60 protein-coding genes, 5 tRNA genes, 1 other RNA gene, 1 pseudogene and 1 riboswitch are annotated in these 57,671 nt (G+C 40.3%); of the genes and pseudogenes, 34 read left to right on the forward strand and 33 right to left on the reverse strand.

Going from position 1 to position 57,671, the window contains the following annotated elements; translation table 11 throughout:
• Positions 1-110 (forward strand): annotated as a pseudogene (locus tag FTT77_RS05715) (IS5/IS1182 family transposase); the annotation flags it as partial.
• On the opposite strand, the gene FTT77_RS05720 reads toward FTT77_RS05715, so the two are convergent.
• Positions 69-1,247 carry a P-loop NTPase fold protein gene (locus FTT77_RS05720; protein ID WP_180109057.1) on the reverse strand — a complete coding sequence of 393 codons (1,179 nt, stop codon included), beginning with the start codon at positions 1,245-1,247 and terminating at the stop codon, positions 69-71. The pseudogene FTT77_RS05715 and the gene FTT77_RS05720 overlap by 42 nt on opposite strands.
• A 161-nt stretch (positions 1,248-1,408) precedes the next feature.
• Here FTT77_RS05720 and FTT77_RS05725 point away from each other — a divergent pair, with 161 nt between their 5' ends.
• Positions 1,409-1,987, forward strand: coding sequence for a hypothetical protein (locus tag FTT77_RS05725; protein ID WP_180011572.1), 579 nt, complete (start codon positions 1,409-1,411; stop codon positions 1,985-1,987).
• Between the two features lie 445 nt (positions 1,988-2,432).
• Here the strand turns inward: FTT77_RS05725 and FTT77_RS05730 are convergent.
• From FTT77_RS05730 to coaD, 4 genes are all read right to left on the reverse strand, one after another.
• Positions 2,433-2,509: transfer RNA gene (locus FTT77_RS05730), tRNA-Met, on the reverse strand.
• A 73-nt stretch (positions 2,510-2,582) separates the two neighbouring features.
• Positions 2,583-2,962: RNase P RNA component class A (gene rnpB / locus FTT77_RS05735), an RNA gene on the reverse strand.
• A 26-nt stretch (positions 2,963-2,988) separates the two neighbouring features.
• Positions 2,989-3,252, reverse strand: coding sequence for a YfhL family 4Fe-4S dicluster ferredoxin (locus FTT77_RS05740; RefSeq protein ID WP_078191349.1), 264 nt, complete (start codon positions 3,250-3,252; stop codon positions 2,989-2,991).
• A 1-nt stretch (position 3,253) separates the two neighbouring features.
• Positions 3,254-3,745 (reverse strand): pantetheine-phosphate adenylyltransferase, encoded by a 492-nt coding sequence (gene coaD / locus FTT77_RS05745; RefSeq protein ID WP_078191350.1) that lies wholly within the window; start codon positions 3,743-3,745, stop codon positions 3,254-3,256.
• Positions 3,746-3,882: 137 nt separating this feature from the next.
• Here coaD and smpB point away from each other — a divergent pair, with 137 nt between their 5' ends.
• The gene (smpB, locus tag FTT77_RS05750) at positions 3,883-4,356 is read left to right on the forward strand and encodes an SsrA-binding protein SmpB (protein WP_180109058.1); all 474 of its coding nucleotides are present in this window, start codon (positions 3,883-3,885) and stop codon (positions 4,354-4,356) included.
• Between the two features lie 40 nt (positions 4,357-4,396).
• Here the strand turns inward: smpB and FTT77_RS05755 are convergent, their stop codons facing one another.
• The 8 genes from FTT77_RS05755 to rluD form a co-directional block, all read right to left on the reverse strand.
• Positions 4,397-5,005: a hypothetical protein gene (locus FTT77_RS05755; RefSeq protein WP_180011566.1), complete on the reverse strand. Its 609-nt coding sequence runs from the start codon at positions 5,003-5,005 to the stop codon at positions 4,397-4,399.
• A gap of 3 nt (positions 5,006-5,008) precedes the next feature.
• A complete protein-coding gene (locus FTT77_RS05760; protein WP_180011564.1) occupies positions 5,009-5,683 on the reverse strand; it encodes a hypothetical protein in 675 nt (224 codons plus the stop codon).
• Positions 5,684-5,706: 23 nt separating this feature from the next.
• Positions 5,707-6,501 (reverse strand): PD-(D/E)XK nuclease family protein, encoded by a 795-nt coding sequence (locus tag FTT77_RS05765; protein WP_180109059.1) that lies wholly within the window; start codon positions 6,499-6,501, stop codon positions 5,707-5,709.
• Between the two features lie 27 nt (positions 6,502-6,528).
• Positions 6,529-7,251, reverse strand: coding sequence for a hypothetical protein (locus FTT77_RS05770; protein ID WP_180007597.1), 723 nt, complete (start codon positions 7,249-7,251; stop codon positions 6,529-6,531).
• Complete coding sequence (locus FTT77_RS05775; protein ID WP_180073597.1) at positions 7,251-8,327, reverse strand: YafY family protein; 1,077 nt, start codon at positions 8,325-8,327, stop codon at positions 7,251-7,253. The genes FTT77_RS05770 and FTT77_RS05775 overlap by 1 nt, the downstream gene beginning before the upstream one ends.
• 589 nt (positions 8,328-8,916) lie before the next feature.
• Positions 8,917-9,468, reverse strand: coding sequence for a flavodoxin family protein (locus FTT77_RS05780; RefSeq protein ID WP_180007595.1), 552 nt, complete (start codon positions 9,466-9,468; stop codon positions 8,917-8,919).
• 40 nt (positions 9,469-9,508) lie between these two features.
• Positions 9,509-10,249, reverse strand: coding sequence for a peptidoglycan editing factor PgeF (gene pgeF / locus FTT77_RS05785; protein WP_180007594.1), 741 nt, complete (start codon positions 10,247-10,249; stop codon positions 9,509-9,511).
• Positions 10,250-10,293: 44 nt separating this feature from the next.
• Complete coding sequence (gene rluD / locus FTT77_RS05790; RefSeq protein ID WP_078191355.1) at positions 10,294-11,346, reverse strand: 23S rRNA pseudouridine(1911/1915/1917) synthase RluD; 1,053 nt, start codon at positions 11,344-11,346, stop codon at positions 10,294-10,296.
• 71 nt (positions 11,347-11,417) lie between these two features.
• Between rluD and FTT77_RS05795 the strand changes: the two genes are divergently transcribed.
• Both FTT77_RS05795 and FTT77_RS05800 read left to right on the forward strand, forming a co-directional pair.
• Positions 11,418-12,410: an outer membrane protein assembly factor BamD gene (locus tag FTT77_RS05795; RefSeq protein WP_180005454.1), complete on the forward strand. Its 993-nt coding sequence runs from the start codon at positions 11,418-11,420 to the stop codon at positions 12,408-12,410.
• A 212-nt stretch (positions 12,411-12,622) separates the two neighbouring features.
• Positions 12,623-14,551 (forward strand): DNA primase, encoded by a 1,929-nt coding sequence (locus FTT77_RS05800; protein ID WP_180007593.1) that lies wholly within the window; start codon positions 12,623-12,625, stop codon positions 14,549-14,551.
• A 55-nt stretch (positions 14,552-14,606) separates the two neighbouring features.
• On the opposite strand, the gene hemA is transcribed toward FTT77_RS05800, so the two are convergent.
• Complete coding sequence (gene hemA / locus FTT77_RS05805) at positions 14,607-15,890, reverse strand: glutamyl-tRNA reductase (protein WP_180073599.1); 1,284 nt, start codon at positions 15,888-15,890, stop codon at positions 14,607-14,609.
• 78 nt (positions 15,891-15,968) lie between these two features.
• Here hemA and FTT77_RS05810 point away from each other — a divergent pair, with 78 nt between their 5' ends.
• The 11 genes from FTT77_RS05810 (at position 15,969) to panD (ending at position 22,110) form a co-directional block, all read left to right on the forward strand.
• The gene (locus FTT77_RS05810) at positions 15,969-17,681 is read left to right on the forward strand and encodes a hypothetical protein (protein WP_180005451.1); all 1,713 of its coding nucleotides are present in this window, start codon (positions 15,969-15,971) and stop codon (positions 17,679-17,681) included.
• A gap of 9 nt (positions 17,682-17,690) precedes the next feature.
• Positions 17,691-18,269 (forward strand): lipoprotein insertase outer membrane protein LolB, encoded by a 579-nt coding sequence (gene lolB, locus FTT77_RS05815; RefSeq protein ID WP_078191359.1) that lies wholly within the window; start codon positions 17,691-17,693, stop codon positions 18,267-18,269.
• A 28-nt stretch (positions 18,270-18,297) separates the two neighbouring features.
• A complete protein-coding gene (ispE, locus tag FTT77_RS05820; RefSeq protein WP_180109099.1) occupies positions 18,298-19,137 on the forward strand; it encodes a 4-(cytidine 5'-diphospho)-2-C-methyl-D-erythritol kinase in 840 nt (279 codons plus the stop codon).
• Between the two features lie 3 nt (positions 19,138-19,140).
• A tRNA-Gln gene (locus FTT77_RS05825) sits at positions 19,141-19,215 on the forward strand.
• A gap of 38 nt (positions 19,216-19,253) precedes the next feature.
• Positions 19,254-19,328, forward strand: a tRNA-Gln gene (locus FTT77_RS05830).
• 28 nt (positions 19,329-19,356) lie between these two features.
• Positions 19,357-19,431, forward strand: a tRNA-Gln gene (locus FTT77_RS05835).
• Positions 19,432-19,522: 91 nt separating this feature from the next.
• A tRNA-Gln gene (locus FTT77_RS05840) sits at positions 19,523-19,597 on the forward strand.
• A gap of 37 nt (positions 19,598-19,634) precedes the next feature.
• Entirely contained in the window at positions 19,635-20,588 is a 954-nt protein-coding gene (locus tag FTT77_RS05845) for a ribose-phosphate pyrophosphokinase (protein WP_078191360.1), read from the forward strand.
• Positions 20,589-20,686: 98 nt separating this feature from the next.
• A complete protein-coding gene (rplY, locus tag FTT77_RS05850; RefSeq protein WP_180007589.1) occupies positions 20,687-20,983 on the forward strand; it encodes a 50S ribosomal protein L25 in 297 nt (98 codons plus the stop codon).
• A gap of 20 nt (positions 20,984-21,003) precedes the next feature.
• A complete protein-coding gene (pth, locus tag FTT77_RS05855) occupies positions 21,004-21,579 on the forward strand; it encodes an aminoacyl-tRNA hydrolase (RefSeq protein WP_168378106.1) in 576 nt (191 codons plus the stop codon).
• A 150-nt stretch (positions 21,580-21,729) separates the two neighbouring features.
• Complete coding sequence (gene panD / locus FTT77_RS05860; RefSeq protein ID WP_078191363.1) at positions 21,730-22,110, forward strand: aspartate 1-decarboxylase; 381 nt, start codon at positions 21,730-21,732, stop codon at positions 22,108-22,110.
• A gap of 122 nt (positions 22,111-22,232) precedes the next feature.
• On the opposite strand, the gene FTT77_RS05865 is transcribed toward panD, so the two are convergent.
• Positions 22,233-22,856 (reverse strand): GDYXXLXY domain-containing protein, encoded by a 624-nt coding sequence (locus FTT77_RS05865; RefSeq protein ID WP_257223195.1) that lies wholly within the window; start codon positions 22,854-22,856, stop codon positions 22,233-22,235.
• The gene (locus tag FTT77_RS05870; protein ID WP_180007588.1) at positions 22,853-24,694 is read right to left on the reverse strand and encodes a DUF2157 domain-containing protein; all 1,842 of its coding nucleotides are present in this window, start codon (positions 24,692-24,694) and stop codon (positions 22,853-22,855) included. Before FTT77_RS05870 ends, FTT77_RS05865 begins: the two co-directional genes overlap by 4 nt.
• Positions 24,695-24,864: 170 nt before the next feature.
• Positions 24,865-25,018: riboswitch (FMN riboswitch) on the forward strand.
• A gap of 103 nt (positions 25,019-25,121) precedes the next feature.
• On the opposite strand from FTT77_RS05870, the gene ribB reads away from it, so the two are divergent.
• Complete coding sequence (gene ribB / locus FTT77_RS05875) at positions 25,122-25,781, forward strand: 3,4-dihydroxy-2-butanone-4-phosphate synthase (RefSeq protein ID WP_078191365.1); 660 nt, start codon at positions 25,122-25,124, stop codon at positions 25,779-25,781.
• Between the two features lie 88 nt (positions 25,782-25,869).
• On the opposite strand, the gene FTT77_RS05880 is transcribed toward ribB, so the two are convergent.
• The gene (locus FTT77_RS05880; RefSeq protein ID WP_180048749.1) at positions 25,870-26,481 is read right to left on the reverse strand and encodes a LysE family translocator; all 612 of its coding nucleotides are present in this window, start codon (positions 26,479-26,481) and stop codon (positions 25,870-25,872) included.
• A gap of 61 nt (positions 26,482-26,542) precedes the next feature.
• Positions 26,543-27,031: a DUF1289 domain-containing protein gene (locus FTT77_RS05885; RefSeq protein WP_168378110.1), complete on the reverse strand. Its 489-nt coding sequence runs from the start codon at positions 27,029-27,031 to the stop codon at positions 26,543-26,545.
• Between the two features lie 188 nt (positions 27,032-27,219).
• On the opposite strand from FTT77_RS05885, the gene FTT77_RS05890 reads away from it, so the two are divergent.
• From FTT77_RS05890 to FTT77_RS05910, 5 genes are all read left to right on the forward strand, one after another.
• Positions 27,220-28,152 (forward strand): rhodanese-related sulfurtransferase, encoded by a 933-nt coding sequence (locus tag FTT77_RS05890; RefSeq protein WP_180109060.1) that lies wholly within the window; start codon positions 27,220-27,222, stop codon positions 28,150-28,152.
• Positions 28,153-28,347: 195 nt separating this feature from the next.
• Complete coding sequence (locus tag FTT77_RS05895) at positions 28,348-28,644, forward strand: hypothetical protein (RefSeq protein WP_180023226.1); 297 nt, start codon at positions 28,348-28,350, stop codon at positions 28,642-28,644.
• Positions 28,645-29,008: 364 nt separating this feature from the next.
• On the forward strand, positions 29,009-29,620 hold the full coding sequence (locus FTT77_RS05900) for a DedA family protein (protein WP_180109061.1): 612 nt from the start codon (positions 29,009-29,011) through the stop codon (positions 29,618-29,620).
• 21 nt (positions 29,621-29,641) lie between these two features.
• Positions 29,642-30,052: an ABZJ_00895 family protein gene (locus FTT77_RS05905; RefSeq protein ID WP_111885304.1), complete on the forward strand. Its 411-nt coding sequence runs from the start codon at positions 29,642-29,644 to the stop codon at positions 30,050-30,052.
• A gap of 123 nt (positions 30,053-30,175) precedes the next feature.
• Positions 30,176-30,592, forward strand: coding sequence for an ABZJ_00895 family protein (locus FTT77_RS05910; protein ID WP_180048751.1), 417 nt, complete (start codon positions 30,176-30,178; stop codon positions 30,590-30,592).
• A gap of 80 nt (positions 30,593-30,672) precedes the next feature.
• On the opposite strand, the gene FTT77_RS05915 is transcribed toward FTT77_RS05910, so the two are convergent.
• Together FTT77_RS05915 and FTT77_RS05920 are read right to left on the reverse strand one after the other, a co-directional pair.
• A complete protein-coding gene (locus FTT77_RS05915; protein ID WP_078191372.1) occupies positions 30,673-31,197 on the reverse strand; it encodes a YecA family protein in 525 nt (174 codons plus the stop codon).
• Between the two features lie 67 nt (positions 31,198-31,264).
• Positions 31,265-31,474, reverse strand: a complete 210-nt coding sequence (locus tag FTT77_RS05920; protein ID WP_078191373.1) for a PA3496 family putative envelope integrity protein — start codon at positions 31,472-31,474, stop codon at positions 31,265-31,267.
• 399 nt (positions 31,475-31,873) lie between these two features.
• Between FTT77_RS05920 and rpoD the strand changes: the two genes are divergently transcribed.
• From rpoD to FTT77_RS05950, 6 genes are all read left to right on the forward strand, one after another.
• The gene (gene rpoD / locus FTT77_RS05925; RefSeq protein ID WP_078192191.1) at positions 31,874-33,763 is read left to right on the forward strand and encodes an RNA polymerase sigma factor RpoD; all 1,890 of its coding nucleotides are present in this window, start codon (positions 31,874-31,876) and stop codon (positions 33,761-33,763) included.
• A gap of 127 nt (positions 33,764-33,890) precedes the next feature.
• A complete protein-coding gene (locus FTT77_RS05930; RefSeq protein ID WP_078191448.1) occupies positions 33,891-34,178 on the forward strand; it encodes a YbeD family protein in 288 nt (95 codons plus the stop codon).
• 157 nt (positions 34,179-34,335) lie between these two features.
• On the forward strand, positions 34,336-34,995 hold the full coding sequence (gene lipB / locus FTT77_RS05935; protein WP_180048752.1) for a lipoyl(octanoyl) transferase LipB: 660 nt from the start codon (positions 34,336-34,338) through the stop codon (positions 34,993-34,995).
• 75 nt (positions 34,996-35,070) lie between these two features.
• Entirely contained in the window at positions 35,071-35,604 is a 534-nt protein-coding gene (locus FTT77_RS05940; RefSeq protein ID WP_180011534.1) for a hypothetical protein, read from the forward strand.
• A gap of 3 nt (positions 35,605-35,607) precedes the next feature.
• On the forward strand, positions 35,608-36,792 hold the full coding sequence (locus FTT77_RS05945) for an iron-containing alcohol dehydrogenase (protein WP_180109062.1): 1,185 nt from the start codon (positions 35,608-35,610) through the stop codon (positions 36,790-36,792).
• Positions 36,793-37,057: 265 nt separating this feature from the next.
• On the forward strand, positions 37,058-38,455 hold the full coding sequence (locus tag FTT77_RS05950; protein ID WP_168378115.1) for an APC family permease: 1,398 nt from the start codon (positions 37,058-37,060) through the stop codon (positions 38,453-38,455).
• A gap of 57 nt (positions 38,456-38,512) precedes the next feature.
• On the opposite strand, the gene FTT77_RS05955 is transcribed toward FTT77_RS05950, so the two are convergent.
• The 3 genes from FTT77_RS05955 to FTT77_RS05965 form a co-directional block, all read right to left on the reverse strand.
• Entirely contained in the window at positions 38,513-39,151 is a 639-nt protein-coding gene (locus FTT77_RS05955; protein WP_180025802.1) for a hypothetical protein, read from the reverse strand.
• Positions 39,129-39,941: a DUF6502 family protein gene (locus FTT77_RS05960; protein ID WP_180007579.1), complete on the reverse strand. Its 813-nt coding sequence runs from the start codon at positions 39,939-39,941 to the stop codon at positions 39,129-39,131. Before FTT77_RS05960 ends, FTT77_RS05955 begins: the two co-directional genes overlap by 23 nt.
• A 66-nt stretch (positions 39,942-40,007) precedes the next feature.
• Positions 40,008-41,204 (reverse strand): cupin-like domain-containing protein, encoded by a 1,197-nt coding sequence (locus FTT77_RS05965; RefSeq protein ID WP_180109063.1) that lies wholly within the window; start codon positions 41,202-41,204, stop codon positions 40,008-40,010.
• A gap of 152 nt (positions 41,205-41,356) precedes the next feature.
• Between FTT77_RS05965 and FTT77_RS05970 the strand changes: the two genes are divergently transcribed.
• Complete coding sequence (locus tag FTT77_RS05970; RefSeq protein ID WP_180074202.1) at positions 41,357-41,752, forward strand: hypothetical protein; 396 nt, start codon at positions 41,357-41,359, stop codon at positions 41,750-41,752.
• A gap of 70 nt (positions 41,753-41,822) precedes the next feature.
• Positions 41,823-43,412, forward strand: a complete 1,590-nt coding sequence (locus tag FTT77_RS05975; RefSeq protein ID WP_180109064.1) for a PT dipeptide repeat lipoprotein — start codon at positions 41,823-41,825, stop codon at positions 43,410-43,412.
• 112 nt (positions 43,413-43,524) lie between these two features.
• Here the strand turns inward: FTT77_RS05975 and FTT77_RS05980 are convergent, their stop codons facing one another.
• From FTT77_RS05980 to rplU, 10 genes are all read right to left on the reverse strand, one after another.
• A complete protein-coding gene (locus tag FTT77_RS05980; RefSeq protein WP_257234557.1) occupies positions 43,525-43,965 on the reverse strand; it encodes a hypothetical protein in 441 nt (146 codons plus the stop codon).
• Positions 43,966-44,194: 229 nt separating this feature from the next.
• Positions 44,195-44,674, reverse strand: coding sequence for a tRNA (cytidine(34)-2'-O)-methyltransferase (locus FTT77_RS05985; protein WP_111885295.1), 480 nt, complete (start codon positions 44,672-44,674; stop codon positions 44,195-44,197).
• A 425-nt stretch (positions 44,675-45,099) separates the two neighbouring features.
• Entirely contained in the window at positions 45,100-46,500 is a 1,401-nt protein-coding gene (gene cysG / locus FTT77_RS05990; RefSeq protein WP_180109065.1) for a siroheme synthase CysG, read from the reverse strand.
• Positions 46,501-46,573: 73 nt separating this feature from the next.
• Positions 46,574-47,845 (reverse strand): serine--tRNA ligase, encoded by a 1,272-nt coding sequence (gene serS / locus FTT77_RS05995; RefSeq protein ID WP_180007573.1) that lies wholly within the window; start codon positions 47,843-47,845, stop codon positions 46,574-46,576.
• Positions 47,846-47,962: 117 nt separating this feature from the next.
• Complete coding sequence (locus FTT77_RS06000; RefSeq protein ID WP_180109066.1) at positions 47,963-48,754, reverse strand: RsiV family protein; 792 nt, start codon at positions 48,752-48,754, stop codon at positions 47,963-47,965.
• A 161-nt stretch (positions 48,755-48,915) separates the two neighbouring features.
• Positions 48,916-49,611 carry an outer membrane lipoprotein chaperone LolA gene (gene lolA / locus FTT77_RS06005; protein ID WP_180109067.1) on the reverse strand — a complete coding sequence of 232 codons (696 nt, stop codon included), beginning with the start codon at positions 49,609-49,611 and terminating at the stop codon, positions 48,916-48,918.
• Positions 49,612-49,843: 232 nt separating this feature from the next.
• Complete coding sequence (locus FTT77_RS06010; RefSeq protein ID WP_180025786.1) at positions 49,844-50,107, reverse strand: YadA-like family protein; 264 nt, start codon at positions 50,105-50,107, stop codon at positions 49,844-49,846.
• Positions 50,108-50,119: 12 nt separating this feature from the next.
• Positions 50,120-51,175, reverse strand: coding sequence for a hypothetical protein (locus FTT77_RS17250; RefSeq protein WP_373686703.1), 1,056 nt, complete (start codon positions 51,173-51,175; stop codon positions 50,120-50,122).
• Positions 51,176-51,506: 331 nt separating this feature from the next.
• Positions 51,507-51,761 (reverse strand): 50S ribosomal protein L27, encoded by a 255-nt coding sequence (gene rpmA, locus FTT77_RS06025; protein WP_067764378.1) that lies wholly within the window; start codon positions 51,759-51,761, stop codon positions 51,507-51,509.
• Between the two features lie 19 nt (positions 51,762-51,780).
• A complete protein-coding gene (gene rplU, locus FTT77_RS06030) occupies positions 51,781-52,092 on the reverse strand; it encodes a 50S ribosomal protein L21 (protein WP_078191390.1) in 312 nt (103 codons plus the stop codon).
• 459 nt (positions 52,093-52,551) lie between these two features.
• Here rplU and sdsA point away from each other — a divergent pair, with 459 nt between their 5' ends.
• From sdsA to FTT77_RS06050, 4 genes are all read left to right on the forward strand, one after another.
• Complete coding sequence (gene sdsA, locus FTT77_RS06035; RefSeq protein ID WP_180025809.1) at positions 52,552-53,529, forward strand: All-trans-nonaprenyl-diphosphate synthase; 978 nt, start codon at positions 52,552-52,554, stop codon at positions 53,527-53,529.
• A 31-nt stretch (positions 53,530-53,560) separates the two neighbouring features.
• Complete coding sequence (locus tag FTT77_RS06040; protein ID WP_180025860.1) at positions 53,561-55,612, forward strand: site-specific recombinase; 2,052 nt, start codon at positions 53,561-53,563, stop codon at positions 55,610-55,612.
• A gap of 152 nt (positions 55,613-55,764) precedes the next feature.
• The gene (locus FTT77_RS06045) at positions 55,765-56,361 is read left to right on the forward strand and encodes a phosphatase PAP2 family protein (RefSeq protein WP_180039532.1); all 597 of its coding nucleotides are present in this window, start codon (positions 55,765-55,767) and stop codon (positions 56,359-56,361) included.
• A 42-nt stretch (positions 56,362-56,403) separates the two neighbouring features.
• Entirely contained in the window at positions 56,404-57,669 is a 1,266-nt protein-coding gene (locus FTT77_RS06050) for an efflux RND transporter periplasmic adaptor subunit (RefSeq protein WP_180109068.1), read from the forward strand.
• The last annotated feature ends 2 nt before the right edge of the window (positions 57,670-57,671 follow it).

The following is a 57,671-nucleotide window of genomic DNA, read 5'->3' on the forward strand; positions in this document are numbered from 1 at the left end:
TGAAAACCTTCAAAATTCTTGCTGAGCGATATCGCAATCGAGGCAAAAGACTAGCATTAAGATTCAATCTAATTGCTGGAATTTATAACTTGGAGCTGAGTGAAAAATGACTTATGAAAGAAATCTATTATTAACACAGCAATGCGTTCCATATCATGCAATAAATCCCTTGCCCCTTTAATTACTCCCAAAGCGATAAAAATATTATTTTCTAATTTTTCTTTTTTTAATAAAGCATAAAGATTAATTTTCCTCTTAAGTTCCCGTGTGGATATATCTTTACTAATACTAAGTAGCACGACTAAAGCAATATCTACGGACTCTTCTCCCACCAATTTTAATAATTTTGAAATTACTTCTAAATTAGATTTATTTTTATCCAGAATATTTACTTGATTTCTCAAGGGAATCTCAAAGTCGATAAATTTTTCTAAATATATTTTCGAACTCTCATTGTCATATCCATAAATATGCTGAATACCATTTATAAGTTGGTTTTTATTCATTACCAATACAAAAACTATTTTTCTAATATCAAAAAAGTGTTTGATCCTCTCAATTAAACGTATTGCAAAATCAGGGCGGCATCGATCCAATTCATCAATAATAAAGACTAAAGGCTTATCTAAATTTTCTGCTAACTGTGCCAATGTTGCTTTAAAAGCAATTATGGAGTTTTTCTCTTCTTCATAACTATCAATCTTAGCTTGAATTGCCTCAGTAACTTTTTCTCCAATATTTTCTGTTACTTTATCAATTGCATCATCAAGTTTATCTGTAATTTTCTCGCTATCAATTTTAATCAGTGGAATTAGCCCACCAGTTAAAGCACAGCTAATCATTGAAGCAATGAGTGTTGGAGCTAAGGTTAAAAGTCCTTGTTGCATAACTGCTGCTGCTTTCTTAAATTTATGCACTAAGGGCTTATTTTCGGCTGTTTTATCTAACTTTGAAGCAATTTCAGATGCAATAACCAAAAAAGGATCTTCCAAATAATCATTTGCAAACGCATCCAAATAAATCACGTTATGCTGAGTATCATCTAAATGTTTCGCCCAGTTACGAACAAACCACGTTTTACCCTCACCCCATCGTGCATCCAAAGCAAGAACAGCACCGCAGTTTAAGCGATCAACATAACTTGTAAGCTGCTCTCCTAAACGACGGCGATGCCAAAGATCACCTTCCCATGCAGTTTCAATATTCTCAAAATTATCTTTAGGCCAGTTTAATTGGTTATCCATCATTTCTATTTATATTCATCAAGTTAACTATGTATTGAGTATAGCAGTAGCGCTATAAATTAACATTTAACCCATGAGCATCTCGTAACTTGTCATAGCCTTTTCCTCAAATTCAGACTATAAAGAACTCATAAAATAAAAAGACCCACTTTTCAGGATGAATGATGACGAGAACCACTCAATTCTCAGGCATATTTATACTTGCCCTGCTGGCAGCAGTCGTCGCAACTTTTTGCGATGCGATTCATGTCTATACAAAAACACTTAGTTATCCCAACCCATTATTTTTCCATCAGGCTTGGTGGGTATTCCCCGGCTTTTTTATTGCCTTTGCTTTCATGGCATTTAGCTATATTCAACTTACACAACTACTTAAACACTATGTGATGACTCAGCTCAGTTGTCATCATGACGGCACTGCGCCCCTCGTCGAGAGCCTAATACTATTTGCCATCGTCTACATACTCAGCGGATTTGGTAATTTTCATCCCGAAGCACTTTGTTGGATTTTTTACCTGAGCTTTTTTATTCGCTGGCTATTTAGCTATGAGCGTACATGGCTACTGATATTGGCCATCATGCTTGCCATTGGTGGCATGTTCTTTGAAGGACTATTGGCTGAGTTTACTTTAGTTAAATATCGCCATGAAGATATTTACAATGTGCCGTATTGGCTCGGTGGCGTATATATGCATGGCGCATTTGCCTTACGTGCAGGTATGCGTCGTTTTGTCTATCGATGATATTTAAGATCTGATGTTACGCCTTTAAAATAATGACGTATTTTTTTAAAAAATGATTTTTAAGCCTATTCGACGGAGTCTTACATCTAGGGTTTAAATAAAGGGATTAGCCTTCAGCTGGAGGTACTCTTACGAAACGTTGTTTCTCATTCGGCAAAATGAGAAGCGTGCTTCGCAAGGAAACCATATTGCGGTGCAATGCACCTCACCGACAAAACTCGTTCACTAGCGTCAAATTATTCAAAGTATCGCAAAAAATATTTTTGAATAGATATAGTCTTGTCTCAAACACTTGCGGATGACCTTACCGCGTATCGTTCTTTTATTTGAATCAAATAGCGCTTCTGATATTACTGCTTAACATCAGTTATGATGATAAAACTTTCGATTTTAAAACGTCGAAACAAAAAAAGACCACTCAATCGGAGTGGTCTTTTTTTGAATATGGTGGCTATGACGAGACTTGAACTTGTGACCCCCGCATTATGAGTGCGGTGCTCTAACCAACTGAGCTACATAGCCTTAAACTGTGCGCGCATTATGGAGGGATATTTAAATATCGTCAAGCCCATAATGCGCGTATTTGATCAAAATTTGTTGAAGTGAACCGATAAGCCGGGTTCTGTCGAGGACGATCATTCCTCTAGGCGTACAATCACTCATACGCTCAAGCGACCTACCCGGATCCAGCATGGGCCATGCCTAAAGGATCCCTATTTGGTCTTGCTTCCGGTGGGGTTTACCATGCCGTGAACTGTTACCAGACACGCGGTGCGCTCTTACCGCACCCTTTCACCCTTACCTCCGATTTCGATTACTCGAAACCATAATGAAGGCGGTCTACTCTCTGCTGCACTTTCCGTCGGCTCACACCGCCCAGGCGTTACCTGGCACCTTGCCCTATGAAGCCCGGACTTTCCTCCCCTGCTTTAGTCACGGAGACCTATACACAGCAGCGATCGTCTGGTTCACTTCGGGGCGCATTCTAACAAATCTGACAACTAATTGCTTGATGTTTTTTGAGCAGTTAGTTTTTCGTACTTTTGTTGAAGCTGTTCCTGAGTTTCAGGATGTGCCGGATCCAATGGAATACAATCCACTGGACAGAACAACTGACACTGCGGTTTATCGTGATGCCCAACGCATTCCGTACACAAATCAGGGTTAATCTCATAAATGAGCTCCCCCATGAAAATCGCCTCATTGGGGCATACAGGTTCACAGACATCGCAGTTGATGCATTCATCAGTGATATATAAAGACACTCTACCAACCTTGCTGTTGTTTACGCTTAAAGGCTTCCACAACAGCTTGTGGTACAAACTGAGTGACATCACCATTTAAACGTGCAATTTCACGCACGAGCGTAGATGAAATAAACGAATATTGCTCTGATGGGGTTAAGAACACGGCTTCAAATTTACTATCCAAACGGCGATTCATATTTGCCAATTGAAATTCATATTCAAAATCTGAAACTGCACGTAAACCACGTAACACGGCTGTTGCTTTTTGCTCGTTAAAGAAGTTGACCAACAGCCCATCAAAACCTACAAACTCAACATTTGACAAATGACTTAAAGACTCTTGCGCTAGTGCAACACGTTCTTCCAGACTAAACACAGGGTTTTTGTGATGTCCAATTGCAATTGCCACGACAACTTCGTCAAACATGCGTGATGCACGTGTCACTAAGTCGATATGACCATTAGTAATTGGATCGAATGTGCCCGGATAAATTACACGAGTTTTAGACATCCAGTTGTACTCTGTTATTTTGTAGACGGGTATTTTAACAAAATCTTGATTTATAGGTGAAGTCAGCTTGTAAATTTAAAAACTTCATCTTATTCAAAGTTCGGGTACAATAGTGCTAAGTTTGGAAGTTTTTGATTATGACGAAAGCAGTAGTTAAAAAAAATAGTAGCAGTACGATTGCCCTAAATAAGCGTGCGCGTCACGATTATTTCATTGAAGAAAAATTTGAAGCGGGTCTTTCATTACAAGGCTGGGAAGTCAAATCAATGCGTGCGGGTCGTATGACTATCGTAGAGAGCTATATTACGTTTAAAAATGGTGAAGCATTTTTATTCGGCGCTCAAGTGCAACCTTTACTGAGTGCTTCGACACATGTGGTGCCTGAAGCAACACGTACTCGTAAATTATTGCTGAACCGCCGTGAAATTGAAAAACTACAAGGTGCGATTGACCAAAAAGGTTATTCATGTGTGCCTTTGGCATGTTACTGGAAAGGTCCTCATGCCAAACTTGAAATCGCCCTAGTAAAAGGTAAACAGCTTCACGACAAGCGTGCAACGGAAAAAGACCGTGATTGGCAGCGCGATAAAGCCCGTATTTTTCATAAATAAGTTTTATAAAAAAACCTCCATTTTGGAGGTTTTTTTATGGTTAAGCGTCCTCACTTATCCATCTTCCACGAAGGGTACCTATTTTTGCGGAAGGGTGGATTATGCTTTTATCAGGATTTACAAGCCGTACCGAGCCTTGAGGTAAACCATAATAAAGTTCAATACTTCTTTGAATTTTTCTTACTCTTGCGTCACTTCTTGCTGCTCGTTGTCGCATAGCACCATGACGGTCAATGGTTTTTTTCTTAGCAATATTTATTTCTGCTGTAAGGTGATCAAAGACAACTGCCTCTTTATCAACTTCTACATCAACAGCATTCAATACCTCTTGCTCACCAATTTCTAATAAGGCTTCGAAAGTTTCAAGTTCACCATTTTCTTCCCAGTTACCCGTAAAGTATTCCCAAGAGTCATCTTCAAATGCACCTGTCAATTTATAAGCAAACTCTTCCTCTAAACCATCCTGATAACGATATTGAATTAAACCCGAAGCGACCTGTTCCTCTAATGAAAGGTGCAACTCAATTTTTCCTGAAAAGTAACGCCCATATTCAGTCGATTTACCTTCAAATAATAAAAATATTCTGTCATCTTTACTTGTTAATTTTACTGAACTAGATGGATAATTTTCCCAAAAAATTTCATTCATAATCTACACAACACCAATTGCTTCATTGTTAAATTTATTTTTCGCAGATGTTACAATTGCGTCGAAATACGGATGTGCTTGCTGTAATTTTTTTAATGCGATTTCAAAAGGTTCTAAAGCATCTTCAATTGTTTCATTTTTATAATTTTCAATTAGTTTTTCTGGATCAATTCCATCAATAATTAAGTACCAACTTCCTTGCTTTGCATTATATTTAAAGCCAAATTCTTCAATTTGCTGATACATTTGATTACTTTCACTCGCAAAATCCTTCCAATCTTTTACCGTACATTTTATAAAATTTTCTCTCCAAGGATAAAAATTGAAAACCAACTTCTCTTTATCATTTTTTAGTAAAGCCGTTAAAAACCATTCCGTCGAATCTCCACCAGTTTCATCACTTTCATAGCCTAAAAAGTATCTCGCATAAAACTGCTGGTGTTTAAAGGTATCACCATTTGTTACTCGCCATTTTTCAGGTGCAAATTGGCTATAACAGTTATCATAAAAATTAAATACTCCCTCCCATTTATCTTCAAAATCGTCGATAAAATTATGTATTTTACTGTCTAAAGCTGCACATATTTTTTCAGAAATTTCACCTTCTAATAGTTTTTTTGCATCCTCCAAATATTCAATATTCTTGATGATAAGTTCCACTGCTTGCATATTGTTCATTTGATTCTCCTAATTTCAATTTTTTAAAACATTTTTGTATGATCAGCAAACTGGCTTAATAGCCATAGGCTTCGATTATTTAAGTTCTGACTATTGGCATATTTTTTAAATGCTTTAGCCATTCTTCCCCATGAAAGCCCACGTAACCCCTCAGCATTATCTAAATAATCTGTTGGTAGCTTTCCATCTTTTGTTAAATAAACGATTAACCAAGGTCTTCCTGCAGCTTTTTTCTTTGCAATTCCTCTATAACGCTCTAATTGCTGAAAACTCTCATTTGCATGAATTTTTATTTCAATAAATAATAGAAACTCTAGAGCATCAATTTCTATATCCACTCTACTTTCTAAATTACCTAACGGACAACATTCTTCGATAGTAGAATAAAATTCTGATTGAAAATCACAAAAAGGAGCTTCTAACAGTTTCAAAAATTGTAATAGTATCTTATTACCTTGACCATGATCACCACTACAATCTAGAAACCATTTCAAAACCTTTGAATTACGAACTTCATCACTGCCTAAACCTGAATTTTTCCAGACATTTAGTAATAAGCCTGCTTCTCTAGCTTCTAGAACAAGAAATAAGGCTTTCTTATAGGCATCAAAAAACCTGCTTAAATTCAAATGATCAACACTGATGACTTTTTCAGGTGTTGGTATATCAAGACTTATCTTTTGCCAAGCTTTAAAAAAAGCTTCTAACTGTTTCGAACAATTCTGTTCTTTAGCAGAAACTATTTCAGTTTCCATTAAACATACACTATGTGTTAAAAAATTCTCAGAGGAATTTTTCGCTATATCCTGAAATTCCAATTATACCCCCAACATTCTAAATCGTTTTTAAATTAATAATTTTGCCTTCTTTTCAATTAAATCAAATATATCTAAAGCCTGATATATTTTTTTAAAGGCATCTTTAACAGGATCCAGTGAACCTATAAATTCTTTATTCTCAAAATCCGTAGCGACTTGAACTGGATCAAGAGTTTCAATAATTAAATACCAATAACCTTCACTTTCATTTAATTTAAAACCAAATGTTGTGAGCTCACCGTATTGCTGAATAAGTTCATTCCTCTTTTTTTTCCAACTCCTTGCTTTTGAAATGCATGTTTGTTGATCATTCTTGTATATCATGTTTTTATTCAAATGAAATTGAATACAAACAAAACCATTTGTATGATTAAAAAAATTTACCGTTGGTAAACGATTTCCGTTATTTGCAAAATAATCATCCAAATAAACTTCTTTTTTATCATGATTCTGAATCGTTAACTTAAAAAATGCATAGCACTCATCTATATTTAAATGTTGGTGATTTGTTTGAATATTACTCCCCAAAATCGGAGAAAACCAAATTTCTTTATACTCAAAGTTTGCGCAGACATCCCATCTAACCGTATGCCAGCGCACATCAGGGTATCGTTTATTTTGATCATTACGGATCAACTGTTCTATTGCTAAATATAAATTTTCACTAAGCACTTCTTCTATCAAATAACATGAGTTTACTAATTCAGATAAATGAAGAAGTTGGTTAATCATAGATATTTTTGAAGACATTACTCATAATCTCCAAAATTTAATTGGTTAAAAACTTCATGCTTTTCAGCTGCTCTCATTATCCGATCCGCAACTTCCTCCTTTAATTCATCGGGTCCTATAATTTGTATATACTCAGCATTTTGAATTAACCAATCCATACGGCTCATTGTAAAAATACAACTTGTATTTAATTCATAATAACCTTCATCTATTTTTACTATAGATTGACAATCACCCAAAGGATTACGCGTCAGCTCATCCAATAATATTTCTTGAAACACAAAAAAAATGTCAATTTCTTCACGGTTAAAATAGGCATCTTCAAACTCGCGTTTTTCAATTAAATCATCTAAATCATATGCATCTATATCAATTGCTATTTTCTCAGGAACTATTTCTAAAAATTCAAAATTTAAAATATTAAATGTTCTTAATACGCTTTTTTTAGAATCTATTTTACTTGCCATCAAGTATGGTTTTTGCCCATATTGAACAATTCCTTGAGGCTTTAACATATAGCTTCCAATTTGCTGCGTACCTTCTTTTCGGTATTTTGCTTTAAGCCAAACATCACCCTGTAATAATGCTTTATAAATCAACTGTTGCATTTCAACATAATGTTGCGCCTTCTCTGTCTCCCCGTATCCATCAGGAATAAATCGCACACGTCTATTCCAATCATCCAATTTTGTATTCTGCTGAAGTTGCAATTCAGCAGATTGAAAAAAACCCTCAACTTTTTCATAAATTTCATCAGGTAGACTATGATGTAAATATTCATTTGCCATAACCAAAATAAGTGCTAACTCTTTAGACATTGGTTCTATGCACGCATCTCGGCTGAGCTGATAAGTTGCAGGTTGATTTCCTTTGCCAGCTTTTACAATCAACTCTCCAGAAATTAAAAATTCTGGTAATAAATCAAGATCTCTACGTATTGCTTTAATGATAGATGCCTCATCGATGCAATCTGAATAATTCTTCCGAACCTTATTTTTTAAGGACACAATTGAAATAAATTCTTGAGGATATCGAGGTAAAACCTTATATAAGGTTAATAATCTTTTTAATAATTTTGATTGTGCTTTTTTCATTTTGATCTTTCATACATTTGACGTTATGAAAAAGCATATCAACTTTGTAGGACAAATGATGTCCCACAAAATAAATTTAGCAAAAATTCAACCCACACAAACAGTTGGCACGGACTTCCTGATTGTCTAGTAGCTGATTTTTTTAGGGTGAAGAGTAAGTCAAATTTAAAATAAAAAAACCTTAATTTTTTAATACATTGCGATCAAAAAAATCAATCAATACACTTATAAATTAATGACTGATGTTACGCATATAAAAGTAATTACGCATTTTTAAAATGCTTTTTAAGTCTATTCGACGGAGTCTTACATCTAGGGTTTAAATAAAGGGATTAGCCTTCGGCTGGAGATACTCTTACGAAACGATGTTTCTCATTCGGCAAAATGAGAAGCGAAGCTTCGCAAGAAAACCATCTTGCGGAGCAATGCTCCTCACCGCAAAACTCGTTCACTAGCGTCTACTTATTCAAAGTATCGCAAAAACATTTTTAAATAGATGTAGTCCTGTCTCAAACACTTGCGGATGACGTTGCCGCGTATCGCTTTATTTGAATCAAATGACGCTTCTGATGTTACTGCGTAACATTAGTTAATGAATTTTATTGAGCAACAATCCAATATATTCACCAAACCAAATAGCGGTTTCTAAATCACCCGCAGGTGGCGTGACTTCAACAGGCGCATTATCCGATTGTGTCATTAAACCTAAAAAGCTCGACATCCGATTTAAATCTGTTGTGCTTCGTCCAGTTGGCATCAATGGAAGACCGCTCCACAACATGCCGTGCTGCATGGCGAATAAATTGATTTGCTGCAATACTGCCAATTTATCTCCACTTAAGCCGCCACCATTGGTAAAACCAGCGGCTAACTTGCCTTGCCATGTCCGTGCCAACCAGCGTTTAGATGATTGCTCCATGAATAATTTCATTGCCGCACTCATACTGCCCATATAGGTTGGGCATCCAAAAACGATGGCATCTGCACTGTCCAATTCATCCCAATCCACATGCTCTACATTCATGAGATGGACTTTTACACCGGCTTTTTCTGCACCTTGTACAATGAAATTCGCCACTTTGGCAGTGTGCCCATAGGGACTGTGGTAAACAACAGCAAGAGATTTAGCAGTCAAAGACATAACATTTAAAAGTCGATAGATTCAGTCAAGTTTAGCATTTTCAAAGCATAAAGACGAATGTTGCCATACGTCCTGTTTTCGCTTCGCGGCGATAAGAAAAATATTCTTCAGCTTGCAAAAAGGTACATTGGTCGCCACCTGTTACGGCTTTAACCCCATGTAATGCAAGAATATAACGCGCTATCGCATAAAGATCAGCATAATATTTGCCTTCCCTTACACCAGCTTTAAATGCACTTTCAAGTTCTGGGTATTTTGAACAAAAGGCAGCTTTGACTTCTGCGCCAATTTCAAAACTCTCTTGACAAATGGCTGCCCCCAACCACGCCCATGTTGGCTGAGTATGCATAGCTGCAATGGTATTTTCCACAATACCATTAGCCAGGCCCTTCCAACCTGCATGCAGATTGGCAACTTCAGTCCCATCAGCATTACCCAAAACCACGGGTAAGCAGTCTGCGGTCATCATCATCAGGGCATGATGTTTAGACTGCGTGACCATACCATCGCCTTCGGGTGCAACAAAGTTGATCTGTTCATCAATGCGATGGCATAGCGTACTGTGCGTTTGGTTCATCCAGCTGATTTTATTCACGCCATATTTAGCAAAGTCTTTGAGCAATTGCATCCGGTGCTTTTGCACACGCGCTGCATCATCTCCCACATGCAATGCCAGATTAAATCCTGCCAGTTCAGGTTGTTCAGCGGGTTGCGTCTGATCATGATGAACTCGAGTTTGTCCCACAAAAACACCCTGTGGAAGTCCCTGAACAAATTGCATGTTGCCGTCCTTTTCTATCTATGGCGTGTAAATCAGTTTAAAACTTAATAAGCTTTGTTTTCGCTACGTAAAACTTCAACCAATTGGTTAAAGTCTTCAGGCCATGGTGCTTCAAACATCATGTCTTCACCTGTACGTGGATGAACGAGACCCAATTTAACTGCATGTAACGCTTGACGTTTAAAGCCACGTAAAGTGTCATCTAATAACATCGACGCGCCTGCAGGCATACGTACACGTGGTACATACACTTGATCGCCAACGAGACCATGACCGATATAAGTAAAATGCACACGAATTTGATGGGTACGACCCGTTTCTAGACGTGCTTGAACACGGGTAAAGTTTTGGAAACGTTCTTTCACATTATAGTGAGTTACCGCATCTTTACCGCCCGGCAAGACAGCCATTTTAATGCGATCAACAGGATGACGTTTAATTGGTTCATCCACTGTACCGCCTGCAATAATGTTGCCATATACGATCAAATCGTAAATACGGTAAACCGATTTCTTCGCCAATTGCTTACTTAAAGAAAATTGGGATTCGAGGTTTTTCGCAACAACCAACAGACCTGAGGTGTCTTTATCAATACGATGCACCAAACCTGCACGGGTCAACTCTGAAGATTTTGGGTAATGGTGCAAAATTGCATTCACCAATGTGCCTGTACTGTTTCCAGCGCCCGGATGTACTACCATACCCACAGGTTTGTTAATCACCATAATATCGTCATCTTCATAGACAATATTAAGTGGAATATCTTCAGGTAAGCTGCGGGTTTGTGCTTCTAACTCGACGTCTAAAGTCAGTAACTCTGTTCCTTCGCATTTGTACTTTGGTTTCACAGTGTTACCATTGACCAACAAATGGCCCTCTTTGAGCCACTGTTTTAGCTTTTCACGAGAAAAATCAGTCCAAACCAGTGCTGAAACCTGATCAATACGTTGTCCTAAATAGCTTTCATCCAATTGAAATTGCAACGATAAACGTGTTGCAGTTGAGTCTGAAGTATGGTTATCTGCATCCTCAGAATCTTCAAGTAAATTGAAATCAGTTTCAGGGAAATTAGAATTGGAAGATTGTGCTTGACTCATTTGCTCATTCAGACAAAAGTGGTTTAATAGTTCAATTGTAGCTCATTGCCCGTATTAACAGAGGAATTTTTATGTCGCTACCAAAATATAAAATGACAATGCTTGCTCTAACAATAGGCATTGCATCGGCAATGGTAGGCTGTAGCAGTAATCCAAAGAAAGAAGTGGTCGACACAGGTCCACAATCAAGCGAACAGATTTATATCGAAAAAGCACAAAAAGCGCTTGAACGTAACCAATATACAGATGCAGCAAAACACCTTGAAGCTCTAGAGACCTACTACCCTACAGGTAACTATGCGCAGCAAGCACAACTTGAACTATTGTATGTAAAGTTTCAGCAAAAAGACTATGAAGGTGCGATTGCACTTGCAGACCGTTTTATTCGTATGAACCCACAACATCCGCAAGTTGATTATGCGTACTACGTGCGTGGTGTTTCAAACATGGAGCAAAACTACAATGGTTTGCTTCGCTATACTTCTTTAAAGCAATCGCATCGTGATGTGAGCTATCTCAAAGTGGCTTATCAAAACTTTGTCGACTTTATCCGTCGCTACCCATCGAGCGAATATGCAGTCGATGCCGCACAACGTATGAAGTTCATCAGTCAAGAATTGGCTGAAAGCGAAATGAATGCGGCACGTTTTAATGTGAAGCGTAAAGCATGGTTAGCTGCTGTTGAACGTTCACTTTGGGTGATCGAACATTATCCGCAAGCGCCACAAGTTCCAGAAGCTCTAGCGACTGTAGCCTATGGTTATGACAAACTTGGTGATAAAACCACGTCTCAGCAATACATTGAAGTACTTAAACTGAACTATCCAAAACTTGTGAAGTCAGACGGTACGGTCAATATGCGTGCTGCACGTAGTGAAGGCAGCTTCCTTAACCGTGCAACTTTGGGTATTTTCGGTAAAGAAGCACAGACGATGTCTGAGCAAACCTCTACAGATGTAGTTAAAAATGATGAAGAAAAACGTAGTTTAACTAATCGTTTAAGCTTTGGCTTACTCGATCGTCCAAAAGATGAAAAAACACAATCGACCGAAGCAGCTGAATAATATAGTCGCAACGAAGGTCGATTTTTCACAAAGGGCAAGTTAGAATACTTGCCCTTTTATCTTTTCAGGATCTACAGATTCGGTTAGATTAAAAGGTATACAATAGTTCGATGGACGATGCTGTACTGCATCTCCACCTGAACTTACAGCATTGCTGATTTCAACATATTTCACGAACTGCCCAAATTCAATAGATAGACAGATAAAACAGCATGGCCATTCCTCAACATACAATTGATCAAATTTTAGATCGCACCGATATTGTCGATGTGATTGGTCAATTTGTGAAATTGAAAAAGACTGGACGCACCTACTCAGGATGCTGCCCATTCCATCAGGAAAAATCGCCATCTTTCCATGTCTATCGTGATAAACAATATTTTCACTGCTTTGGTTGTCAGGCCAATGGTAATGCCATCCGTTTTTTAATGGATATTGGTAGCCGTAACTTCATCGAAGTAATGAAGGATTTATCTAGCCAAACGGGTATTGAACTACCGAAAGACAATAACGATTCCAATAAACTCAAATATAAACGCGAATCTAAACCCAAACCTGTACAAAAACCTCCAATCCAAGCAAAAGCTCTGCCACCCAAAACAGGCGAAACCGACACAAATCCTGCTGCAGTAAATTTCGAACACGACCCATTTGCTGAGTTTCAAAATAACGAAGATGCCTTTTATGGGAACGATCCGTTTGCTCACTTTGACCAAGTTACCAATGGATTTGAAGATGTGCCGCAAGACGGAAACTTATATGACTTGCTGGAAAATGTCGCACAGTTTTATGAGCAACAACTTCCGCTCAGTCCAATTGGGCAAGCTTATTTTAAACAACGGGGTCTCAGTGCAGACACCATCGCCTATTGGCGCTTAGGCTATGCCCCTGAAGATTGGCAACATCTGGAAAAAGCCTTTCCACAGGATATCGAAGGACTCAAACTTCTCGGTTTGATTCGAACTAGTGATAGTGGTCGTGACTTTGACCTACTGCGTGAGCGGGTGATTTTCCCGATTCGAGATGCGAAAGGTCGTGTGGTCGGTTTTGGTGGTCGTGCCCTAAATGATGAAATCAAACCGAAGTACATCAATTCCCCAGACTCTGAAGTTTTCCATAAAAACCAGTTACTTTATGGTTTATATGAAGGCCGTAAACAAAAAGCCCAAGATTGGTTAATGGTCGAAGGTTATATGGATGTGATTGCCCTACAGCAATATGGCATTCATGGCGCTGTAGCGACTTTAGGGACTGCCAGTAATACTGAACATTTAAACATTTTATTTAAGCAAAATAGCCGTATTACCATTGCATTTGATGGAGATTCCGCAGGTCAAAAAGCAGCTCGACGTACGCTCGAAATTGCCCTTCCATTACTGAATGATGGACGTGAACTTAAATTCTTTGTTTTGCCGAATGACCATGACCCAGATTCATTGATCCGTCGTGAAGGTATTGAAAATTTTCGACGGTTACTGCACACCTCACCGCTTCTTTCTGAATTTGTTTTTGCACATTTAACGCAAAATCATGATGTCAGTTCACCTGAAGGTAAAAGTCAGGTGATGGGTGAACTCAGACAGCTCACTGAACTGTTGCCGAAAGGTGGTTCATATCGTTATTTGCTACAACAATATTTCCGTGAAAAATTAGGGTTCAGCCGAAAGTGGCAGCCTCAAGTCAATAATGATGCATCATTGAGCTTTAGTACAAAAATTGATGCCGAAGAATATGTGATTGCGATTTTAATCAATCATCCTTATCTCTACATTCATTTTGAGCCTTTACGCGCCTTAGTTTCACAAGATCTCTTGCTTTATCACGTTTTAAATATTTTCAATGTGATTTTTGATGAATTGCCTGATGACCCAGAGTTATCGACCTATTATGTACTCGGTGCATGTGCAGCGCATCATCATGAATTACAACATATTTTAGAGCATGCCAATATCAGTGACTATACGTCATCACCTGAACAGGCAGATAAACTTGCAGCAGATTTATCGACAAAATTGCAATATCAATTCTTACAACTCAAGATCAAGTCGAATAAGTTTTCTAGCCTTGCTGAAATGCGTAATTTAAAACAACGTATTTATGATATTGATAAAAAAAGATCGCTCACCCTCCTTGAAGATTAAGTTTTAACTTCAAGTTCAAGCTGTGAACGACATGCTATTCAATGAATCAGCTTATTTATTTTTTTGGTTTACGGCGATTTTCAGCCACATTAACTAAATTTTGTTCTAACATTTCAAAATAAGCAGGGTCTTCCGCCATTGCTGCATTTCGCAGCACGATAGAAGTTGGATGCAGCAACTTTTGGGTTAAACGATGTGACATTTCTTGCATAATCTTCGCAGCATCTTCGCCCTTTTGTAGACGATTCAGCGCCAAAGCCAGTTCTTCTTGACGCAATGACTCACCATGTTCACGGTATGCATGAATCGTCGAGCCAGCCAAATTCACTTTTTGCTGCGTGATTAAATCTGTCGCAAGCTGATTGACCATGACTTCGGCTTCAACTGCCGCCTGACGACGCTGAGCCAAATTTTCTTCAATGACAGTTTGCAGGTCATCGACACCATATAAATAAACGCCATCTAGACTTTCAACTTTGGCTTCAATATCTCGTGGTACAGCCAAATCAACCAATAGCATTTGTTTATAACGACGTTTTTTCAGTGCTGCTTTGACATCCGCAAAATAAATCACTTGATGCAAGCTTCCGGTACAACTTGAAATTACATCTGCACGATGTAAATTGTCTGCCAAATCTGCAAAATCAATAATTTCAACTTCTACACGATGAGCAATCTCTTGCGATAAAGCTTCGGCACGGGCACGTGTACGGTTACAGATAATAATTCTGCCCACACCCATTTCGGCCAAATGCTTTGCAACCAAGCTATTCATTTCACCAGCAGCAACAATCATCACCGTCAATTTTTCAGGCTGACTAAAGACCTGTAAAGCGAGCTGAGCAACAGCATAGCCCATCGACACCGCATGACTTCCAACGGCTGTTTCAGAACGCACACGTTTTGCCGCATAAAAGGCATATTCAAAAATACGGTTTAAATTTGGGGAAACGGTTTCGGCATCTTTGGCTAAGGACAAAGCCGTTTTGACTTGACCTAAAATTTGAGGCTCACCAAGCATGAGCGAATCCAAGCCGCTAGCCACACGCATGAGGTGTGTCACCGCTTGTGCATTTTCATAACGATACACATGATTTGACAATTGCTTTACATCGATACCATTTGATTGGGCGAGCCAATTCAATACCACGTCTGCATTTTCAGACATCGCATAGACTTCGGTACGATTACATGTAGACACCACCACCATGTCATTGAGTTCAGGTGCATGGCTTTGCTGTTCAAGCAGCGCTGTTAACTTTTCAGGGTTAAATGCAATCTGTTCGCGCAGTTCTACAGAGGCGGTTTGATGGTTGACACCCAATGCAAAGAAAGACATATCAGATCATCATTTCGCTAAATTTATGCTATTGTGCATTATCGGCGTCATAAAAAGCATTACTTGGATCAAGAAAAATTGCGTCTAACAAATAGCCGACTGAACGGCCAGACAATAAAGCAGTATTCTACCACATTCTTACTTGTTGGTAGCATGGCTTCTACTGCCCCAATTCGGGCCGTGGGAGAAGTTTACCATGCAAATTCAGGATATGATGCAATTAAACAAAGTATGATTGCAGAATTTGCCTTAGCTTATAACGACATCCCAACCGCGCTTCATAATTACACCGTGCTTGCAATCAAAAGTAAATCCACCATGGTCAAACAACGTGCTTTAAACGTTGCAATTGAGCAAAATGATCTACAAGCAGCTTTAGACATTGCCACACATTGGGTCGTCCAAGAACCTGAAGATGTCCCGGCATTATTTTATTTATCACATATTGCCCTGAAAGCCCATGAATATGAGCTTGCCGCAGAAACACTTGATAAAATTTTAACCATTGACCCGAATGCAGATTTAGAACAAATTTTGGCGGGTATTTCCCCTGAGTCAGAGGAAGATCGTGCTTATCTGATCCAAGCACTGACCGCCAGCAAAGAAAAAACCAATCCCTCTATTTTGGTCTTAGTCGCAGGTTTACAAGCTCAAAATGGTGCCTTTGCTGATGCCTTAGACACAATTAATTTAGCACTAAAAAAACGCCCGAAAGTGACTGGCTATATCTTAATGAAAGCCAATTTACTTATGTCGTTAGGTGATGAAGAAGAAACCTTAAAATGGTTCGAAAAATCCAGCCGTAAACACCGCAACAATATGGAAGTTCGCTTAGCAGAAGCAAAATATTTAATTAAAATCAATCAGTCAGAATTAGGTCTAGAAAAACTCGAAGATATACTAAAGAAGTGGCCATCTGCTGAAGAACCGCTATTTATGGCAGGTCTGACCAGTATTGACTTAGAGCTTTATGAAAAAGCCGAAAAGTATTTGGTGGAGTTACGTTATTCGAGCAAATACCAAAATGAAGCGTATTACTATCTCGCAGTAAATGCTGAACGCAAACAGCATTATGAAACGGCAAAAGCCTATTATCGCCTTGTTGATGGCAGTCTTTATACAGTTTCACGGCGCAATATGATCAGCATTTTTAGCCAGCAAAATAAGCTGCATGATGCACTGCGCTTTTTAACCCAAGAGCGGGTTAATTATCCTCAACATGCCAGTTTCTTATATCTTGCTCAGGCAGATATTTTAAAACGCATGAACAATAAAAAAGCAGCAGTTCGTTTACTTGATGAAGCGGTAAAAAACTTACCTGAAGATCCAGAGCTCATTTATGCCGAAGTTCTACTGCTCGACGCCCATCAAGATAAAGATAGACTCGACCAATTACTAAAACAATTACTTGAAATTGAACCCAATAGCCCGACCTATTTAAATGCATATGCCTATACTTTGGCGGTACAAAATAGACGCTTAGATGAAGCCCGAAAATATGTCGAACATGCCTTGGAATATGCTCCTGAGCAAGCCTCAATTTTAGATACATTCGGTTATATTTGTTATTTGCAAAATGATTTTAGTACATCTGCATCTGTTTTGGCCAAAGCGTATGAACTGAGTAATAGTTTAAAAATTGGCATTCGCTACGCACGATCAGTCTTCATGCAAGGTGATATGAATAAATTTGACGCGTTGTTACAACAACTCCAACAAAAACATCCGAATGATCCGCAATTAGAGCAACTACATTCGTTATTGTTACCCCAACCCATGAAAAAGAGTTAGAAAGAGTTTATGCAAGTATCTTCAAAATTTGGGGTATCTGCCCTGACCTGCTGCGCTTTATTTTTTACCGGTTGTCAGCAATATGTTAAAACACCCGCTCAACCTAGCCCTGAAGAAGTCGCTGCAAATCAATTCAACTTACAAGGTAAGATTGGTGTGCGCACGCCACAACAGTCAGGAAGTGCTTTTTTTACTTGGGTTCAAGACCGCAATGAATATGATATCGAACTGAGTGGCATATTAGGTGTTGGAAAAACTCAAATCAGCGGTAAACCCGGTCAAGTTCAGTTAAACAGTGCAAAAACCGGTTTAATTGAAGCAGAAACACCTGAAGAATTACTGGAACGTGCTACTGGTTGGCAAGCTCCCATTACCCACCTCGTCGACTGGGTACAGGCGCGCCCTGCAACCACACAAGCAAAAATTCAACGCGATACTGCACAGCGCCCACAACAGATTATTGAAGATGGTTGGACGGTTGACCTAAGCTATAACGAGACTGCGACGGTACCGAACAAGTTAATTTTAAAACAAGCACTTGAATCCGGTCAGGAAAACCGTATTACAATGGTGATTCAAAATCGTTAATTTGCCTAAAAGCTGAGCTATGACTTCCATGATTCGTGTACCTTCTCCTGCAAAACTCAATTTGTTTTTGCACATTACTGGCCGACGTCCTAATGGATATCACGAATTGCAGACGATTTTTCAGCTCATCGATTTATCTGATTGGATGGAATTTCACCCACTTGCAAATTCTGCTGATGAAAATTTTATTCAAATTGAGGGCTTAAACAGCGTCAATCTAGAGCAAAATTTAATTTATCTTGCTGCTCAAATACTCAAACCGTTTGCTAAAGCACTGACTGCACAAAAAATCCACATCGAAAAAAATATTCCGATGGGTGCAGGGCTCGGTGGTGGTTCATCCAATGCAGCAACAACCCTTATTGTGCTCAATCAACTGTGGAAATGTGGTCTAAATACCGAACAACTTGCAGAACTCGGCTTACAACTTGGGGCAGATGTTCCCGTGTTTGTACATGGTCTAAATGCATGGGCAGAAGGTATCGGTGAACACTTAACATTCATAGATTTAGCTCAAAAACAGTACATTGTATTAAAACCTGACTGTTTTATCAGCACTCAACTGCTTTTTTCACAAAAAACGTTGACAAGAGACTCAAAGCCCACTAAATTTTGCGGCTATCAGGAAACGCCATCTGATTTTGGAAATAACTTTGAGCCTGTGGCACGAAGCTTATATCCCGAAGTCGATGAAGCAATGCGGTACTTAGATCAGTTCGGTACAGCAAAGCTTACAGGTACAGGTGCTTGTGTATTTACTGAAGTGACTGAAAATATGAATATTGATGACATATTGAAAAATGCACCATGTAAATCTTACTTGGTTCGCAGTTTGCAAGAATCACCATTACGTCATTTTGAAGTTTGATATAGGGGCGTCGCCAAGTGGTAAGGCACCGGGTTTTGATCTCGGCATCCGTTGGTTCGAATCCAGCCGCCCCTGCCATCATTTTTCACCTGTAGATGTAATTGCTGTAAAGTATTAGGGGCGTCGCCAAGTGGTAAGGCACCGGGTTTTGATCTCGGCATCCGTTGGTTCGAATCCAGCCGCCCCTGCCATTTACTTTATTCGCTATTTCATCAATTTAGGGGCGTCGCCAAGTGGTAAGGCACCGGGTTTTGATCTCGGCATCCGTTGGTTCGAATCCAGCCGCCCCTGCCATTTACTTCAAAAAAGACAGAGTATAATTTGCAGTATCTTTGTTGTTTCAACTTGACAAAATACTGTAAAAATATTAAAGTTCTGCCGCATTAGGGGCGTCGCCAAGTGGTAAGGCACCGGGTTTTGATCTCGGCATCCGTTGGTTCGAATCCAGCCGCCCCTGCCATCTAATTCTCCAATTTGCCAACCGCCAAGGGTGCTTCATGCCCAATCTTGTCGTTTTTAGTGGATCTGCACATCCACAATTCGCCCAAAAAGTCGTTAGCCACCTTCACATCCCTCTAGGTGCTGCATCTGTAGGTCAATTTTCTGACGGTGAAATCGCTGTCGAAATTACTGAAAATGTTCGTGGTAAAGACGTATTCATCGTACAACCAACTTGTGCTCCAACTAACGATAACCTTATGGAAATCTTAGTTATGGCTGATGCTTTGCGTCGAGCAAGTGCTGGTCGTATCACTGCTGTCATTCCTTATTTTGGTTATGCTCGTCAAGACCGTCGTCCACGTTCAAGCCGTGTGCCAATTACAGCAAAAGTTGTTGCAGATATGCTCACAACTGTTGGTATTGACCGCGTTGTCATGATCGACCTTCATGCTGACCAAATCCAAGGTTTCTTCGATATTCCTGTAGACAACATCTACGGTACTCCTGCACTTTTAGCAGATCTTCGTCAACAGTCACACGACAACTTAATGGTTGTTTCTCCTGACGTTGGTGGTGTAGTACGTGCGCGTGCTGTAGCTAAGCAAATGGGTGATATCGATCTTGCGATCATCGACAAACGCCGTCAAAAAGCGAATGAATCTCAAGTAATGCACTTGATCGGTGACGTTAAAGGCCGTGACTGTGTCATCGTTGATGATATGGTGGATACAGCAGGTACATTGTGTAAAGCTGCTGACGCACTAAAAACTTTTGGTGCTCGAAAAGTTGTTGCTTACGCAACTCACCCAGTACTTTCTGGTAAAGCTTTAGAAAACTTGAAAAACTCTGTGATTGACGAATTGGTTGTAACAGACACCATTCCGCTTTCAGAAGAAGCTCAAGCTCTTGGTAAGATTCGCCAAGTTTCAGTTGCAAGTATGGTTGCTGAAACAATTCGTCGTATTAACAACGAAGAATCTATTAGCGCAATGTTCGATTCTTATCTATAATATAGCGCTAAATTTAAAAGCCCTGCCTTTTGGTGGGGCTTTCTATCACTAGACTGGTCGAAGGTCTAGTCAATTAAACTTAAATAGGAATGTCTATCATGGCAAACTTCGTATTAAATGCAGTAGCACGTGAAGAAGCAGTACAAGGGAAAGGTTCGAGCCGCCGCCTTCGTCTTCAAAATAAAGTACCAGCAATCATCTACGGTGGTGCAGCTGAACCTGTAGCAGTTACTTTGGAACTTCGCGAACTTGTTAAAGCTTTAGAAAACAACGCATTCTTTGAAGAAGTTGTTGAAATCAACATTGACGGTAAAACTGAAAGCGTTAAAATCCAAGCTTTACAACGTCACCCAGCTAAAAACACTCCTATGCACGCTGACTTCAAACGCGCATAAGTGTTAAATGGTGTAAATGAGTGAGTAAACTTTCACTGATTGTTGGTTTGGGTAACCCAGGTTCTGAGTATGCCCAAACCCGCCATAATGCAGGCTTCTGGTTTGTAGAACGCCTTGCAGAACAATATGGCATCCAACTCAAAGCTGATCCTAAATATAAAGGCATCAGTGGTCGTGGTAATATCGAAGGTCAAGACGTTCGTCTGCTGTTACCTACAACCTTTATGAATCTCTCTGGTCAAAGTGTTGTTCCCTTCGCTAAATTCTATCAAATTGCTCCTGAAGCAATGCTTATCGCACACGATGAACTCGATATGAACCCGGGTGTCATTCGCCTGAAAACGGGCGGTGGTCATGGTGGTCATAATGGTTTACGCGATATCGTCCCGCATATTGGTCCAAATTTCCATCGTTTACGTATTGGTATTGGTCATCCTGGTTCTAAAGAACGTGTCTCAGGCCATGTCTTAGGTAAAGCACCAAGTAGTGAACAAGGCTTAATGGATGATGCTATTGCACATGCCTTATCACGTACTAAATTGTTGGTAAGTGGTGAGATTCAGCAAGCCATGAACCAGATCAACGCTTACAAATAGAACTGACAATTCCACAAATTGTTGAACAATACTTATTGCCATCTGAATGATTTCAGAGCAAAATGCGCTTGCATTTGACTGCTCACCCAGCATTCAAGAGATTGTTCCACCATAAGATACGATCTTAGGTCTACCAAGGAGACGCTAGCCATGCTATCTCGTTTATTAAAAGCTAAAATCCACCGTTGCGTCGTTACACAAGCAGAATTACATTATGAAGGTTCTTGTGCAATTGACGGTATTCTTCTAGATTTAGCCGGTATCCGTGAATATGAAGAAATTCATATGTGGAACGTGACTAATGGTAAGCGTTTTACCACTTATGCCATTCGTGGTGAAGAAGGTTCTGGCATTATCTCTGTAAATGGCGGTGCTGCTCACCAAGCAGATATTGGCGACTTGTTGATTATCGCAACTTTTGGTGATTTCACAGAAGCTGAAGCAAATGCACATAAGCCACGCTTAGTCTATGCGAACCCAAACAACACGGTGAACCACACAGCGAACTGTATTCCGGTTCAAGTCGCTTAATTCAAGCATTTAAAGATTCTAAAAAGCCCGCAAAATTTGCGGGCTTTTTTATGGCTGAACTATGCATTATTGACTGCAAAAATTCAGTATTAGACGCATATCACTACATACAACTCAACAGCTCAACTTATCTCCCCTGCTCTCGGGCCCTTCCACCATGCTTGGTTTTGTTTACAATCAAAGGGCTGTAAATGCTCTCCGACCAAACCCACCAACAAAGGCTGACCATTTTCTTGTACCTTTAGCTCTGCATATTGCGCATCGCGATAGCACGACTCCAAGCCTTCAGCAAATAAAAAGCTGCTCGCAGCGGGATATAAACCCTCAAATCTATTGTCAGGATTTTTGAGCACCAGTTTTGTGGATGAGCTTGGATACTGCGCTAACAACTCTGGGTTGAAACTGGTTCGAATCACCCTACGCTGTGCATCAAGCTGCACATAACTCACAATACTTTTTTGATCTACAAAATAGTCACGGTGTACATTTTCTTCTTTGTTCGCTTTGGCAGCCTGCCCATTAGCAGATTGCTCTTCAGAAGGCTGACCACCAAAATAGAGCTGATAATTCAAGGCCATATAATCTCCTTGAATCAAAGAGCGAGGATCGACCGGTTGCAGCTTTACATAAATACTCTGACTGTTTGCCAGATGCCATTCATGCCGTGCAATCATCAGTACAAATAAAAGAATACTGAGTACAGCCAAACCAATAGGAAGCATTTTTTTATTGAGTATGTTCATCATGCTCCTTCCCCTTGTTTATGCTGTATCGCAGTTAACATTTTGGTGATGCCAAGCAGCAAAAGACCAGAGATCAAAATCGTTAAACTTTTCAGTAAAAAGCTCAACCCTAAATTGTAATACAGCATCCATAAGCTAAAAATGATCAACACGATGCAAAGGGCTTTAACCAAAGATTGCTGATAGACCTGCGCCCATGCCAATAAAACCAATAACAAGAAAATTTCAAAATAGCCCATCGCAATCAGCACAAGACCCAATAGCAGTAACAGCCATTTTTCGCGCCCCGTCTGTTTTTGCTGATTTGCGATGTAAAGGCCAAGCCAAACCACAGGCAGTAGATAAACGATAAACAGGTCAAGAACACCATGTTGGGTCTGTTCAAAATGTAGAACGTTATTTGACAAGGTCTGCAACACCACACCCGCCAATACGATGCATAACATCCACAACACAACACTTTTTCGATACATCGAGTGCAACCAAGCTGTTGCACTCCCGAGCAAGAAAATCAGTAGAATATAATTCAATCCAATCACAGCTAAGATGACATGTTCATCGCTCATAAAAAGATCGGCATCAAATAGTGTGGCCACTGCAAGGCCATATCCTGCAATGAGTTGAATAAAAACAATAAACCAATGCATTCGACTAAACAAACAGAGCAAGATAACGCCAATTTGTAATACTAAAATAAACCCAATGCTATCGGTCAAGCTCTCTGTATGTATGAAGACCGCAGATTGGCCACATACCCATAAGCAGTAAGCAAATTGGCGACTAAAGATACTTTTAGCTCGTCGAATCAACCACCAAGCCACAGCCACAAAAACTAAGCCCATGACGATTGAAAACGCCTTCCAATAGGTCAGCAATAAGCTCGATAAAATAATGCCTGCGAACCATGCCCCAATCGCTAAAGGAATAACCGCAAATTTAGTCTGTGGCAGAAATTTCATCAGTGCCCAACTGATCACCGCAAACCAAGCAAATATCAGCAAGGCAAAAACCAACAATCCTGCACTCGAGTCAGATAAAATATGTTCTGCCCATTGGAAAATCAAAATACTGAAACTCGCGGCGAGACCTGCAGCTTGTAAACTGGTTTCTAATGCACGATGTTGTCGATAAAAATAGATAATCAGATAAATTGGAAGCAACAAGGCAAAAATTAAATATTGCCATTGATACTGCTCTGCCCCATTTCCGCAGTATAAAAACATGCAATACATCGACATTAGTGTAATAAATGCAACAAATACAAAGCGCAGTGCAGCATAATATTTCAAACACAAGGTCACACAAATTGCCGTCAATACATTCATGCAGAGTAAATACCACCATGAATGATCAACGATTAAATAGCTTTGTTTAAAATATAAAAATAATGCCAATTGACTGATCAAACACAGTAACGCAAAGACTCCAATATTCGGTCGAGATAACCAAGGTAAAAGCAGCAAAGCCCAGACCAAAAATAACAGATAACTGTCTGCACCTGTTTGATAGACCTGCCCAATCACAGCCAAACTCAATCCAAGCAACAAACCGCTTAAAGTATCTAAACTTTGCTGAATCCAAACACGACTTGCAACATATACACTCGTCACAGCACTAAGTAGCAACAGCAACATTGGAATTGCCAATTGAATGAATTTTGGCAACATCAACCAGTTTGCCGCGATCAAATACACGAAACTGGCAGCTATCAGTGCAACACCGATTACTTGCAGATACCGAATAACCTGTACAGCTTGGAACAAATCTGTTGAAAACTCTTGATCTAACTGTGAACGATGCAGCTTTATATTCTGCTGCTGAGAATGCTGAGGAAGCGTCATTTTTTATCATTATGCAATCATGGTTGATTTATCGGCACGATAGCATGCTTTGGCACACTTTATAAAAATGCTTACAAATCCAATCTTATAACATTACTTATCTAAAATTTTGCAAAGGATTCTAAGCAATAATCCCCCATCAGCACTCAAACAGGTCTATACTCAAGACACATCGCTTCAGGGCGGGGTGAAATTCCCCACCGGTGGTAAATTTGCTGGGTTGAAAGCCCTGCAAAAAGCCCACGAGCCAATCGTTTAAACGCGATTCGCAGATCAGGTGCAATACCTGAGCCGACGGTATAGTCCGGATGAAAGAAGACGACGTCACATCTCTATATCATTGATCATTTTCAATATATATCGTAACGCCACTATTTCACATGTCCTGAAATGTTCAACCGTATCTAAAATTTACGCGAGCGTTTCAATGTCTAGTTTAATTCAACCCGAAATTTTCTTTTCTGCCCTTCCACCTGCAGAACAGCGCATGCTGCAAGCCTTAGAAGACATTCGTCAAGGCAAGCCTGTTTTAGTCATGGACGATTTTGACCGTGAAAATGAAGCCGACCTGATTGTTGCAGCAGAAACACTGACTGTAGAAACCATGGCACGTATGATTCGTGACGGTTCAGGGATTGTTTGTTTGTGTTTAACCGATGCTCAGGCTAATCATTTAGAACTTCCACCCATGGTATCTGATAACTCTAGCCATTTTAAAACTGCCTTTACCGTAACCATTGAAGCTGCGGAAGGTGTTACTACTGGCGTTTCAGCAAAAGACCGAACAACTACAGTCAAAGCCGCAATTAAAGATGGTGCTGTGGCTAGTGACTTAAACCGTCCGGGTCATGTTTTTCCTTTACGTGCGCGTGAAGGCGGCGTATTGACCCGTCGTGGACATACTGAAGGGACTATTGATTTGGCACGTCTGGCCGGTTTAAAACCCGCAGGTGTTTTGTGTGAATTAACCAACCCAGACGGCACAATGGCGAATGGCGTACAAGTTTTAGCGTATGCACAAACCCATCATTTGACTGTACTCACCATTGAAGAAATTGTGCAATATCGTTTACAGCACAATCTCTAGTGCGAATTAATTAAAGCTCTACACGTTCATAAAAAAGGCTGATTGAATCAGCCTTTTTTATTTTTTACTGCACATTTCAAGTTAAGAATTAAACCGTGAATATGCTATAGATGCCATAGATGGCAACCACCACTAAAATCAGCCCACACAGTGCCAACAATTTTTTATACCAGCGTGATTTCGACAATCGATGAAAAGACAAATACACCAAAGACAAGGTCGCGAAATCTAAAACGATCCAACTCAGGGTCAACACAATTAAACTCAGATTAAGATGAGGAGTAATTCCTACAAACTGCGGAAAAAATGACGCGAAGAAAATAATATCCTTAGGATTTGAAATCCCCACAATTAGTCCTTGCTTAAAACCCCCTTGTGCTGCTTTTAACTGCAGAGATTGTGTAGTGGGCTGTATAGTTACTTCTTTTAAAATATCAAATCCAATATAAGCAATATATAAACAACCCAGTATTTTGATGCCATCGAGCCAGTGCGCATTCACATTTAAAATGCCTTTTAAAATACACACCGACAGTACGATCAAAATCAGTGAAGCAAAATTCGTCCCGACAATGGTTTGAAATGCCTTTTTATAGCCGCCTTGTAAGCCTGCACTTGCGACCAACAGCATGACAGGTCCAGGCGTTGCAATCATTACGATGACGGCCACACAATATAAAAAGTACTCCGAATAATTCACGCTGAGATTCCTTCACTTATTTTTTAGATCACGATAAATTTCATACATAAAAAAAGAGGACTTAGTCCTCTTCATCCATGTTTTGCAATAAATGCAAGCGAATGGCATCTGCTCTTAAGAATGCCAAATCATAGCTGGCTGTGGCGAGTGCCAAAACGCGACGCTCAAATTCATCCCACAACGGTCGTACCTGTTTGTAATGTATCCCGAGTCCACTTTCATCTGTGAAATGACGGTTTTTTTCGCAGAGCTTGAGTGCGTGATACAGTTTACGGCCTTTGCTTGCATCTGGACGTAAGCGAACTCGCTTAGACAAGACAAAGCCTTCGACATGGATGATATCTGCTTGCGGCAACATCGGTATTAAAATTTGATCTAATTGTGCATCTAAACGACACCAAATGGCCGTGTGTTGCTCTGCTGTATAGGTATTCCATTTTATGACTTCATGGTTAAAGCGGCGGCAACCACGACAGACTGAATCACCAAATACCGTAGAACAACGCCCTGCACATGGGGTTAACGAGGCAATTCGACGATCAGTACTCAAAACCGGCTCCATTCAAGCAATATTTATGGGATAAAAACAACTCGGCATGACTATACACGCTAAAACTACTGAAATGAAGCTATGATCAAATGTGTGGTTAAAAGCCATCGCTTTACTCGCTTATTCATCCAAATCACGGTAGAATGTGCGCCTTAATTTTTATCCTGTTTATTCATTTGGAGTACTCCATGAACGCTACTGTAGAACAGCTTGCACCTGTAGAACAGCAAGCGACCTCTGGTTGGGTTGTTGCCGCACTTTATCAATTCAAAGAAGTTCAAGATCCTGCCGATCTTCAACAACGTCTTTTAGACTTGGTAAAAACCATCAACCTTTGCGGTACTCTAATTGTGGCAGGTGAAGGTATTAACGGTACGGTTGCCGGTGACCGTAAATCTGTAGATATCATCCATAAATTCCTTCTCAATGAAGGCTTCAATGCGATGGAATACAAAGAATCGCATAGTGCGGATAAACCATTCCGTAAAATGAAGATCAAACTGAAAAAAGAAATCGTGACTTTAGGTGTGGAAGTGAAACCACGTGATTTAGTCGGTCACTATCTTGATCCTAAAGAATGGAATAAACTAATTGCACGTGATGACGTAATCCTAATTGATACACGTAACGACTATGAATACAAAGCAGGTACATTTAAGGGTGCGATTGACCCGAAAACTGAGACTTTCCGTGAATTCCCTGAATACGTGAAAAAAGAGCTTGAGCAGCATAAAGATAAGAAAATTGCCATGTTCTGTACAGGCGGTATTCGCTGTGAAAAATCAACCTCACTTTTACTTCAAGAAGGCTTTAATGAGGTTTATCACCTTAAAGGCGGTATCTTAAAATATTTAGAAGAAACCCCTGTTGAAGAAAGCATGTGGGAAGGTGAATGTTTCGTATTTGACGGTCGTACTGCTGTCACTCACGGTATGGAAGAAGGCGAAAATATCAAATGTCACGCATGCGGTTGGCCACTGGCTCCTGCTGAAGTTGAACTTCCGAGCTACGAACACGGCGTATCATGCAAATACTGTATCGACAAAACTACTGAACAGCAAAAAGCAGGCTTCCGTATGCGTCAATCACAAATTGTGGCAGCAAAACGTAAGCGTCTCTAAGGAAAATTTGTTGTAACGATATATAAATAAAAGCCCTATTTTTAGGGTTTTTTTTACGCATTCTCAACAGTGACTTAATTTTTTTGACAAAATAACTATATCTGGTTATTTACGAGAATCAGTTCGCGCATTTATGCTTATTCTGATCAATTGATCCGAGAAAATCATTATAGATAATTGAAAAAGGAAAGCATTATGCCAAAATTAATCAACTCTCCAATTGCAACCTCAAGGCGCCTTGCTTTACCCGCTCCCCGTGTAAAAGAAAGTGTAGGAGAATTAAAACACCTGCTTAACCAACAGTCGCATATTTTGATAGTCAGTGTTGCTACATGCATTGGTGCAATTTTTGCCTTATTTATTGCTTATACATTGCACTTACAACCCACTATGCTCAACATTCTTGGACTTTGTGTGATTCCATTTGCTTTATCTCTGAGCTTACGCCAAGTCTATATTCACACACTATTAAATATGGAACATGATGATTAATTTATGCACCTTGCAACGCTACTTATTGCAACCTAGTCCTACGCTGTTCAGTATATAAAACGATTTTTAAAGCTGCTAAAGCTCCGACATCAAAATAAAATCCAAACTGAACAGCGTACGCTCAATACTATAAAAACTATGATCCAAGCCTTTCAATTATTCAGCCTTATATCATTCAGCATTGCTTAATGCCCTCACGCATTGATACATTTTCCTTCTCATTAAGCCTACATGCTACTTAATACAAGATGAACTCAATATTTGTTGTTTTTGCTTAGGTGGTTTCAGGAATATTTAAAACGGAACTTTACCCACTGCGCTTTTCAACATAGGATAAATACACCTTTTCTCTGCCTTAGCTACCATGACTTTAACTGAATGGATCATTTCAATCATGGAACAGTTGGGTTATCTCGGTATTGCCCTACTCATGTTTCTTGACAATGTCTTCCCCCCAATCCCCTCTGAAATCATTATGCCCTCGGCTGGCTATTCTGCCTCCCAAGGTCAACTACTCCTCATTGGTGTCATTATTTCAGGCTGCATTGGCTCTTTACTGGCGGCTGCATTGCTATATTGGATTGGCTATAAATTTAAGCATGAATCCATCTTCCGCTTCGTCGATCGCTATGGAAAGTATTTATTTATCAAATCGGCAGATGTAAAAAAATCTCTAGCATGGTTTGAGCAATACGGTCACCGCATTGTATTTTTCGGCCGGATGATTCCAGCTGTGCGTTCTCTCATTAGTATTCCTGCGGGAATGAGCCGCATGCCATTTTGGAAGTTTATGTTTTATAGTGGTTTAGGTACGATTATTTGGACCACTTTTTTAGCTTGTATGGGTTTTTATTTAGGTGAAAATCAGCAGTTAATGCAGCAAATATTTAGTAAAGTTGGCCATGTGATTATTCTGATCACAGTCATCATTATTGCTTGGATTTTGTATCGCCGACATCAACGTCGACATCGTTAATTTTTTGTTTTTGGGGCTTAAATGAAACACTATCTCCTACACTTTGCTGCTGTTTATAGCATCGCCTTGGTGCTTTTGATTACCGTATTAATTTTTGGATTAAATCTTGGTGGTATTACATTAATTCCTACATTGGTGGCATGTGCATTAATCAGCGTTGGGCATTTTGTAAAGAAAGAACAACGTGTGCCTAGCAACCATGAAAAGATCCAACTGGTTTGGGGCTCCAGTGCCGTTGCAATCATCATTGGTAGCTTTTTTGTGCTGTTCTTGGTGCTAATGAATCCCAATGCCGAAAGCATTATGAAGTCTGTAGATCATGCAGGCATCGGGCTAACTGCTGTGGTTATGCTTTGTTTGGTCGCCATTCATGGCACAATATTTCATATTGCCTATGGTTGGTATGCAGACTACTGCGCTAAAAAATTATAAATTTTTTTAACTTATTCCGTTAGAATTTGAATCAATACCCTTCACTGAAACTTAAAATTCAGTGAAGAAACTTCGGGCAAGCTATACTCGCTCTTTATAAAACGAAAACATGAACATTAAATAATGAAAAAATACATCATCACATTTAGCATTGCTTATGCCCTCGCCCTGGTCGCTGTCGCAGCCATCGAGTCTTTCTTTGATTTACCCGGTGGTTCATCTATTACCTGTCTCATTGTGGGCGGTTTTGCTGCGGCATCTAGCTTTGTCAAAGACCATAAGCGAGTGCCAGATAAGGCTGAAAAGAAAACCCTGATTTGGAGCTGTATTTTGGCTTCGGTACTGATTAGTGTCGTCGCGACCGTCATTTGTCTCTTAATCTTCCCAGAAACCCAAGCCTTTATTCAAATGGTGCTAACGCAATTACCCGCTTGGGTCTGGCTGCTTGCTATCAGCTTTACGCTACTTATCCATTATCTCGTGTTGGCTTTATCTTTTGGATGGATGGCGAAAAGCTTCTTAAAAGCCCAACGCAGTTAAGCATTAAGATTGATTTTGAATTAAAAAAGTACGGCGCTAAAAAAAGCACCCCAAGGTGCTTTTTTTAAATTTCGTCGAAATTAATTTGGTGTGTGATACATCAAATATAATTCGTTCAAATTGGTTGGGATTTCTTCTGCAAGTTCATCCATCAACTGACCATTGCGACGGAAAGATTCCATTTGTGGATCTTCTTCATCAATGCCGCTGAACACCATGATTGGCAAAGTTAAATCAACCAATTGTTCTTCAAACTCGTCGGTGAACCATGCATCTTCGTTTAGGAACATGGCATCAACGAAGCCAACACTCCAGTCACCAAGACTTGATTCAACATCGGCTTCTTCAATTTCAAATGGAAATTCAATACCATCTTCATTTGCAAGATTCTGACGAATCGATTCGAGCCATGCTTTTACTTGTGCAATAATTTCAGCAGGTACTTTTTTCTGATTGTTATCAAAAAGTTCGTCTAGCCATTTATCAAAAGCTGGGCCTACTGCAATTGCACACAAAAAACCATGAGTCGCTGCAAAATCTAGACCATGCTCGTTGTCATCGCCGTCTAGATAGTCACTCAAAAGGTCTAAATCTAAAGCACTCATTTCAAATCCAGAGTTAGAAACTTAATGCGTAAGCATAGCATTTTCAAGCGCTATGCTAAATCGCTATTTAGTCTTCTTCGTCATCAAAATCATCGTCATCGTCGATGTCGTAATCAAAATCTTTAAGCTCACGTTCAAGACGGCGCTGAGCCAGAAGGTCATCAATAAGTCGGCGCTTTTCTAACGATTCTTTCGCGCTAGTTTTTGCACTGGCCTCATCGAAATTCACATCATCATCACCGTAGTTATCATCTAGTTCAAAATCTGTAGAAGACACCAAAACTACCTCATAATGAAAAAAATTGAAGGGGTCTAGCCGCTATTTATATGGGATATAAAATATTGTCAAGTTTTATTTGTTTTTTTAACAACTAAACTTTAAAAATAGGTCTTTTTTTCTTACCAAAACCTGTGGCATGATATAATCCACCCTGCGTCCTTCATTTTTATGACAGTCAAAGATGACTCGTAAAATAATCGATGCATGGGATGAACTTGAAAACAACAATTTCAGCCCCACCTAAATTACTGAATTTAAATTTTTAATATCTCATTGGACAGCTTGATGCTGTACCGTCCTAATGGGATAAGCCAGCTATTAACAAGATTTAATGAGACGATCGTGCTAAAATGCACGGTTTTTTACTGCCACAGATTCAACGAAGAGTAAGCAAAGATGAGCGATATGACTTCCCCTACTTCTCAAGTAGCGGCTCTGATTAGCCGAGGCAAAGAGCAAGGTTACCTAACTTTCGCCGAGGTTAACGATCATCTCCCGGACTCAATCACTGAAAGTGAACAGATTGAAGACATCATTCAGATGTTGAATGACGTGGGTATTCCGGTACATGATCGTGCACCAGAAACTGACGATACAATGTTTGAAGGTGGCAGCGAAGCGACTGACGAAGTTGCTGAAGAAGAAGCCGCTGCTGTACTTGCATCTGTTGAAAATGAACCCGGTCGTACCACTGACCCTGTGCGTATGTATATGCGCGAAATGGGTACAGTTGAACTTTTAACACGTGAAGGCGAAATTAGCATTGCAAAACGCATCGAAGAAGGTATTCGTGACGTTTTACATTCTATTGCTTATTGGCCAAATGCAGTCGAAGTTGTATTGCAAGAATATAAAGATTATGAAGCGGGTGAACGCCGTTTAGCTGATATTCTTTCTGGTTATTTAGATCCAGAATCTGACGAAGCCATCCCAGAAGTGATCGATGAAGATGATTCTGAGATCGATGAAGATGAAGCGTCAACCAACAAACCAACTAAAGATGTCAAACTTGATGATGACGATGAAGAAGAAGAGTCTGAAGGTGATGATGATTCTGAAGGCGAATCTGGTCCAGATCCTGAAATTGCTAAAGCACGTTTCACTGAGCTTGAACAAGCATGGTTAGTCACTAAAGCTGCAATTGAAAAACATGGGCGTAACAGTAAAGAAGCTGCTGCTGCACTTGAAGCACTTGCAACTGTGTTCATGATGTTCAAATTCACACCACGTTTATTCGACATCATCTCTGATTTGATTCGTAATACCCATGACCAAATCCGTACTTCTGAACGTGAAGTTATGCGCTATGCAGTACGTCGTGGTCGTATGGACCGTACTCAATTCCGTACGTCTTTCCCAGGTCAAGAATCTAACTTTGCTTGGTTAGATGAACAAATTGCTAAAGCACCTGCAGAAATGAAAGGCTATCTTGAAAAAGTCCGCCCTGACGTTCTGGCATTCCAACAAAAAATCGCTGACATCGAGAAAGAACTTGGTTTAGATGTTAAAGGCATCAAAGACATTTCTAAACGTATGTCGATTGGTGAAGCGAAAGCTCGCCGTGCGAAAAAGGAAATGGTTGAAGCCAACCTACGTTTGGTAATTTCGATTGCGAAAAAGTACACCAACCGTGGTTTGCAATTCCTCGACTTGATCCAAGAAGGTAACATTGGCTTGATGAAAGCGGTGGATAAATTCGAATATCGTCGTGGTTATAAGTTCTCTACTTATGCAACTTGGTGGATTCGTCAGGCGATTACACGTTCGATTGCCGACCAAGCACGTACGATTCGTATTCCAGTACACATGATCGAAACCATTAACAAGATCAACCGTGTATCTCGCCAACTTCTTCAAGAAATGGGTCGTGAACCGACACCTGAAGAATTAGGTGAACGTCTAGAAATGGACGAAGTGAAAGTTCGTAAAGTGCTTAAAATCGCGAAAGAACCAATTTCAATGGAAACACCAATTGGTGATGATGAAGATTCGCATCTTGGTGACTTCATTGAAGACGGCAACATCACCTCTCCGATTGATGCTGCAACGTCTGAAGGCTTAAAAGAAGCAACACGTGAAGTTCTTGAAAACTTGACTGAACGTGAAGCAAAAGTCTTGAAAATGCGTTTTGGTATCGATATGCCAACAGACCATACTCTAGAAGAAGTTGGTAAGCAGTTTGACGTAACACGTGAACGTATTCGTCAGATTGAAGCGAAAGCATTGCGTAAATTACGTCATCCTTCACGTTCAGAGCATTTGCGTTCATTCCTTGAGAATGACTAACCTATAACTAGGACAATGCAGGCTTGAATATGGGGTTTTCTGCCCCATATTATGAGCATGTAGCAAATGATTCCAAATACCTGCTCATTGCAGGTATTTTTAAATAATGAGGTGTCCCATGACTGATATGACTAATCGCGCTCCTTCACGTGAATTGCAAGAGCATCTTTGGGTCTTCCCTATGGACTACCCAATTAAATTGATTGGTAATGCAGGTGAAGAACTTCGCCTAGCAGTGAATGAAATTTTTGTTAAACATTTTCCTGATTTTGATGGCAGCAAAATGACGGTGACTCCATCTCGTACAGGTAAATATCATTCAATTACTGCTCAATTACGTTTCGAAGAGTTAGAACAAGTACATGCGGTCTATGCGGATTTAGCAGCTTGTAAACACATTCGTACCGCACTGTAATTCTGTTGATTTAAATAAAAAAGCACGCTTTAGGGCGTGTTTTTTATGTCTAAGTATAATAGTAATACCCTCAAGTAATTCAGTATTTAACCCCCCTTTTGTACGTCTAATTCATTATAATCCATACATGACTTTGATAGAAAAGGACACGAAATACGTGACTGAAACTGTTCAAAAACCCGAATTAATCATTCGTCAATATAACCACCTTACCCCTTATGCAGACCGCTTTTTAGAGATGAAAACTCTCACTGAACAGCGAGATGAAAACTCACCTGATGAGCTGTGGATATTGCAACATCCCGATGTATTAACTCAGGGGCAAGCTGGCAAACCTGAACATATTTTGGTGCAAAGTAACATCCCTGTGGTACAAACAGACCGTGGTGGACAAGTCACTTGGCATGGACCGGGTCAGTTGGTGGCTTATTTCATGTTTGACTTAAATCGCTTAGGTTGGAACGTGCGTACGCTGGTTTCCTATGCAGAAAACTTGATGATCGAACTGCTGAAAAAGTACGGCATCGACGCTTATGCCAAGCCTGATGCACCCGGTGTTTATGTTGCAGAACGCAAAATTGGTTCTCTCGGTTTTAAAATTCGTAAAGGCCGCAGTTATCACGGTTTGGCACTGAATATCGATTGTGATCTATTTGGTTTTCATACCATTAATCCATGTGGCTATGCTGGATTAGAAATGGTTCGTATACAAGATTTAGTACAGGATTACCCTAAATTTGAAAACTTATGCGTCGATATCATTGATACTTTGAAAAACAGTGGTTACTTTAAAGACGTAACAATCAAACAACTATAAAAGACTTTGCTTTCTCAAATAAAATAATTTAGAGTAAAAGCTCTAAATTAATAATTATAGATAAGGGATGTACACGTGATTGCAACTAAATCCGTTAAACCCGCGCTCCAGCAGGCCTATGTCAAACTCATGATGGATGTGATTGGCAGAGGTCTGGTCATGGCGAGCCAGGTCGATGAAGAAATTAAACAAGAAGTTGCTAAATTTCCAGTTAATTTTATTTTATCTATGAATGTTTTTCCTAATGGCGCTGCATTTGTCGCGCAAGTCACGGAAGACCATCAACTCAAACTCCTCACACCCGGCACTCAAAAGCCTGACTTAACCATTACGTTTAAGCATTTGAATCATGCCTTTTTGGTCTTCTCATTTCAAGAAAGTACCGCACAAGCCTTTGCCAATGACCGCATGATCGCCGATGGTGATTTGTCTTATGCCATCCGACTGGTGCGTTGTCTCAACAAAATGGAAGCGTTAATTTTACCTAAATTGGTGGCTGAATTGGCTGTCAAAGAATATCCAACACATTTAAGCCTAAAAGAAAAACTGAGCGGTGCTGCAAATATTTATTTAAAAGTAGCCCAGTCTTATTTAAAACGGAGCGCATAACACATGGCTAAACCATATTACGAATTTTTCTGTCCTGTAAAAGTGATTGCTGGCCATGCTGCTTTAGAACACATCCCATTCGAACTGTCTACTTTGGGTGCTAAACGTCCCATGATCATTACTGACAAAGGTGTTCGCAGTAATCAATTACTTGCACCGATTGAAGCGGCATTTGAAAGTACCGAGACGGTGATTGGCTATATTTTTGATGATATTCCGCCAGACTCAAGTTTAGAAACCGTACGTAAAGCGGCTCAACTTTACCGCGACAACCAATGTGATGCCATTATTGCAGTCGGTGGCGGTTCAGTCATTGATACCTCTAAGGCAACCAATATCTTGGTGTCTGAAGGTGGCGATGACTTACTGAAATACTCAGGTGCGCACAACTTACCAAAACCGTTAAAACCATTTTTTGTGATTCCAACAACCTCGGGTACAGGTTCAGAAGTGACTATGGTCGCTGTGGTTTCTGACCCTGAAAAGAATGTAAAAATGGCCTTTGCATCGAATTATTTGATGCCACATGCGGCAATTCTTGACCCACGTATGACGCAAACTTTGCCACCCCATCTTACGGCGATGACAGCGATGGATGCGATGACGCATGCCATTGAAGCCTATACGTGCATGGCGGCGAACCCGATTTCAGATGCCTATGCAACTGCCGCAATCAAGAAAATTAGCAATAGCTTATTTGGTGTATTAGATAATACCAGCGATGCACATGGTCGCTTAGAACTTGCACAAGCTTCTACGATGGCAGGAATTGCATTTTCGAATTCGATGGTTGGATTAGTGCATTCATTAGGTCATGCACTGGGTGCAGTCGCTCACCTGCCCCACGGCTTATGCATGAACTTATTCCTGCCGTATGTGTTGGAATACAACAAAGAAGTAAATGGCGATAAGATTGCTGAATTGCTATTACCACTGGCTGGCCCTGATATTTATGCACAAACGCCGGCCAACCTCCGCGCTGAAAAAGCCATTTCAACACTTTTAGCCATGCGTGACCGCTTGTTTAGTTTGACCAAATTACCTCGTACTTTGAGTGAAACTGGCAAGGTGACAGAAGCTCAATTAGATGAAGTGGCAGAGAAAGCACTGAATGATGGATCGATTATTTATAATCCTAAAGAAGCCAGCTTAGAAGACCTCAAAACTATTCTAAAAAAAGCTTGGTAATTGCTGAAAAATAAGCGAATATAGCGAAAAATTAAGCCTGATGTTTTTTTAAACATCGGGCTTTTCACTTGCAGAACACAATATCAGTTATTTTTTAATCAAACTGGCATAATTTCTGCTAAAAATAATTTCAAAGTTACTGACAAAATGTACCAATTTGGAGTAGATTGGCGCACTTTTGTTTTAAAACGTAGGGGGGATCGTTCGTCTCAAACGATCCTTAGAATATGACTGATCCTTGATCAACGATAAGAGGATAACGCCGTTGACAAATATCTCTGGGACTCAATCGGCAGCTAAACTGCAAAAAACGCTTGGACTCTGGCACATTATTATTATTGGTTTGGCTTATATTCAGCCGATGACCTTGTTCGATACCTTCGGTCTAGTTTCTGAAGAAAGTCATCGACACGTGCCGACATCTTACATTATTGCCCTGATTGCAATTTTGTTTACCTCTATCAGTTATGGACATATGATCCGTCGCTATCCATCATCGGGTTCGGCGTATACCTATGCTCAAAAATCCATTCACCCGAACGTTGGTTTCATGGTGGGCTGGTCATCATGGCTAGATTACCTGCTGTCTCCAATGGTGAATATTATTCTTGCAGTGATTTACCTTGAAGCACTATTTCCAACAGTAAACCACTGGGTATGGGTCATTGTGCTAACGGCATTCATGACTGGAATTAACTTACGCGGCGCGCGTTTTGTTGCTAACTTTAACAGCCTGATTGTACTTGTGCAGTTATTAGTAATTGGTATTTTCACGTGGATGGTCTACAGCAAGCTTCAAATGGGCTTCAATGCTGATGGCCCGATTTCTGCGGCAGAACGCTACCAATTATGGAGCCTTGAGCCATTCTGGAATGAGCTGACGTCTGTGGGTGCGCTGATTACAGGTGCAACATTACTGTGCTTCTCGTTCACTGGTTTTGACTCATTAAGTTCATTGGCAGAAGAAACAAAAGATACTGAGAAAACACTGCCGAAAGCGATTTTCTTAACTGCTTTAATCGCAGGGATTATCTTCATTATTAGTACCTACTTCATGCAGCTGTTCTTCCCTGCTGAGCCGGGTAACTATTTCAAGAATATTGCTGAAACACAGCCAGAGATACTCTTGCTCGTCGGCGGCTCACTGTTCCAATCCTATGTTTTAACTTTTGCGATTGTGACAGTAATGGCATCAGGTATTTCTGCACATGCCGGTGTATCACGTCTGATGTACGTAATGGGGCGTGATGGCGTCATTAACAAGAAGATCTTTGGTCATATTAGTCCGAAAAACTTCACACCATCGTACAACATCATGATTGTAGGTGCGGTTGCATTAACTGCGGGCTTTATGGATCTTGATATTGTCATTTCGATGATTAGTTTTGGTGCATTGACAGCCTTTACTTTCGTGAACTTATCTGTGATTTCACGTTATGCACTTCGTGATGGCCGCACAAAAACAGCCAAAGATATTTTTAGCTTTGTCGTTATTCCAATGCTTGGCTTTATCAGTATCTTTGCGATGTGGTTAGAAATTGAAGAAACTGCATTGAAATATGGTTTATGGTGGGCAATGTTCGGTATTTTATACCTTGGTTATAAAACTAAAGGTTTTAAACACCCTGCACCACAACATAACGAATTTGATGACAAACTATAAGTTTTCCATCTCATAAAAAAGGCGCTTTAAGCGCCTTTTTTGTTTTAAATATACCAATTAAGGTTGTATGAATTTTCTAGATTGCTGAAATTGAATTGAAATTTCTTCACACTTGTCTGGTGTATTGCCTTTTAATTCAACCGATGCTCCATCACCGTGTGACCATATACCATCTTCAACAGTCTCTAAATTTACAGCTGCTTCAAATATATGCTGTTGTTGTGGATAGAGTTTGATATCTATAGGTGTATCACATACTTGTTTTGGAAAATATGGTCTAACCTGCTCGAATAATTGCATGGTTAATGGCATATCACATTGCAAATGAATGGTGACTGGTACGCTATTGGTATTTTTTAAGATCAATTGAACATTTTGCGAATTAAGATCCGCTTGGGCAGCAGGTATTTCTACATACGTTTTTGTGTCAATCGACTGACGATCAAATGGATTGAGGAAGGCTAATTTACGTTCCACGCCATAACAAGAATCCTGCACGGAAGCTGAAAACTCTAAATATCGTGTCCCCAAGATAATTGTTCCGCGGCCATCCCCTGCATGACCGATATCAATGATTGGATCACCTGTGCCTTCGATCGTTACCCCACCGCTCGAAAAAAAATCAATTTCACAGCCTGACAATATGGACATCAGGCTGCAAAGTGTCAGTATTTTAAAATTTAATTTTCGCATCATGTTGATAAACTCCAAAGCGAAATGCACGATTTGCTTCAGGATTCCCGTCATCCATTGCGCAACGCTCCGCGGCAAGTTTTAAAAGTTGTAGTGAGTATTTCTGCCAAAGCTCTAAGCTCATTTCATGTAATTTATTAATCGATTCTTCTGTTAATTCGTCAGCACAAATGGCTTGTTCTAAGTAAGGTATTTCATCAGGATTCAATAAATTATGCAAACCCGCTTCTAAATGCGCTTGAACATTTCGTGTTAAAATTTTACGTGCTTCTAACTGCGAAGGATCTGGAATAAAACGACGTTGTTGTAAATACACCTGTCCATCTTTTTCAGTGGCAATTTCCAAACGAACAAGCTCATTGAGTACCGAACGTGGATGGCGCTCGGTGGAGATACGTTTCACTAACATTTCAAAACTATTTTCCGACTCACTACTAAAGGGCAATGAATCCCCCCAGCCTTCTGCAAGCCACAAACCAATCACACGTGATGGCACACTAATTGGCTCCGAAACAGTTGCTTCAGTCAGATCCTTACCCTCAGAAATCACTTCTTTATAAGCAGTCACGTCTTTACGGTGCAGGCCAGAAAGTAAACTGATCGCGGAAATCGTCGGTTTTTGATCGATACGCTCTAACTCTTGTACAGCTTGTTGGAAAAAAACCGGTTTCAATGCAGCAGTAAACTCGGTATATCCCACACCTGAGCGAATCAGCCATTGGCTCAGCTCATTCATCAGCACCAATACTTGCTGTAAATTTTGATCTGCCTCATTAGTGAGAAGTTTGCTCATTGAATTGCCATGAAAATTAGACTGCATAAGTGAAATTTTCGCATTGTTTAATCTACTTCACAATTTTTATCTGATGAGATCTTGAGGATATTCAGTAAAAAAATGATTATTTACATTAAAATGCGTAAAAGAAACACTGATCGAGATATCTAAACTTTCAACACTATGCCACCAACCAATTGGGATAAATAAGGTTTCCCCTGATTGCAAAATGCACTCGAACGGTGTCACATTTTCTAACAGTGGATAGGCTACTAGATCAGCCTTTGCGACGTCTGAAACCTGACTGAATACCCAATGATCGTTATACATATACGGCATTTGCCATGCAGGAATCAAAGTCACTTTTTTACGTCCATAGATTTGTGCCAACATATTATTGGTTAAGTCATAATGCAGTGGTGTAAATGTGCCTGCAGGGCCAAACCATAAAAAATGTCGATCTTTGATCTCTTTTTGACAATAAGCTTTGGCGAAGTCACCTAGATCTTCACTAATCTTTTGCATGAACTGCTTATTTTGAGCGGCGTTATTCGCAGTTAAATAAATGTCATTGCTGTGCTTAGTGGCTTTAATTTGTGCGACAAAATCTTGCATCAAAATAATACGTTTCAATTGTACCGATTTTTTTTCAAAATCTTGATGCTGCTCACGATGCATCTGGACTTCAACCAACTCATTTTCAAAATGCTGTGCAAAATAATCAGGACTCCATTTATGCAATGCAGGCCAATGTTGTATCCCACCTTTTAAAATGACTGGTCGCATCTGGCTATAATACCGCTCTATAAATGTTTCAAAATCAGGTGTTTCTATGCAATCGATTGTGGATGGAATATGGTCGTTCAATTGATTCAATTGACCCATCACCTGTAATAGCCAACGCTGTTTATTCTGCTGTTGCTGTAGTTGCTTCAGTTTTTTAAAAATTACGTTATTGTTTACACGCTTTAGAAACTGAATGATCAAATGATTTGAAATATTTTTTTGCTTAATTTTTTCTAAAATTTCATCTGTCTCTAAGCCCTCAAGACTGTATTCCAAAAGTTCATTTTGCAGCTGTTCTGAAAGTTGGTCTGCATCAGAAAATAAGTATTGATCCGCCCTTGGGCTTAATCCATGTGATTGTAAAATTAGACTTATTTTCTGTACATCGCAACCATTTTCAATATTTTCATTCAACCAATTTTGCCATTCCGTCGGTAAGGACTGATACCAATTTTTACTTTGCTTTAGATGTTCACTCTGGCTTTCTACATTCATTTTCACCACTCCACCCTCTTTACAAGTGAAGTATAAATGATCTATTTTAAAAATGCTAAATTTTCGCATTTTATAATTATTTAAACACCGCGAATGTTATGAATCCGTCAGATATCACGCGGAATGACATAACAAAGTAAAGGAGAAAGTTCATGAAAATTCGTCATTTAGTCATCGTTAGCAGTCTGTCTTTAGCTTCAATATCAGTATATGCAGGTTTTGCCGATACCATGCGTGATTTAAGAAATACACTGAATCAATTTAATGAAACATCCAAAGAAGTATCGAATACCGCAAAAGAATGGACAGGCAGTCAGGCCACGACTAATTCAAATTATGCTGCAAATGGTTTCAGTATGGGACAGCAACTTAGACCTAAAATTAATAATCTACCGCTTTATCAAACTGCCGATAAATCGAGCCAAGTCATTAATAAACTGTCAAAAAATGCAGATATTATTTTTGCGGGAAACATGACTAAAACAGGTTTGATAGAAGTCACTACAGAACATGGCAATGGCTGGATTGAATCACACCTTGTTCAATAAATCTTGATTTTAAATGTTTATACAACCGCATCAGCCGTACATAACAACTTTACTCTATTGAGCACTAGTCATGAATAATAATCACAAAATCAGCATTATCGCTGCTGTATTTACGACATTGGTGGGCTGTGGTGGATCAAGCTCCAATGATGATGGCGCGACACCTACACCTACACCTACACCTACACCTACACCTACACCAACGCCAACGCCAACGCCAACGCCAACGCCAACGCCAACGCCAACGCCAACGCCAACGCCAACAACTGTAGCGGATAAATTCACAGGAGAATGGATTCAAGGGAATTCTGCCCTCGGTAACAATAATTGCGATTTACCACAAATTTCAATTCATAAAACCAGTGAAAACTCAGTCAGTGCAGTGAACGAAGAACTAAAATATGCGGTACACAATAGTTCAAGTAAAACTTGCAGCGGTGAATTTGTTTCCAAACGCTATCAATTACTTCATGACATGGTTATAAGTGAAATACAGCCGGCTGCAACACTAAATAACTTTGAATATCATTCGATTAAGTTTCAACCAGTCAGAGGTGGCGCGACGAGCAACCGCGTTTTAACTTTTTTAAATAATCATTCTTTCTGTGTAATTAACGCGACGATTTCAAATCCAAGCTATATCATCATGCAACGAGGTCTAATTACCGACCCACTCAAGGACAGCCGCTGCTATACAAAAAATTCCAATGAATTCTTCACCAATTTAAAACCGAAAACCAAAATCACAACTGCAGATTTTAAGTCTGAGAATTTTATTAATACCACCGACACAGTAAACTTCTTGGCTCAGCTCAATACAATGGGACAAAGCGGTTATAAGTTAATTGGCTATGATACTAAAACCCTGGACAATGGTAATGTTAATAACTACATGAAACTTGCCAATGAAAATACGCGTTTCAATCATATTGTTGCAGACCGTACAGCACCCTCTACCGCTGACATATATTTTACATGGCGTAATCAGTTAAATGAAAAAGGCAAATCAGGTTATCAATACTTGCATAGCGTCAGACCGACCAATGCCCTGAATTTCAAAGATTATTTCATTAAAAAGGAAAACGATACCGCGACATATACCTACGACAGCGGCTATGTTTCCCCGCTCGTAGACCCAGTGCAATTGGAAACTATGCTCAATACACTGGGTGCCCAAGGCTGCCGTATTATTCAGTTCAAAAGCTATTTCACAGGTTTACGACCTGAAGTTCTGAACGGCAAACAAAATAGTCCTAAAGTTGCAACCTGTATAAATAGCAGCGCACACCATGGCACTTACAGCTATCGCTATAAAACTTACCCAACCGGCAGCAATAGTGTAGAGCGCAGCATAAAATTACAGGAGATGATCGATGAGCAAGCTAAAGACGGTTACCGCTTAGTCAGCCGTGCTTTAGATATGAGTTCAACCACCAAAAACGGCATGCTGTTTATGAAAGACAGTGAAAACACTAATGTCGGTGAGTTTAAAGTCTTTAGTGAAACTGTCTTTGCAACGTCGACATTTAACGACGTCTTGCTGAAACGTCTCCAGCAGCAAGGTCAACTCGGTTGGTTATACACCAGTGGTCAACTACTGTTTGCAAACAATCCAAAACATCTACAAACAGAACTGAGTGACTTTAATTTAATTGATTAATTCACGAGGTAATTTGAGCTTTTAAAAGTCCTTGAGCTTTTCCATGTCCTTGTTGTTTCGACATCAAGGACATTAATTATTGAGATGAATCAAAAGGGTTTCAGCAAACCACTTATTTTAGGCGGCAATTAAAACCCATCTTGGTATCTACAATATTTTTTTCATAACCTAAACTTTGAATAAATTGATTTCGATCTGCTACTAACTGCTGATCGGCAGGGCTAAGACGCGCTTTATTTTTTTGAGCCAAGCTGTATGTTTCATTGACTAAGTCTTGATATAGCCCACATACTTCCTGACGCTTTGCTTTTTTCAATTGACGACCACCATACCATGAACGTTCAAAATCGTCGGCTTTTAGTGTTTTCCCCCATTCCTCAATACGCTGATTTTGTCTTTGCTGCATTTCCAGCATGCCCTGCTGGATTTCAGCCTTAGTAAAAGGCTTAATCACCTCAGCCTTCGGTACAACTGGAACATTTTCTGTAGTTGCAGTAACGGTGACTGGTATCTGTTCCGTTGTGGTTGATACGGTTGGATTAGCCCAACTCATTGATGAAATGAATCCGGTCGCAAACACGACACCAAAAGCTTTTAAATTTATAGATTTCAAGTTTTAAGTACCCGTTTTATTTCTTCACAGTGTTCTTATACACATTTTTATATTGATGCTGAAGTTTTTAAGCCCTTATTTTACAAAACTTCATTGCTGTAAATGGTTCACTGTGTTCACTCCCAATAAAAAAGCCGCTCGATAGAGCGGCTTTTTGAACAGATCACACTTAGACCAATTCTTTAAAGTCTTGCTGACGCCAAGCTTCATATAAAATCACAGCAGTAGCATTAGACAAGTTTAAACTGCGTGAATTTGGTGCCATAGGTAGGCGAATCCAATGTTCTTTCGGGAACATCATACGGACATCTTCCGGCAAACCACGTGTTTCTGGCCCCATCAACAGCGCCACAGGACGGTTTAAATTGGAGGTATGCGGTGTTTCAAAACCTTTGGTGGTTAATGGATAAATGGCATCCATCTCAATACCTTGCGCTTTTAAGCCCGCAAGACATTCTTCAAAGTTTTCCCACACTTTCATGTGCGCCCATTCATGATAATCCAAACCGGCGCGGCGAAGTTTTTTATCATCCAGCTCAAAACCTAATGGCTTGACCAAATGCAACTGCGCTCCAGTATTGGCACATAAACGAATGATATTCCCTGTATTTGCAGGAATTTCTGGCTCGTATAAAACAACATGGATCACAGTTTTTTTCTCTACTCTTTAGTTAAATAATGGCTTAAAGCTCAGGCTATAGTTTCTATAGCTGTAGCATAAGTTTAGATGGTACAACAAGCGCTTGCTTATCTACATTGCTTAGCTTTCGCTTTACACGAGGACAATCCACTTACTCATATCCTTTGTACTTAGCTTTCGCCTTGCAATTGGACAATACAATAACTTGCTTATCCTCTTTGCTTCGCTTTCGCCTTACATATGGACAATAGCCAGCTTACATATCCTCTTTGCTCAGGCATAGCCTTCGCCTTGCATTTGGACAATTGAGCAGCTTGCTTATCCTCTTTGCTCAGGCATAGCCTTCGCCTTGCATTTGGACAATTGAGCAGCTTGCTTATCCTCTTTGCTCAGGCATAGCCTTCGCCTTGCGCTCGGGCAACGCGTTGCGTTGCTTATCCTCGCTCATGCCATTGAAGTTGTTCACGCAGACTCACCACATCACCAATAATCGTCAATGTAGGCGCCTGAATTTGGTATTCACTGACTTTAGATGCAATATCTGCCAATGTCCCGACCACGACTTTTTGTTCAGGTGTCGTCCCTTTAGAAACCAATGCGACAGGCATGTCTGAACGCTGCCCATGCGCGATGAGTTTCTCACAAATTTTTTCTAGACCGACCAAGCCCATATACAGCACAAGCGTTTGATTTTGATAAACCAACTCATTCCAAGGCAGCTCAGGCGAACCTTCTTTCAGATGGCCTGTCAGGAAGCGTACACTTTGCGCATAATCACGATGCGTTAAAGGAATCCCTGCATAAGCCGAACAACCAGATGCAGCAGTAATCCCTGGAACGACTTGGAAGGCAACGCCTGCCGCAAAGAGTTCCTGAATTTCTTCACCGCCGCGGCCAAAGATGAACGGATCTCCACCTTTTAAGCGGCAGACGCGTTTGCCTTCACTTGCGTATTTTACCAGTAAGGCATTAATGCCTTCTTGCGGAACAGCATGATTGGATCGTGCTTTACCTACATAGATTTTTTCAGCGTCACGGCGGCAGAGGTCCATAATCGGCTGAGAAACCAAACGGTCATAGATCACCACATCCGCTTGCTGCATTAAACGCAGGGCTTTTAAGGTCAGCAGTTCAGGATCACCCGGCCCTGCACCCACCAAATACACCTCACCTTTCGGCTGTTTCCATTCCAATAAGGCCTGTTCAATCAAACGATTGGCTTCAGTCAAATTGTCATTAAATACCTGCTCTTTGAGCGGACTTGCATACAAGTCTTCCCAAAAAATACGGCGTTCATCTGGATTGACGATTTTGGCTTTAACGGCTGCGCGCCATTGACCTGAAAACTTAGCCAGTTTGCCCATGCCATGCGGAATTGAGCTTTCTAACTGGGTGCGGATTTGGCGTGAAAGCACTGGCGATGTGCCATTAGATGCAACAGAGATGACCAGCGGAGAACGGTCAATTATCGCAGGAACCATAAAACGGCAATGCGGCGGATCATCAACACTATTGACCAAGACATTTTCAGCTTCGCAGGCTTCAAAAACCGCCTGATTGACCGCTTTGTCATTGGTTGCTGCAATCACTAAACGAAACTGACGCAGCGCAATGGCATTTTCTTGATAAACCGATTCGTGATAAATCGAGTTGAGATATTGACCTTGGGTTTTATTAACCAAGGTCAATAAATCATCTTCAATTTCGGGTGAGCAAACTGTCAGCTGAGCGCCCGCTTTTGCAAGCAGCACAGCCTTTCTATATGCAATTCGACCACCACCAACAATCAGACAAGGTTGCTGCTGCAACTTCAAAGAGATTGGAAAGATATCCACACACGACCTCAATAGTTTAAATCTGATTGTCTTAAGCAATTTTTGTGCACAAATGTATGCACTTTATCAACTATTAATCGATAAATTCAGCACCGCCCATATATGGACGAAGTACTGCTGGAATTTCAATTGAACCGTCTGCACGTTGATAGTTTTCCATCACGGCAAGTAAAGTACGACCAACTGCCAAACCTGAACCATTCAGCGTGTGTACAAACTCAGTTTTCTTTTGGTCAGCACGGTAACGCGCTTTCATACGGCGTGCTTGGAAGTCACCCATGCATGAGCAAGATGAAATTTCACGGTAGGTATTTTGACTTGGCACCCAAACTTCTAAATCATAAGTTTTGATTGCACCAAAGCCCATGTCTCCGCCACACAGAACGACTTTACGGTATGGTAAGCCTAATGCTTGAAGAATACCTTCGGCATGACCCGTTAATTCTTCCAAAGCATCCATCGAAGTTTCAGGTTTTACAATCTGAACCATTTCTACTTTGTCAAATTGGTGTTGACGGATCAAACCACGTGTATCACGGCCATACGAACCCGCTTCGCTACGGAAACATGGCGTATGTGCTGCATATTTTAAAGGTAGACGTTCTGGGTCAATGATTTCATCACGCACGAAGTTGGTTACAGGCACTTCTGCAGTCGGGATCAGGTAGTATTCTTTTTCGCCTTGAAGTTTGAATAAATCCTCTTCAAATTTAGGCAATTGGCCTGTACCACGTAAAGAATCTGCATTAACTAAATAAGGTACATACGCTTCTGTATAGCCATTTTCCAAGGTATGTGTATTTAACATAAATTGGGTAATTGCACGCTGTAAACGCGCCAATGGGCCTTTGAGTACGCTAAAACGAGTACCTGTCAATTTGGTTGCGGTTTCAAATTCTAAACCGCCCATCATTTCACCCAAGTCAGTATGGTCTTTGATCTCAAAATCAAACTGACGTGGTGTACCCCACTTTAGAACTTCAACATTGTCATTTTCGTCTTTGCCTTCTGGCACAGACTCATGAGGTAAATTTGGAATCGATAAAGATTTGGCTTCAAGTTCAGCCTGAAGCTCAGAAAGTGCAACTTCTGCGGCTTTAATTTCATCACCAATAGCAGACATACGTGCCATGATTTCAGATGCATCACCGCCAGCTTTTTTAATTTGACCAACTTGTTTTGCACCAGCATTACGTTCAGCTTGTAACGACTCAGTTTTAGACTGAATTTCCTTACGGCGAGCTTCAAGGTCTGCCCACTCTGCTACGTTAAGTTGAACACCACGTTTTGCTAAGGCTAAGTTTACAGCCTCAATATTATTTCTGAGTAATTTCGGGTCGATCATAGCCAATCTTAAGTAAAGAAAAAAACTGGCTATAGTGTAAGCTCTTAACACTTAAAAATACAGTGACCGAGCTTACAGGTGCCCCTTATTAGACCAATAATCTTGCTTCAAATTGTCTTATTTGGTTTCGTAATTTGGCAAACTTGGTAAATATTCAGGTTTAAATAGCCCTTTAGCCATAAAATATGGAAGTTTTAGCTCAGGCATGCCCTCTGCGTAGCTCGCCAATTCATACAATGGATAAGCAAATACGATCCCGTTCGCGCCATAATAAAAATTATCGCTTAACTGTAGTTTTGAACGTTCAATATCGTGACTATCCAACCACATATAGTTGGCATCAAAAAGTGCGCTAATCACTTTCGCGTCTGCACCTTTGACCAAGACATCTTGTAAAGCCAAACGTTTTTTGGCTTTTAAATCAAAATTGACATATTCAACATGCGACATGCCATGAGCCGCATGCGCTGCGTAGGTATAGCTTTCGATTGCAAAAGTTGCGATATGTCCCCACTGACTAATATATCGAACAGAAGTGGTACTTTGACTTAGGCCTGCATCCGTATTGTCTGATAAATCGATTTTTTGATTCGGCTCAGTTGAAAATGCAATCGGGTCTGCTTTTTTAATCCGATCAGTAAAATATTGATTAATCCAATCAACATTGGTTTCAACTGTTTGAATCCTATATTGGGTACAACCTTCCGCATCGCAAGCTTGAGCTTTTGGTAATCGCATCTCAACAGATTTAGATTGAATAAGTGGAATCGCATCAGCGACGACCGCTGGCTTCTGTTCCGTCGTTGCACCTTCAACAGGTTCATTTCGAGGATGGCAGGCCGTTAATGACCCGACTAAAACCACAGCTGAAACAGCCCAAGCTATATTATTCATATGATTTTTTTTCATCCCAAAATTCCCTATAGCAACAATCAAAACCACAAGTTACTTCATTTAAGCAAACTGTGAATATCAGCATACTACTAAATTTCACTTAAATTCAGCTTGCGTCCTTTACATTTCTTCATAAAAAAAGCAGACCGATGTCTGCTTTTTTTCGTTCATGAGAATTATTGATCAATAATGTCCGTACCTTTTGGAGGTACAAAGTTAAAAGTTGATGCTGGAATAGACGCATTGACCTTCACATTATTGAAACGTACATAGGTTGTTTGACCTAATGAGTCTTGGAGAATCATTAAGGTCGGCGCATTTTTCGCACCAAAACTAATGGTTAAGCTTTGAAACACGCCATCATCACTTTTTGGATATAAGGTGTAATAGGTTTTGGTCTTATTCGGCTGTGTAATACGATAAGACTTCATGATTTGAGCTGTATTACCTGACAATAATAATGCAGGCGTATTCGCAACTTGGTCATCTAAGCTTTGGCGTACCGCTTGTTGTAGGTCTGGGTCATAGATCCAAACCGTTTTACCTGTAGTCGCAATGGTTTGCTTAGATGGGCTGGTTGTTTCCCAATAGAATTTACCCGGACGCTGAACTTTCATGACCCCAGTAAAAGTCTGGTTCATATGCTGAGCACTTAAACCTTTCTTTTGAGTTGCTTTCGGGTTGGTCACTTTTGTAGTTTGCTGAAAGTTAGCAGTAAAACTTTTAATACCCGATAATTGTTTCACCAAATTGGCAGTTGCCTGCTGCTCCGACGCTGCAACTGGTGCCGCGAATACTGTCGTACTCATAACCGGTGCCAGTGTCGCTGCACCTAATGCCATAGCACAGATGGTTTTACGAAGCATTTTCATAGATTCACCTTTTATATTTGCATCAACGCAATTTGTTAGATGGCTCCATCTTAAACCACTTTCATTGACTAAATTTAGAGAAAATAAGAAGTTTTGTATGGTTATTAATGCAAATTGCTGTTTTTTATTCATCATGATGGAGAAATATAAAGTAAAAAGGCACTTGATTTGACTCAAATGCCTTTCAAATAATTAAACCATGATTTAGCAATTTCAACATTCCAATTTTCAGTTATTTCCATTGCCACCCAATAGCAGCTCCTGCACCAAAGTCACTTTCAGAGTTGCTGGTTACCCCAATTTTATACACATATTTTTTGTTTTCAGTGACACCACTGAAGCCAAGAGCATAGCCTTGTTCACCGTCCCAAGTCCCCATACCTGCACTGAACATGTTGTAACCTGCATCTGTGGGTTGAGGTAAGGAGGCGATTGCAATACTTGAAGCAACAGCACCGTAAACATTATCTTTAAATTTATTGAAATTATGGTTCAATTCATTCACACGTTAATTGGTATAACTATTGGCTTGATTAAGTACATTTGCCCCATGCTGATCTGTATATGCTTTTGAACTATTTAACACTTCTAGATCTGCTTGACGCATTTGTTTCACGTTTACCGCATCGGTGTCTGCCGTACCAGCTGCCACATGGATAATTTGCTGCTCTGCACCAGCCGAGCCAACGGAAACCGTATTATTGCGGTCAGAGCTTGAACCATTGCCAAGTACAACAGCATTATTTGCAGAGGTGTTGATATTGTTACCAACCACATAGGTATTATTACCAGTGACTGTATTATTGGTACCTAATGCACCAGATCCATCACCACTGACTGTATTGTTTACACCGAGGGCAATAGACTGATTACCATCAGCTTTATTACCTGCACCAACTGCAATCGCATCTTGTCCATTCGCAGTTGGTTTAGGTGCTGTATTGGCAACGTTTGATTGAATTTTAATGTACGGATCTGTTTCTTTTAAGCTCAACAACCATTCAACTTCAGTACCGACAAATCCATTTTTTATCGCAAGTTCATACGCACTGAAACCATTTTCACCTGTTAGCCCTTGTGCGCCAACTACACCATGTAGACTTTCTAGCCATTGGTCCTCATTGCCTTCATAACCATTGCTCACCGCAACTTGATAAGCACTTGCACCATCTAGACCATTGCTGCCATTCAGACCGTTCAACCCATCCTTACCATCGATGCCGTCTCGGCCATTGAGTCCATCTTTACCAGTAGCACCTGTAGCGCCTGTTGCTCCAGTATCACCTTTGTCACCCTTAGCTCCGGTTGCACCTGTAGCGCCTACTGCGCCAGTATCACCTTTGTCACCCTTAGCTCCGGTTGCACCTGTAGCGCCTTTGTCACCTTTAGCTCCAGTCTCACCCTGTGCACCTGTTGCTCCTGTCTCACCAGCAGGATCTTGAGGTCCCATTGGCCCTACTGGCCCAGGAATACCACTATTGCAACGATTACAAGTATGCTCAGGATATGACGAGCCACTCCCACCAGCCCATGCAATTGAGCCTAGAGAAAGTAAAATACTCACAGCAAGTAATTTTGGTACAGCTTTAATAGCGATTGAAGTTGTTTCACCAAGTTGTAGTGTCTTTTAAAATGCAATTTGTTGGCTTTTATCAGGACAATTCCTTTTCTGATAGTCAGCACCGATAAAAACTGTATTCAATATTTTATTCATGTCCTTATCCTTTTTTTGTATTTGTACTCCTCTATTACGCTCTTTATTTTTTGTGATTCAAATCACTATTTATGGTGAATTTATTGATTTGTAGCTCACTTGTAACAATCTAAAAAATACCTCACATTTTATTCAGACGAAAAAAAACCCGCAAAAATGCGGGTCTTTTTTCTATTCGAGCTTACGCTTCAACAGATACGTAGCGACGACCGAATTGGCCTTTCACTTCGAATTTCACAACGCCGTCAGCAGTTGCAAATAAAGTATGGTCACGGCCCATACCTACATTTACACCAGCGTGGAATTCAGTACCACGTTGACGAACGATGATGTTACCAGCAGTCACAGATTGACCGCCGTAGATTTTAACACCCAACATTTTTGGGTTCGAGTCACGACCGTTTTTAGTCGAACCACCGGCTTTTTTAGTTGCCATGTCTACTTACTCCTCGTAATTAGCCTGAAATAGCTGTAATTTTCAACTCAGTGAACCATTGACGGTGACCTTGTTGTTTACGATAGTGTTTACGACGACGCATTTTGATGATGCGGATTTTGTCGTGACGACCATGGCTAACTACTTCAGCAGTTACTTTAGCGCCAGCTACTACTGGTGCACCAATTTGAATGCTGTCACCGTTAACAAGCATCAACACGTCATCAAAAGTAACAGTTGAGCCAGTTTCAGCTTTCAATAATTCTACTTTAAGGGTTTCACCCTCAACTACACGGTGTTGTTTACCACCGCTTTGGATTACTGCGTACATTTAAGTACTCCAAACATGCCCGTGTTGTCGTGCCGGTAAAGGGATATACCGATCTTAAAACGATCGTCACTGGGGTTTCGCAAAGGCAAAGATTTTAAGGGATAACCCGAAAAACAACAAGTCATTTCCGTAAAATATTAGATGAGTATGCGTTTATTATATAAACAGTGTCATTAAAACCATTAAAATGAGTGCTCTATTTCACTTATCATGCTTTTGGCAAGGTTTGACATAGATTTTTAGCAACAATTCGCTAATATACACTGGACTTACATCAACATCATGCTGTTCAAACAACATGCTAAAGATAAAAGTCTGTTAAAAAATAAGTACAATACTTCCGCTTGATGAAAAAAATCACTTAAGATTAAGTCAATTGAGTAAGTTCTTATCTGTTATTCATATAACAAATTGCTACACTACGTCTGTAATTCAAAAATTATTGAGGTTTCTCTTCATATGACCATCGACTTTAAGCAAGATATTCTCGCGCCTGTTGCCACTGACTTTGCTGCGATGGACAAATTTATTAATGAAGGGATCACGTCTAAAGTTGCCTTGGTCATGGCAGTCAGTAAACATGTGGTTGAAGCAGGCGGTAAACGCATGCGTCCAATTATGTGTTTACTTGCAGCAAAGGCATGTGGCGCAGAAGATTTAGAAAAACACCGTAAACTTGCAGCAATTATAGAAATGCTACATACCGCAACCTTGGTTCATGACGACGTAGTTGATGAATCGGGATTACGCCGTGGTCGCCCAACCGCAAATGCGACATGGAATAATCAAACTGCCGTACTAGTGGGGGATTTTCTAATTTCACGAGCTTTTGATTTATTGGTGGATCTAGACAGCAAGGTATTACTCAAAGACTTTTCAACGGGTACCTGTGAAATTGCTGAAGGTGAAGTTTTACAACTTCAATCACAGCACCAACCCGAAACTACTGAACAAACTTATTTAGATATTATTCACGGTAAAACATCACGTTTATTTGAGTTGGCCACCGAAGGTGCCGCGATTTTGACGGGTACACCAGAGTACCGTGAACCGCTTAGAAAATTTGCCGGACACTTTGGAAATGCCTTTCAAATTATTGACGATATTTTAGATTACACCTCAGATGCTGAAACATTAGGTAAAAATATTGGCGATGATTTGATGGAAGGTAAACCAACTTTACCTTTAATCTCTGCCTTAAAGAATACCACTGGCGAAGAACATGACATTATTCGCCGCAGTATTGCCACAGGCGGTACGGCAGATTTAGAGCATGTTATTCAGATTGTACAAAGCTCTGGGGCACTTGATTATTGTAGCCAACGAGCGACTGAAGAAACTGAGGCAGCACTAGCCGCTTTAGCAGCGCTACCAGATACTGAATATCGTCAAGCTTTAATCAACCTCGCAAACTTGGCATTACACCGAATTCAATAATTAACAATATTCATCGTAATTCCCCTTGCCTATGCATATAAAACTCAATGATATCTTTTTGACCATGCAGCAACAGCTCGATACCCCTCGGGCTGTGCTGGATGAAAACCTGCTGATCGAATTGATCAACCGAATTCGACCAGAAGATACAAAAAATACCGACGAAATTAAGAAAAAATTTCAGGCTTTCATCCAAGCTTTACTCATCACGCCAGATGCAGCCTCTACCCTGCAAAGTTTTGTCCTAAAGCTCATTAGCCGATATAAACAAACCAGTTTATATGCGGACACGGGTATTTTGTCTCTCGATGGTTTCTGGGGACAACTGTTCCAACGGCTTGGCGCACATTTTCTTCCTCTGATCAATGACGAAACTCAATTACAAGATTTAGTCCGTCGAGTTTTTTATCGTCATAGCGACAAATATTGGCTGGACAGTATTGATGATCAGCAATGGATGCAGCTCTTTCGACTATTTAATCAAGGTCATAGCAATCAGGAAGAAAAAAAGAAAATTCGCCGTGAGTTAATTAAAGCCATTACCGTTTTGTCCTATCGGGTAAGTGGTATTGGCTTATATCCTGAATTTATTAATGCACAACCTGAACTGACCGAATATGAATCACCTTTTTTGGTGCAAAACCGCGAAATAAACGATTTTATTCAGCAGTATAAAAAGCTGCATCAAAGTGCTGAAGAAATGAGTGCTGTGCTACCGCCAGATGCTTCTCAAGCGTTGGTAATGCTGGAACAATGTCGTGATGTGGTGCTGAAAATTCGGCGTGCGACCAAACGAATTGGTGTAAGTGTCAGCCTGACTTACTTATTGTCGCTTTTAGAACAGTGTTTAGATCGCTTAGAAATCTTACTCAACCTGATTGTTGAAGAAGATGATGTCCGCTATGTATCTATGGGTAGTTTACTCAGTGATGTGACGTCAGCGATTTATAGCGAGCGCAGTGTGCGCGATTTGCTCGCCACCAATAGTGAATTGGTTGCCCTACAAGTCACCGAAAACGCAAGTAAAACTGGCGAACACTATGTAAGTACGGACAAACAAGGCTTTATGAGCATGTACCGATCTGCGGCAGGTGCCGGTGTGATCATTGCATGTATGGCAACTTTAAAAGTGCTGATGGCCCGTGTCAGCATGGCACCGCTCATGCAAGCCATTTCATATAGTCTGAACTACTCTTTCGGCTTTATGCTGATTCATGTCTTACATTTTACTGTTGCCACTAAACAGCCTGCGATGACAGCTGCCGCCCTTGCCTCGACGGTTCAGCATCGTAAAGGCTCGAAAATGGCGCAGATTGCCGAACTTGCCGCGCTAATTATTAACATCATTCGAACCCAGTTTATTGCAATCTTAGGCAACATCAGTATTGCGATTCCTGTTGCAGCATTGATCGCATTAAGTTGGGACATGGCTTTACATGAGCCATTAATGAATCATGCAAAAGCAGCTAAAACCTTACACGACCTCAATCCATTTACCTCACTGGCTGTGCCACATGCTGCGATAGCTGGAGTATGTTTGTTTTTATCAGGTTTGCTTGCTGGGTACTTTGACAACATGGCGATCTATCGCAAAGTTGGACCACGGATTCAAGCACATCCAAAGTTAAAACGCATCATGGGTCAAGAGAGACTGGATAAGCTTGCCGCTTACATTGAGCGAAACTTAGGTGCTTTGGCAGGTAACTTCTTATTCGGGATCATGCTGGGCAGTATGGGTACGATTGGATTTATTTTTGGTTTACCTTTAGATATTCGCCATATCGCCTTCGCCTCGGCCAACTTCATTCAAGGCCTCATCAATATTAATGGTTCACCAGACATTGGCTTAATCATTGTGTCATTCTTAGGGGTTATTCTGATCGGTCTGACTAACTTATTCGTCAGTTTCACGTTAACCATTATTGTGGCACTACGGGCACGTCGCGTAAGATTTGAACAATGGAAACCACTGGCTAAACTGGTGATGACTCATTTTCTAACGCGACCAAGTGATTTTTTCTGGCCACCGAAAACCCCACTTGAAGTAGAAGATGGCACACAAGCCAGTAAGAACAATCATTAGCAGATTTGTGTTTTATTTTAGTAAGATGTAAATGAACACAAAAAATAAAATCAGTATGATTTACACAGACTTGAAATAAAGTGTACTGATGAGTACACTTTAGTCCATTAATTAACCGAGCTCAAACCGGTTAAAATGACAAGGAATAAAATATGCCACGAACGCTACTGTTTGTTGGTTTTTTTGCATTAATTATCAGTGTGTTGTCGCTTTATCCTACCTATTTAAATCTATTAGATTTAAATATCGTGGAATGGATGAGTCAGCACCGTATTGCTGTCTTTAATCAAATTGCCATCGGACTTTCCGCGCTAGGCGGCATGCCTTTTGTATTATTTTTCACCACGCTATGGTGTTTACACTTTGCGTGGTATAAAAAATATACAGAGATTGTTTTTATCAGTATAGGGATCTTTGGAAGTATCGGCCTTGCATGGTTGCTTAAATTTACGTTCACCAGACCGCGTCCCCCAGAAATGTACTATCTTGTAGCGTCTTACGGGAGTTCATTCCCAAGCGCACACAGTTGTTATGCTGCATCGCTTGCGTGTCTTATGATCTTGATTTACCGACAACATGCTCAACATCGCTTGATCACCATTTTGGCATTGTTATGGATGCTGTGTATGGGTGTTTCGCGAGTATATGTTGGGGTTCATTTTCCGACAGATGTCTTATCCGGTTGGAGCATAAGTTTTATTTGGATCGCGCTACTTTATTTGAGTTACATCAAAATCAGTAAAGCGTAAACAAATGAATAATTTAGATAAATATCTAATTGAGGTGGAACAATGATGTCTGCAAAGCTTTGGGCTCCCGCCCTGACTGCTTGCGCATTGGCAACAAGTATTGCACTTGTTGGTTGTAGCAAAGATCCTAAAGATGCACAGCAAGCTGCTGCTGCACAGCAAATGCCACCAACTGAAGTCGGTGTCATTGTTGCCCAACCGCAAAGCGTTGAACAATCTGTTGAACTTTCCGGCCGTACATCTGCCTATGAAATTTCAGAAGTACGTCCACAAACCAGTGGTGTAGTACTGAAACGTCTATTTGCAGAAGGCAGTTATGTTCGCGAAGGACAAGCCTTGTACGAGATCGACTCGCGTACAAACCGTGCTTCAGCTGACAGTGCTCGTGCTGCTTTAACACGTCAACAAGCAAACCTAAACGTGTTACGTGTTAAAGAAGGTCGTTACCGTCAGCTTGTTGGCTCAAATGCGATTTCTAAACAAGAATACGACGATATTGTTGCTCAAGTTAAACTGGCTGAAGCAGATGTTGCTGCATCTCAGGCAGAACTTAAAAATGCAGAAATTAACTTAGGTTACTCAACTGTACGTGCGCCAATTTCGGGTCAAACAAACCGTTCAACTGTGACTGCTGGTGCATTAGTTACTGCATCTCAAGCTGATCCATTAGTCACAATTCAACGTCTTGATCCAATGTACGTTGACATTAACCAATCAAGTGCTGAACTTCTTCGTCTACGCCAACAGTTAAGCAAAGGCAACTTAGACAGCAGTAATAACACCAAAGTCAAATTACGTCTTGAAGATGGTAGCGAATATCCAATTGAAGGTCGTCTTGCATTTTCTGATGCGAGTGTAAACCCAGATACAGGTACGGTTACCCTTCGTGCTGTTTTTTCTAACCCGAATCATTTATTGCTTCCGGGTATGTTTGCCAATGCTCGCATCGTTCAAGGTGTGATTCCAAATGCTTACCTGATTCCACAAGCTGCCATTACGCGTACCCCTACAGGTCAAGCGATTGCAATGATTGTGAATGCAAAAGGTGCTGTTGAATCTCGTCCTGTAACAACAGTCGGTACACAAGGTTCGAATTGGATCGTGACTCAAGGCTTGAATACTGGCGATAAAGTGATTGTTGACGGTATTGCGAAAGTTAAGCCAGAGCAACAAGTTGTAGCCAAACCGTATCAACCTCAGGCTGCTGCACCTCAAGGTGCTCAACAACCTGCTGCAGCAAAAGAACAAGGTAAAGCAACAGAACAAGCAGCGCCTAAAACTGAACAAAAAGCTACTTCAAACGCATAAGG

The organism is Acinetobacter sp. YH01010, assembly GCF_013420775.1.
Taxonomy (GTDB): Bacteria; Pseudomonadota; Gammaproteobacteria; order Pseudomonadales; family Moraxellaceae; genus Acinetobacter; species Acinetobacter amyesii.

Excerpts from the sequence above, each read along its gene's own strand:
- FTT77_RS05895 (WP_180023226.1), top strand. The coding sequence starts at position 28,348 with ATGCCAAAATTAATCAACTCTCCAATTGCAACCTCAAGGCGCCTTGCT.
- FTT77_RS05900 (WP_180109061.1), top strand. The coding sequence starts at position 29,009 with ATGACTTTAACTGAATGGATCATTTCAATCATGGAACAGTTGGGTTAT.
- FTT77_RS05975 (WP_180109064.1), top strand. The coding sequence starts at position 41,823 with ATGAATAATAATCACAAAATCAGCATTATCGCTGCTGTATTTACGACA.
- FTT77_RS05960 (WP_180007579.1), bottom strand. The coding sequence starts at position 39,941 with ATGAGCAAACTTCTCACTAATGAGGCAGATCAAAATTTACAGCAAGTA.
- FTT77_RS05945 (WP_180109062.1), top strand. The coding sequence starts at position 35,608 with ATGGCTAAACCATATTACGAATTTTTCTGTCCTGTAAAAGTGATTGCT.
- FTT77_RS05775 (WP_180073597.1), bottom strand. The coding sequence starts at position 8,327 with ATGAAAAAAGCACAATCAAAATTATTAAAAAGATTATTAACCTTATAT.
- ribB (WP_078191365.1), top strand. The coding sequence starts at position 25,122 with ATGTCTAGTTTAATTCAACCCGAAATTTTCTTTTCTGCCCTTCCACCT.
- FTT77_RS05725 (WP_180011572.1), top strand. The coding sequence starts at position 1,409 with ATGACGAGAACCACTCAATTCTCAGGCATATTTATACTTGCCCTGCTG.
- rluD (WP_078191355.1), bottom strand. The coding sequence starts at position 11,346 with ATGAGTCAAGCACAATCTTCCAATTCTAATTTCCCTGAAACTGATTTC.
- FTT77_RS05780 (WP_180007595.1), bottom strand. The coding sequence starts at position 9,468 with ATGTCTTTGACTGCTAAATCTCTTGCTGTTGTTTACCACAGTCCCTAT.
- FTT77_RS05800 (WP_180007593.1), top strand. The coding sequence starts at position 12,623 with ATGGCCATTCCTCAACATACAATTGATCAAATTTTAGATCGCACCGAT.
- coaD (WP_078191350.1), bottom strand. The coding sequence starts at position 3,745 with ATGTCTAAAACTCGTGTAATTTATCCGGGCACATTCGATCCAATTACT.
- FTT77_RS05720 (WP_180109057.1), bottom strand. The coding sequence starts at position 1,247 with ATGATGGATAACCAATTAAACTGGCCTAAAGATAATTTTGAGAATATT.
- FTT77_RS05970 (WP_180074202.1), top strand. The coding sequence starts at position 41,357 with ATGAAAATTCGTCATTTAGTCATCGTTAGCAGTCTGTCTTTAGCTTCA.
- FTT77_RS05930 (WP_078191448.1), top strand. The coding sequence starts at position 33,891 with ATGACTAATCGCGCTCCTTCACGTGAATTGCAAGAGCATCTTTGGGTC.
- FTT77_RS05755 (WP_180011566.1), bottom strand. The coding sequence starts at position 5,005 with ATGAATGAAATTTTTTGGGAAAATTATCCATCTAGTTCAGTAAAATTA.
- FTT77_RS06000 (WP_180109066.1), bottom strand. The coding sequence starts at position 48,754 with ATGAAAAAAAATCATATGAATAATATAGCTTGGGCTGTTTCAGCTGTG.
- FTT77_RS05760 (WP_180011564.1), bottom strand. The coding sequence starts at position 5,683 with ATGAACAATATGCAAGCAGTGGAACTTATCATCAAGAATATTGAATAT.
- FTT77_RS05915 (WP_078191372.1), bottom strand. The coding sequence starts at position 31,197 with ATGAGTGCTTTAGATTTAGACCTTTTGAGTGACTATCTAGACGGCGAT.
- FTT77_RS05980 (WP_257234557.1), bottom strand. The coding sequence starts at position 43,965 with ATGAGTTGGGCTAATCCAACCGTATCAACCACAACGGAACAGATACCA.
- FTT77_RS05910 (WP_180048751.1), top strand. The coding sequence starts at position 30,176 with ATGAAAAAATACATCATCACATTTAGCATTGCTTATGCCCTCGCCCTG.
- FTT77_RS05905 (WP_111885304.1), top strand. The coding sequence starts at position 29,642 with ATGAAACACTATCTCCTACACTTTGCTGCTGTTTATAGCATCGCCTTG.
- lolA (WP_180109067.1), bottom strand. The coding sequence starts at position 49,611 with ATGAAAATGCTTCGTAAAACCATCTGTGCTATGGCATTAGGTGCAGCG.
- FTT77_RS06050 (WP_180109068.1), top strand. The coding sequence starts at position 56,404 with ATGATGTCTGCAAAGCTTTGGGCTCCCGCCCTGACTGCTTGCGCATTG.
- FTT77_RS06040 (WP_180025860.1), top strand. The coding sequence starts at position 53,561 with ATGCATATAAAACTCAATGATATCTTTTTGACCATGCAGCAACAGCTC.
- rplY (WP_180007589.1), top strand. The coding sequence starts at position 20,687 with ATGGCAAACTTCGTATTAAATGCAGTAGCACGTGAAGAAGCAGTACAA.
- hemA (WP_180073599.1), bottom strand. The coding sequence starts at position 15,890 with ATGTCTTTCTTTGCATTGGGTGTCAACCATCAAACCGCCTCTGTAGAA.
- rpoD (WP_078192191.1), top strand. The coding sequence starts at position 31,874 with ATGAGCGATATGACTTCCCCTACTTCTCAAGTAGCGGCTCTGATTAGC.
- sdsA (WP_180025809.1), top strand. The coding sequence starts at position 52,552 with ATGACCATCGACTTTAAGCAAGATATTCTCGCGCCTGTTGCCACTGAC.
- rpmA (WP_067764378.1), bottom strand. The coding sequence starts at position 51,761 with ATGGCAACTAAAAAAGCCGGTGGTTCGACTAAAAACGGTCGTGACTCG.
- FTT77_RS06045 (WP_180039532.1), top strand. The coding sequence starts at position 55,765 with ATGCCACGAACGCTACTGTTTGTTGGTTTTTTTGCATTAATTATCAGT.
- FTT77_RS05770 (WP_180007597.1), bottom strand. The coding sequence starts at position 7,251 with ATGTCTTCAAAAATATCTATGATTAACCAACTTCTTCATTTATCTGAA.
- lolB (WP_078191359.1), top strand. The coding sequence starts at position 17,691 with ATGCAAGTATCTTCAAAATTTGGGGTATCTGCCCTGACCTGCTGCGCT.
- panD (WP_078191363.1), top strand. The coding sequence starts at position 21,730 with ATGCTATCTCGTTTATTAAAAGCTAAAATCCACCGTTGCGTCGTTACA.
- rplU (WP_078191390.1), bottom strand. The coding sequence starts at position 52,092 with ATGTACGCAGTAATCCAAAGCGGTGGTAAACAACACCGTGTAGTTGAG.
- pgeF (WP_180007594.1), bottom strand. The coding sequence starts at position 10,249 with ATGCAATTTGTTCAGGGACTTCCACAGGGTGTTTTTGTGGGACAAACT.
- FTT77_RS05870 (WP_180007588.1), bottom strand. The coding sequence starts at position 24,694 with ATGACGCTTCCTCAGCATTCTCAGCAGCAGAATATAAAGCTGCATCGT.
- serS (WP_180007573.1), bottom strand. The coding sequence starts at position 47,845 with ATGATCGACCCGAAATTACTCAGAAATAATATTGAGGCTGTAAACTTA.
- FTT77_RS05865 (WP_257223195.1), bottom strand. The coding sequence starts at position 22,856 with ATGATGAACATACTCAATAAAAAAATGCTTCCTATTGGTTTGGCTGTA.
- FTT77_RS05845 (WP_078191360.1), top strand. The coding sequence starts at position 19,635 with ATGCCCAATCTTGTCGTTTTTAGTGGATCTGCACATCCACAATTCGCC.
- FTT77_RS05795 (WP_180005454.1), top strand. The coding sequence starts at position 11,418 with ATGTCGCTACCAAAATATAAAATGACAATGCTTGCTCTAACAATAGGC.
- FTT77_RS05955 (WP_180025802.1), bottom strand. The coding sequence starts at position 39,151 with ATGATGCGAAAATTAAATTTTAAAATACTGACACTTTGCAGCCTGATG.
- smpB (WP_180109058.1), top strand. The coding sequence starts at position 3,883 with ATGACGAAAGCAGTAGTTAAAAAAAATAGTAGCAGTACGATTGCCCTA.
- FTT77_RS05965 (WP_180109063.1), bottom strand. The coding sequence starts at position 41,204 with ATGAATGTAGAAAGCCAGAGTGAACATCTAAAGCAAAGTAAAAATTGG.
- FTT77_RS05890 (WP_180109060.1), top strand. The coding sequence starts at position 27,220 with ATGAACGCTACTGTAGAACAGCTTGCACCTGTAGAACAGCAAGCGACC.
- ispE (WP_180109099.1), top strand. The coding sequence starts at position 18,298 with ATGATTCGTGTACCTTCTCCTGCAAAACTCAATTTGTTTTTGCACATT.